The organism is Paenibacillus sp. FSL M7-0896 (assembly GCF_037975415.1).
In the GTDB taxonomy this organism is placed as follows: domain Bacteria; phylum Bacillota; class Bacilli; order Paenibacillales; family Paenibacillaceae; genus Paenibacillus_AQ; species Paenibacillus_AQ silagei.
This window is the reverse complement of sequence record NZ_CP150250.1, coordinates 1,730,141-1,787,811: the sequence shown is the minus strand read 5'-3', so window position 1 is coordinate 1,787,811 and position 57,671 is coordinate 1,730,141. Positions and strand designations below refer to the sequence as shown.

48 protein-coding genes, 1 pseudogene and 1 riboswitch (1 of these 50 cut by a window edge) are annotated in these 57,671 nt (G+C 51.7%); of the genes and pseudogenes, 9 read left to right on the top strand and 40 right to left on the bottom strand.

Features of this window, described 5'->3' with window-relative positions; translation table 11 throughout:
- Nucleotides 1-72, top strand: partial view of a transglutaminase domain-containing protein gene (locus MKY12_RS07490; RefSeq protein ID WP_339313315.1) — the 3' portion only. Its footprint begins 2,346 nt before the window's first position; 72 of the gene's 2,418 nt are visible here — the last part of the coding sequence; its start codon lies off the left edge, out of view; the stop codon is at nucleotides 70-72.
- A 74-nt stretch (nucleotides 73-146) separates the two neighbouring features.
- Here MKY12_RS07490 and MKY12_RS07485 read toward each other — a convergent pair whose 3' ends face one another.
- The 5 genes from MKY12_RS07485 to MKY12_RS07465 all read right to left on the bottom strand — a co-directional run bounded on the left by MKY12_RS07485 (nucleotide 147) and on the right by MKY12_RS07465 (nucleotide 3,940).
- Complete coding sequence (locus MKY12_RS07485) at nucleotides 147-752, bottom strand: DJ-1/PfpI family protein (protein ID WP_339313314.1); 606 nt, start codon at nucleotides 750-752, stop codon at nucleotides 147-149.
- A 38-nt stretch (nucleotides 753-790) separates the two neighbouring features.
- Entirely contained in the window at nucleotides 791-1,726 is a 936-nt protein-coding gene (locus MKY12_RS07480; protein WP_339313313.1) for a VanZ family protein, read from the bottom strand.
- 54 nt (nucleotides 1,727-1,780) lie between these two features.
- Nucleotides 1,781-2,698: an AraC family transcriptional regulator gene (locus tag MKY12_RS07475; protein WP_339313312.1), complete on the bottom strand. Its 918-nt coding sequence runs from the start codon at nucleotides 2,696-2,698 to the stop codon at nucleotides 1,781-1,783.
- A 66-nt stretch (nucleotides 2,699-2,764) separates the two neighbouring features.
- Nucleotides 2,765-3,208 (bottom strand): flavodoxin domain-containing protein, encoded by a 444-nt coding sequence (locus MKY12_RS07470; protein WP_036721321.1) that lies wholly within the window; start codon nucleotides 3,206-3,208, stop codon nucleotides 2,765-2,767.
- A gap of 144 nt (nucleotides 3,209-3,352) precedes the next feature.
- Complete coding sequence (locus MKY12_RS07465) at nucleotides 3,353-3,940, bottom strand: TetR/AcrR family transcriptional regulator (RefSeq protein WP_036721318.1); 588 nt, start codon at nucleotides 3,938-3,940, stop codon at nucleotides 3,353-3,355.
- A 160-nt stretch (nucleotides 3,941-4,100) separates the two neighbouring features.
- On the opposite strand from MKY12_RS07465, the gene MKY12_RS07460 reads away from it, so the two are divergent.
- The gene (locus MKY12_RS07460) at nucleotides 4,101-4,982 is read left to right on the top strand and encodes a hypothetical protein (RefSeq protein WP_339313311.1); all 882 of its coding nucleotides are present in this window, start codon (nucleotides 4,101-4,103) and stop codon (nucleotides 4,980-4,982) included.
- A gap of 195 nt (nucleotides 4,983-5,177) precedes the next feature.
- On the opposite strand, the gene MKY12_RS07455 is transcribed toward MKY12_RS07460, so the two are convergent.
- Nucleotides 5,178-7,073, bottom strand: a complete 1,896-nt coding sequence (locus MKY12_RS07455) for a PrkA family serine protein kinase (protein WP_209872919.1) — start codon at nucleotides 7,071-7,073, stop codon at nucleotides 5,178-5,180.
- Between the two features lie 170 nt (nucleotides 7,074-7,243).
- Between MKY12_RS07455 and MKY12_RS07450 the strand changes: the two are divergent.
- Both MKY12_RS07450 and MKY12_RS07445 read left to right on the top strand, forming a co-directional pair.
- A pseudogene (locus MKY12_RS07450) lies at nucleotides 7,244-7,774 on the top strand (DUF2161 family putative PD-(D/E)XK-type phosphodiesterase); the annotation flags it as partial.
- Between the two features lie 71 nt (nucleotides 7,775-7,845).
- A complete protein-coding gene (locus MKY12_RS07445; protein WP_339314817.1) occupies nucleotides 7,846-8,136 on the top strand; it encodes a DUF2161 family putative PD-(D/E)XK-type phosphodiesterase in 291 nt (96 codons plus the stop codon).
- Here MKY12_RS07445 and MKY12_RS07440 read toward each other — a convergent pair.
- The 6 genes from MKY12_RS07440 to MKY12_RS07415 all read right to left on the bottom strand — a co-directional run bounded on the left by MKY12_RS07440 (nucleotide 8,058) and on the right by MKY12_RS07415 (nucleotide 15,902).
- Nucleotides 8,058-8,369, bottom strand: a complete 312-nt coding sequence (locus MKY12_RS07440; protein ID WP_339315034.1) for a hypothetical protein — start codon at nucleotides 8,367-8,369, stop codon at nucleotides 8,058-8,060. The two genes, MKY12_RS07445 and MKY12_RS07440, sit on opposite strands and share 79 nt — an antisense overlap.
- A gap of 725 nt (nucleotides 8,370-9,094) precedes the next feature.
- Nucleotides 9,095-10,993 carry a beta-glucoside-specific PTS transporter subunit IIABC gene (locus MKY12_RS07435; protein WP_339313310.1) on the bottom strand — a complete coding sequence of 633 codons (1,899 nt, stop codon included), beginning with the start codon at nucleotides 10,991-10,993 and terminating at the stop codon, nucleotides 9,095-9,097.
- 142 nt (nucleotides 10,994-11,135) lie between these two features.
- A complete protein-coding gene (locus MKY12_RS07430; protein ID WP_209872925.1) occupies nucleotides 11,136-11,987 on the bottom strand; it encodes a PRD domain-containing protein in 852 nt (283 codons plus the stop codon).
- Between the two features lie 248 nt (nucleotides 11,988-12,235).
- Complete coding sequence (locus MKY12_RS07425) at nucleotides 12,236-13,693, bottom strand: 6-phospho-beta-glucosidase (RefSeq protein WP_339313309.1); 1,458 nt, start codon at nucleotides 13,691-13,693, stop codon at nucleotides 12,236-12,238.
- Between the two features lie 267 nt (nucleotides 13,694-13,960).
- Nucleotides 13,961-15,178, bottom strand: a complete 1,218-nt coding sequence (locus MKY12_RS07420) for a PLP-dependent aminotransferase family protein (protein ID WP_076079779.1) — start codon at nucleotides 15,176-15,178, stop codon at nucleotides 13,961-13,963.
- A 67-nt stretch (nucleotides 15,179-15,245) separates the two neighbouring features.
- Nucleotides 15,246-15,902 carry a response regulator transcription factor gene (locus MKY12_RS07415; protein ID WP_036722353.1) on the bottom strand — a complete coding sequence of 219 codons (657 nt, stop codon included), beginning with the start codon at nucleotides 15,900-15,902 and terminating at the stop codon, nucleotides 15,246-15,248.
- A 283-nt stretch (nucleotides 15,903-16,185) separates the two neighbouring features.
- Here MKY12_RS07415 and MKY12_RS07410 point away from each other — a divergent pair, with 283 nt between their 5' ends.
- A complete protein-coding gene (locus MKY12_RS07410) occupies nucleotides 16,186-16,593 on the top strand; it encodes a hypothetical protein (RefSeq protein WP_036722356.1) in 408 nt (135 codons plus the stop codon).
- Nucleotides 16,590-17,657, top strand: a complete 1,068-nt coding sequence (locus tag MKY12_RS07405; protein WP_036722359.1) for a phosphodiester glycosidase family protein — start codon at nucleotides 16,590-16,592, stop codon at nucleotides 17,655-17,657. Before MKY12_RS07410 ends, MKY12_RS07405 begins: the two co-directional genes overlap by 4 nt.
- Before the next feature lie 386 nt (nucleotides 17,658-18,043).
- Here the strand turns inward: MKY12_RS07405 and MKY12_RS07400 are convergent, their stop codons facing one another.
- The 5 genes from MKY12_RS07400 to MKY12_RS07380 all read right to left on the bottom strand — a co-directional run bounded on the left by MKY12_RS07400 (nucleotide 18,044) and on the right by MKY12_RS07380 (nucleotide 24,077).
- Nucleotides 18,044-18,298, bottom strand: a complete 255-nt coding sequence (locus MKY12_RS07400; RefSeq protein ID WP_036697751.1) for an AbrB/MazE/SpoVT family DNA-binding domain-containing protein — start codon at nucleotides 18,296-18,298, stop codon at nucleotides 18,044-18,046.
- Nucleotides 18,299-18,451: 153 nt separating this feature from the next.
- The gene (gene trmL / locus MKY12_RS07395; protein WP_036697752.1) at nucleotides 18,452-18,916 is read right to left on the bottom strand and encodes a tRNA (uridine(34)/cytosine(34)/5-carboxymethylaminomethyluridine(34)-2'-O)-methyltransferase TrmL; all 465 of its coding nucleotides are present in this window, start codon (nucleotides 18,914-18,916) and stop codon (nucleotides 18,452-18,454) included.
- Between the two features lie 185 nt (nucleotides 18,917-19,101).
- On the bottom strand, nucleotides 19,102-20,193 hold the full coding sequence (gene serC, locus MKY12_RS07390) for a 3-phosphoserine/phosphohydroxythreonine transaminase (RefSeq protein ID WP_036722639.1): 1,092 nt from the start codon (nucleotides 20,191-20,193) through the stop codon (nucleotides 19,102-19,104).
- A 106-nt stretch (nucleotides 20,194-20,299) separates the two neighbouring features.
- Nucleotides 20,300-21,184 carry a hypothetical protein gene (locus MKY12_RS07385; protein WP_339313308.1) on the bottom strand — a complete coding sequence of 295 codons (885 nt, stop codon included), beginning with the start codon at nucleotides 21,182-21,184 and terminating at the stop codon, nucleotides 20,300-20,302.
- Between the two features lie 145 nt (nucleotides 21,185-21,329).
- A complete protein-coding gene (locus MKY12_RS07380) occupies nucleotides 21,330-24,077 on the bottom strand; it encodes a cellobiose phosphorylase (protein WP_339313307.1) in 2,748 nt (915 codons plus the stop codon).
- Nucleotides 24,078-24,696: 619 nt separating this feature from the next.
- Between MKY12_RS07380 and MKY12_RS07375 the strand changes: the two genes are divergently transcribed.
- From MKY12_RS07375 to MKY12_RS07365, 3 genes are all read left to right on the top strand, one after another.
- Complete coding sequence (locus MKY12_RS07375; protein ID WP_339313306.1) at nucleotides 24,697-25,011, top strand: helix-turn-helix domain-containing protein; 315 nt, start codon at nucleotides 24,697-24,699, stop codon at nucleotides 25,009-25,011.
- 50 nt (nucleotides 25,012-25,061) lie between these two features.
- Nucleotides 25,062-25,718: a DDE-type integrase/transposase/recombinase gene (locus MKY12_RS07370; protein ID WP_339313304.1), complete on the top strand. Its 657-nt coding sequence runs from the start codon at nucleotides 25,062-25,064 to the stop codon at nucleotides 25,716-25,718.
- Between the two features lie 499 nt (nucleotides 25,719-26,217).
- Nucleotides 26,218-27,540, top strand: a complete 1,323-nt coding sequence (locus MKY12_RS07365) for an IS4 family transposase (RefSeq protein ID WP_339249709.1) — start codon at nucleotides 26,218-26,220, stop codon at nucleotides 27,538-27,540.
- 385 nt (nucleotides 27,541-27,925) lie between these two features.
- Here the strand turns inward: MKY12_RS07365 and glnA are convergent, their stop codons facing one another.
- From glnA to metA, 23 genes are all read right to left on the bottom strand, one after another.
- The gene (gene glnA, locus MKY12_RS07360) at nucleotides 27,926-29,350 is read right to left on the bottom strand and encodes a type I glutamate--ammonia ligase (RefSeq protein ID WP_036722362.1); all 1,425 of its coding nucleotides are present in this window, start codon (nucleotides 29,348-29,350) and stop codon (nucleotides 27,926-27,928) included.
- Nucleotides 29,340-29,618 carry a hypothetical protein gene (locus tag MKY12_RS07355; protein ID WP_076079776.1) on the bottom strand — a complete coding sequence of 93 codons (279 nt, stop codon included), beginning with the start codon at nucleotides 29,616-29,618 and terminating at the stop codon, nucleotides 29,340-29,342. The genes glnA and MKY12_RS07355 overlap by 11 nt, the downstream gene beginning before the upstream one ends.
- A gap of 13 nt (nucleotides 29,619-29,631) precedes the next feature.
- Nucleotides 29,632-30,678 (bottom strand): 3-deoxy-7-phosphoheptulonate synthase, encoded by a 1,047-nt coding sequence (gene aroF / locus MKY12_RS07350; RefSeq protein WP_209872939.1) that lies wholly within the window; start codon nucleotides 30,676-30,678, stop codon nucleotides 29,632-29,634.
- A 261-nt stretch (nucleotides 30,679-30,939) separates the two neighbouring features.
- Complete coding sequence (locus MKY12_RS07345; RefSeq protein WP_036722368.1) at nucleotides 30,940-31,896, bottom strand: 4-hydroxy-3-methylbut-2-enyl diphosphate reductase; 957 nt, start codon at nucleotides 31,894-31,896, stop codon at nucleotides 30,940-30,942.
- A 57-nt stretch (nucleotides 31,897-31,953) separates the two neighbouring features.
- Nucleotides 31,954-33,405, bottom strand: a complete 1,452-nt coding sequence (locus MKY12_RS07340; RefSeq protein WP_209872944.1) for a HAMP domain-containing sensor histidine kinase — start codon at nucleotides 33,403-33,405, stop codon at nucleotides 31,954-31,956.
- Between the two features lies 1 nt (nucleotide 33,406).
- Nucleotides 33,407-34,093 (bottom strand): response regulator transcription factor, encoded by a 687-nt coding sequence (locus MKY12_RS07335; protein WP_036722376.1) that lies wholly within the window; start codon nucleotides 34,091-34,093, stop codon nucleotides 33,407-33,409.
- Nucleotides 34,094-34,223: 130 nt separating this feature from the next.
- Nucleotides 34,224-35,885, bottom strand: a complete 1,662-nt coding sequence (locus MKY12_RS07330; protein WP_339313303.1) for a trypsin-like peptidase domain-containing protein — start codon at nucleotides 35,883-35,885, stop codon at nucleotides 34,224-34,226.
- A gap of 263 nt (nucleotides 35,886-36,148) precedes the next feature.
- On the bottom strand, nucleotides 36,149-37,360 hold the full coding sequence (locus MKY12_RS07325; protein WP_339313302.1) for an MFS transporter: 1,212 nt from the start codon (nucleotides 37,358-37,360) through the stop codon (nucleotides 36,149-36,151).
- Nucleotides 37,361-37,516: 156 nt separating this feature from the next.
- Nucleotides 37,517-38,512, bottom strand: a complete 996-nt coding sequence (locus MKY12_RS07320; RefSeq protein ID WP_339314815.1) for an ROK family protein — start codon at nucleotides 38,510-38,512, stop codon at nucleotides 37,517-37,519.
- A gap of 267 nt (nucleotides 38,513-38,779) precedes the next feature.
- The gene (locus MKY12_RS07315) at nucleotides 38,780-39,433 is read right to left on the bottom strand and encodes a response regulator transcription factor (RefSeq protein WP_036722382.1); all 654 of its coding nucleotides are present in this window, start codon (nucleotides 39,431-39,433) and stop codon (nucleotides 38,780-38,782) included.
- 64 nt (nucleotides 39,434-39,497) lie between these two features.
- On the bottom strand, nucleotides 39,498-40,562 hold the full coding sequence (locus MKY12_RS07310; protein WP_339313301.1) for a sensor histidine kinase: 1,065 nt from the start codon (nucleotides 40,560-40,562) through the stop codon (nucleotides 39,498-39,500).
- A complete protein-coding gene (gene liaF / locus MKY12_RS07305) occupies nucleotides 40,563-41,642 on the bottom strand; it encodes a cell wall-active antibiotics response protein LiaF (protein WP_339313300.1) in 1,080 nt (359 codons plus the stop codon).
- A 236-nt stretch (nucleotides 41,643-41,878) separates the two neighbouring features.
- The gene (locus MKY12_RS07300) at nucleotides 41,879-42,025 is read right to left on the bottom strand and encodes a hypothetical protein (RefSeq protein WP_200869501.1); all 147 of its coding nucleotides are present in this window, start codon (nucleotides 42,023-42,025) and stop codon (nucleotides 41,879-41,881) included.
- A gap of 134 nt (nucleotides 42,026-42,159) precedes the next feature.
- On the bottom strand, nucleotides 42,160-42,918 hold the full coding sequence (locus MKY12_RS07295) for a 3D domain-containing protein (RefSeq protein ID WP_339313299.1): 759 nt from the start codon (nucleotides 42,916-42,918) through the stop codon (nucleotides 42,160-42,162).
- A 114-nt stretch (nucleotides 42,919-43,032) separates the two neighbouring features.
- On the bottom strand, nucleotides 43,033-44,970 hold the full coding sequence (gene thrS / locus MKY12_RS07290; protein WP_209872960.1) for a threonine--tRNA ligase: 1,938 nt from the start codon (nucleotides 44,968-44,970) through the stop codon (nucleotides 43,033-43,035).
- 455 nt (nucleotides 44,971-45,425) lie between these two features.
- Entirely contained in the window at nucleotides 45,426-45,599 is a 174-nt protein-coding gene (locus tag MKY12_RS07285) for a toxin-antitoxin system HicB family antitoxin (RefSeq protein WP_036722388.1), read from the bottom strand.
- A 13-nt stretch (nucleotides 45,600-45,612) separates the two neighbouring features.
- The gene (locus MKY12_RS07280) at nucleotides 45,613-46,455 is read right to left on the bottom strand and encodes an SPFH domain-containing protein (protein ID WP_036722389.1); all 843 of its coding nucleotides are present in this window, start codon (nucleotides 46,453-46,455) and stop codon (nucleotides 45,613-45,615) included.
- A gap of 152 nt (nucleotides 46,456-46,607) precedes the next feature.
- Nucleotides 46,608-50,996, bottom strand: coding sequence for a bifunctional 2',3'-cyclic-nucleotide 2'-phosphodiesterase/3'-nucleotidase (locus tag MKY12_RS07275; protein ID WP_339313298.1), 4,389 nt, complete (start codon nucleotides 50,994-50,996; stop codon nucleotides 46,608-46,610).
- A gap of 330 nt (nucleotides 50,997-51,326) precedes the next feature.
- Nucleotides 51,327-51,707: a DUF3221 domain-containing protein gene (locus MKY12_RS07270; RefSeq protein WP_339313296.1), complete on the bottom strand. Its 381-nt coding sequence runs from the start codon at nucleotides 51,705-51,707 to the stop codon at nucleotides 51,327-51,329.
- An 82-nt stretch (nucleotides 51,708-51,789) separates the two neighbouring features.
- Nucleotides 51,790-53,139, bottom strand: coding sequence for a S1 family peptidase (locus tag MKY12_RS07265; RefSeq protein ID WP_339313295.1), 1,350 nt, complete (start codon nucleotides 53,137-53,139; stop codon nucleotides 51,790-51,792).
- A 260-nt stretch (nucleotides 53,140-53,399) separates the two neighbouring features.
- Complete coding sequence (gene mqnC / locus MKY12_RS07260) at nucleotides 53,400-54,536, bottom strand: cyclic dehypoxanthinyl futalosine synthase (RefSeq protein WP_339254980.1); 1,137 nt, start codon at nucleotides 54,534-54,536, stop codon at nucleotides 53,400-53,402.
- 230 nt (nucleotides 54,537-54,766) lie between these two features.
- Nucleotides 54,767-55,933, bottom strand: a complete 1,167-nt coding sequence (locus MKY12_RS07255; protein WP_036722449.1) for an aminotransferase class I/II-fold pyridoxal phosphate-dependent enzyme — start codon at nucleotides 55,931-55,933, stop codon at nucleotides 54,767-54,769.
- 48 nt (nucleotides 55,934-55,981) lie between these two features.
- Nucleotides 55,982-56,899, bottom strand: a complete 918-nt coding sequence (gene metA / locus MKY12_RS07250; RefSeq protein WP_339313293.1) for a homoserine O-succinyltransferase — start codon at nucleotides 56,897-56,899, stop codon at nucleotides 55,982-55,984.
- A gap of 116 nt (nucleotides 56,900-57,015) precedes the next feature.
- Nucleotides 57,016-57,147, bottom strand: a riboswitch (SAM riboswitch).
- Nucleotides 57,148-57,671 lie beyond the last annotated feature (524 nt).

Here is a 57,671-nt window from a genome sequence, read left to right as displayed (position 1 = left end):
CTGGATAGTGCAGGCATGGTTGAGCTGGGAAGCTACGTTGCGGTTCAATTGAACGCCGCAGCCGGGCAATAATAAACGGACAAAAGGCAAGCCCCTGCTGCGGGGCTTGCCTTTTCTTACATTCTAAATTGCCGGCGACCCTCTGTCTATTCCACTTCATACGGATAGTAGATATCGCTCAGCTTACCTGCCTGGTAGTAAGGGTACTCCAGTTTTTTTTGCACCAGGCGTGCAGTGTCTGTATCCACTAAGCACTCAATCAGGTACAGACCAAGATCGATCGAGGACGTTACTCCGCCTCCGGTGAAGGTATCACCGTCCCGGACGGCCCGGGCCTTAATGACTTCCCCGCAGTAAGGGGCAAGCAGATCGTAGGCTGACGAGTTCGTGGTCGCTTTTTTCCCCTCTAAGAATCCTGCCGCCCCTAAGAGCAGTGCCCCCGTGCAGACCGACACTTTATAACGTGCGCCTTCTGCCGTTCGTATCCAGCTCATAAAGTCCTCGTCATAGCGGAGTGTCCGGGTTGGCATGCCGCCCGGGAGGAAGACCAGATCATAATCCCCCAGATCAGGCAACACCTCATTAGCCTTCATGGTCAGCCCCCGGTCATCCGTCACCTCCGCTTTGTTGGCGCAGAAGGTCCAGGATACATCCTCCTTCGCCTTCAGGATCGCCACCCAGCTCACCGCTTCATAGAACCCCACAACATCCATGCTGGTCATGCCGTCGAACAGAACAAATGCCATTTTCATAACCGTCACCCATCCTCTCTGAATAGAAGATCAAGCACTCATTGCCAGAAATACTGCATCTTCTTATACCCCACATCCCATACTTTCAAGCCGCCTTTGATTGTGATCTTCAGCTCATCCCCGGGCTCAACCGGCATCTCATATACCACAGGGTACTGTTCAGGATTAGTACGCTGAAAATCTCCAGTATAATTCAGAATCTCCTGGCCATCCCGGGTAATACTGATCTCACCGGAATAATCCGTTGGTTCGGGGTTTCCGAAAGTGAAGGAGAAAATCGTCTGTCCCTCAGACTTGTACGTGAATGTTCTGGAATCTCCGTCTTCAGCGCCATATAGGTTATAGCGGAGCGGTATCTTCTGTCCGTTGATTTGAATACTTTCCGGTTTGTCTCCAGTGGATGAATTGCCCGAGGTGTCCGTCCATTCAGTGATCGCCGTAAACGGACCCTCTACCTTAGTTATTACTTTGTCTACCGCCGCCCCTAATCCCCACAGAGCTATAAAAAGAACCAACCCTGATATAGCCGTTGCCACCAGATTGCGCCCGAGGCTGCGGTAACGGAAACCAAGCTTGTACGCCCCGAAGCCGAGGGCTGCACCAAACGAATTCTGAAGAGCGTCGTTGATATCGAAGCTGCCCAGGAAGGTAAGAGCCTGGATCGTCTCCAGCACAAGAATCGCGATGAAGAATAAGGTGATGAACCGGACGAAGCCGACCCGGTACAGCCATGGAATCAATATGCCGAAAGGAACAAACGCAAGCGTGTTCCCGAAACCCACCATACTCATGAGGCTGGGATGTAGAAGATCAGATGGATACGGCAGCAGAAGGAAGTTATCGGGCATGAAAATAAAGGTGTAGACGGTATGATCCGATGCCTCACCTCTGCCGAAAGCAAAGAACATAAAATAAAGAACAAACAGTGTGTACAATACAGTTACCGTTAGCAAATTCTTGCGTTGTTTGACCATGGTTAACCCCTTCACTCTATATTTCCACTTATTACAATTAAACGGTTAGTGGTTTCATGAAACCCGTTCCCGTACAGGGACATAAATCTCCATCACGGAATCCACGCGGGCGTGACAGCGTTCGTCGTAGAACTCAAAGTTCAGTTTATCTTCGTCATGCATGTAGCCGCTGCCGGGGAACCAGTCCTCGAAGATATATCTCCAGGTACTCTTGACCACCTCGGCAAAAGTCTCCGGTCTCGTCTCATCAGTAGCGTCCACCGGAGGTGTCGTGAATACCACGTACTGCGCCGCCGGTACAACAGCCGTAAGCATGTCAGGAGTGACCTTACTGAAGTCCTCCACTATAACCCCCAGCAGATACACAGCATTACCGCCAGCGTCTGACGGTATACATAAGCCGACCTCCCCGTGCTTCGGCGGATTCAGCTTTGCGTACATCTGATCCTCCAGATTGTCGCCCTCATAGTAATACCAGAAGGAAGCGACATCCTGTGTAGCATTCCCTGCCTCTACATCCGTCTCGATTCCATACCCCGCTACGTTAAAAGCAGGCTTCGTCACCAATACAGGCTCCGTGATGTATTCCTTGATGTCATACGCCAGCCGGTCCCGGACATAGCCGTTCATCCGCGCCGCATACTGGGAGGGGCTGTAGCCGTAAGACTTGCGGAAGGCTTTGGCGAAGCCGCCGGGAGTCTCGAACCCATACTCCAGCGCGATGTCCGTAATTCTCCGCCCGTTGAACAATTCAACGGCAGCCCGCGACAATCTCCGGGTGCGCACATATTCCATGACCGGCATGTCCTGAGACTGGCTGAACATCCGGCAAAAATGAAACAGCGAATAACCCGCATACGCCTCAATCTGCTCCGCTGTCAGCGGGTCCATGAGATGCTCCTCAATATAATCAATACTCCACCCGATCTCTCTGCTGTAATTCAGTGACTCCACCGGCCTTTCAGTATACATAGGTGCATACATTATAGCAGATGGCGGCCTCCGGGACTGATCCAGTCTTGCTATATACTCAGCTTTTCAGACAATCTTGTCAAATATAGCGGCTGCGAACAGGCGGGCTTTCTCAACATCCAGCTCATCGGGATGCCCTTTTTTATCCAGATTGAAGCCCAGCGGGCTGAACTCCCCGGGACAATGGAACTCACCGATCACGTTACTGCCCTTGGCCGCCAGTTTGGCCTCAACCAGCGCCTGATTCTTGAATTCTCCAGAGCCGGATGTGCAGAAAATAAAGACATTTTTGTCCCGGAGCGGCATTCTCTTGATGAATTTGAACATCCTGCGGTGAATTTTGGAGGCGTAAATGCCTGAACCGAGGCCAATCAGGTCATATACGGACAGCATCTCAGGCTTAACGTCCTCCACTTTGGCCAAATCTGCCCCCAACACTTCAGCCATAGCGGCTGCAATCTTCTGTGTGTTCATGCTGCGGCCGGATCGGTAAATAATGATAGTCTTCATAATGGCGCCTCAATTCGTTATACTTAAAATATGAATGAACTTAATTAAATTCATTCATTTCAAGCCAAAATAAAATGCCCAGGATATCCACTGAACATTTAATACTGTATTCTGCCGCCAGCAAAGCGATGCCGGAGACCTTTGTCAATGCTGTGTATCCGTCAAGCCTTTCATTATAAATTCGACCAAATAGTCCAGGATCTGCGGAAAATAGCTAACCCCGATCTCTTCCTTGTGAATGTCGATATACGGCACAGAGTTGAACAAGGCTAGAATCATGCCGTCCTCCAGATCTGTTCTGATTTTCCCCCTGGACTTCCAGTGCCGGATTAATTCCAGCGTGCCGCTGTTCATCATTTCATGAATACCCTCTATTCCGCCATGCTCGTAGAATTCCTTCTCCAGCTTGCTGAAAAGAGCTTTGTTGTACCATTCCTTCAGGATTGGATTCGTATTGATCCCGCTGTAATTAAGCGCCATGATTTCTTTGAGCACTTTGGCAGGCTCGTCGTCCAGATTGACCGAAGATTGCAGGATACTCCGTTTCAGCTTCTCGTTCTCCTGCAGATAAATATCGATGAAGAGCTTCTCTTTCGAAGCGTAATAATTATAGAACGTGCCTACGGCATATCCGCACATTTTGGTGATGTCGGAAATATTGGTGTCCTTGAAGCCCTTGGAGCTGAACAGCTCTTTGCCGCATCTGAAAATCTCAGCCTTCTTATCTTCCATCCGTAAGCCCTCCTCGCCTGAGTGAATAATATATAATTCATTCATAATGTAGCATAGCCTTGCAGGCATTACAATGCACTTTTATATTCAGCTGACACGAATCACTTCCCATTTCGGTGAATAGGCTATTGTAATGACTTCAAGAATGGAGGGTTCCCGCATGAATTACAGGAACGAAGATTCGAACAGCTCAGCTCATCCGTCAGGCTATCGGCATCTGCCGCAGCCCTACCCTTATTCGCATTATCACTACCTGGTACGTTCGGAGTCCACTGAGGAGACCGCTCCGAGGATTGCTAAGAATTCCGCAACTGCCGGGAATACGCAGACTGTCAGGGCCTCCGAACCTCCGGCCGCTCCACATAAGCTCGAGAATGACCATGCGGAGGACAACATGGACGGCTGGCAGCAGATTCAGAATGCCAGCAAGCCGCAGACGGTCCTCGAAAGCGGACATCCGGCTGCCGCAAACAAGCCGGTGGACGGCCATCCCGGGGCAAGTCAGGCCGGCGGAAAGGGAATTCATGTCGATGTAGGAGGCGAGTTAGGGGGTAAACACGGCATCGGCATGAATGCCGGAGGAAACCTGGCGTACAGCGGCGCAAGCATGCAGGCAGACGGCCATATCGGCAGCAGCTCCTACGGGATCGAAGCGCAAGGCGATACCCATGTGGGCAACGGGCAAGGCCTCGGAGTGAACGCCGAAGCCCAGGCCTTCGGCAAATACGGGGTGGCTGCACAAGGCAAGGCCCAGCTCGGCGGCGGGCAAGGCGCAGATGTCAAGTTGGGCGCACAGGCCGGGGGCGATCACGGGCTGAATGCAGATGCGGGTGCTCATCTGGGGCTTAGTCAAGGTGCAGGCTTTGACTCTCATGTTCAGCTCGGCGGCAACAAGGGCATCGGGGCTGAGGCCAAAGCCCAGTTCGGCGGCGGCGAAGGCGCAGGCATCGGCGTGGGCGGACAGCTCGGCAAATATAACGGCCAATTAAGCTTCAAGATTGGCGGTAAGGAGCAGGGGCCTAAGGACTCTCAGGAGGATTAGAAGAATTAGTTATCCAGTCCGCACGGATTCGCCGATCAGGCGCTTCGCTAGACTAAAGGGAATATCCCTAAGCCATCACCATGGCCTGGGATATTCCCTTTTGGCTGAGCGTACAAGTCTTAATTAGCTCCGGGACAGACAAGAGGACTGCCTGATGGCAGTCCCCGGTCCCCAGTATCCGTGTAGCTGCCTCCGTCAGCGGTTCAGCAGGCTTCCGACATATTTCAGCAGCTCATTGGCACAGATCGGGCAGTAGTTGTGCTCGTCGATCAGGCGGCGGCTGACCTCGTTGATCCGTTTGAGCTGGCTTTCATCCGGTGTCTTGGAGGAAGTGGTGATTTTGACGATATCCTTGAGATCCGTGAACAGCTTCTTCTCAATGGCTTCCCGCAGCCGGTCGTGATTGTTGTACTCGAACTTCTTGCCCTTGCGGGAGTAGGACGAAATACGGATCAGGATCTCCTCGCGGAAGGCCTTCTTCGCATTCTCCGAGATGCCGATCTGCTCTTCAATGGAGCGCATCAGCCGCTCATCCGGCTCCATCTCCTCATCGGTAAGCGGGTCGCGGATTTTGGACCAGTTGCAGAAGGCTTCGATATTGTCGAGATAATTCTCGAACAGCGTTTTGGCGGATTCTTCAAAAGAGTAGACGAACGCCTTTTGCACTTCGCTTTTGGCGAGAATATCGTATTCCTTGCGGGCAATAGAAATAAAGTTCAGATAACGCTCGCGCTCCTCCTTCGTAATCGAAGGATGCTGATCCAGACCGTCCTTGATTGCCCGCAGCACATCCAGCGCGTTCATGCACTGCAGATCGCCTTTGATCAGGGCGCTGGAGATGCGGTTAATGACATAACGCGGGTCGATGCCGGACATGCCTTCATCTAAGTATTCGGTCTGCATCTCCTTCAGATCCGCTTCCTTGTAGCCCTCGACCTCTTCGCCATCGTACATACGCAGCTTCTTGATCAGATCCATCCCCTGCTTCTTGCTCTCCTTGAGCCGGGTCAGGATTGAGAAGATCGCCGCCGCGCGCAGCGCGTGAGGGGCAATATGCACATGCTTCATATCGCTCTGGCCGATCAGCTTGGCGTAGATCTTTTCCTCTTCAGAGACGCGCAGATTATAGGGAACCGGCATGACGATCATGCGGGACTGGAGCGCTTCGTTCTTTTTATTGGAGATGAAGGATTTATATTCGGTCTCATTCGTGTGGGCCACGATAAGTTCGTCAGCACTGATTAACGCGAACCGTCCGGCCTTGAAGTTGCCCTCCTGGGTCAAAGACAGCAGATTCCACAGAAACTTCTCATCGCATTTCAGCATTTCCTGGAATTCCATCAGGCCGCGGTTGGCTTTGTTCAGCTCCCCGTCGAAGCGGTAGGCCCGCGGATCGGATTCCGAGCCGAATTCGGTAATGGTGGAGAAGTCGATACTGCCGGTCAGATCCGCGATATCCTGCGACTTCGGGTCGGAAGGGCTGAATGTACCAATCCCTACCCGCTCCTCTTCCGACAACAGCACCCGGGTAACCGCCACACGTTCAATATCCCCGTGGTAGTCATTCTTCAGCCGCATCTGACAGGACGGGCAGAGATTGCCTTCAATCCGTACATCCAGCTCGCGTTCGATCTCAGGCCGCAGCTCCAGCGGAATCAGATGCAGCGGGTCCTCATGCATCGGGCAGCCCTCAATGGCATACACCGCACCCGCATCCGTGCGCGAATATTGCTCCAGGCCGCGCTTCAGCAGCGTTACCAAGGTGGACTTTCCTCCACTGACCGGTCCCATCAGCAGCAGAATCCGTTTACGCACATCCAGCCTTCGGGCTGCGGAATGGAAGTATTCCTCCACCAGCTTTTCCACCGCACGATCCAGTCCAAAGATCTCCTGTTCAAAAAACTTATACCGTTTACGTCCGTTAATGTCCTCGACGCCGTGTGACTTGATCATGTCGTATACGCGGGAATGAGCCGTTTTGGCGGGAGAGGGGTCTACTCTAAGCAGTTCTATATAGTCCTTGAAAGTGCCGCTCCACGCCAAACGGTCGTTCTCAGCCCGATGCGTTGCTATACGCTCAAAAATATCCATGGCTCGCTGCCTCCTCTTGCGCTCCTACTTGCTCCACCAAGCTTAGAAAGTGTATTACATACCTATGCGGCGAGCCCGGAATAGTTGACCTCTTTTTTGCTGTGCTATAATAGAGAATCATAAATTCTCTATTATAATTACGCTGCAATTCAGGGCAGGAGTGAATACGAATGGCAATCAAGCAGGAGACGGAGCTGTATGCTCCTTTGAAGAGTTTTTTTGAACGGCAAGGCTATGACATCAAGGGTGAGGTGCGGACCTGTGATCTGGTGGGCATCCGGGAGGACGAGGCGCAGCCACTCATTGTGGAGATGAAAAAATCGTTCAATCTCGCCCTGCTGCTGCAGGGGATTGAACGGCTGCGGCTCAGCCCTAACGTCTACCTCGCGGTAGAACGCGTCAGGGAGAAGAAGGGCGCGGTCAACCAGCGCTGGGGCGAGCTCACCGGGCTGTGCCGCCGGCTCGGCCTCGGGCTGATCACCGTCGTCTTCTACAAGACGAAGGCCCCGCTCGTCGAGGTGCTCGCGGAGCCGGGCGACGCGCCGCCGCAGGCCCGCAGCGCGGTGCGCCGCCGCGAGCGCTTGCTCTACGAGTTCCGCGAGCGCAGCGGGGACTACAACACCGGCGGCAGCACGCGCGTCAAGCTCGTGACGGCCTACCGCGAGAAGGCGCTGCGCGTGGCCGCCTCGCTGCAGGCCCTGGAGGCCGAAGCCGCCGGAGAGGCCGGCCTCGGCGGGGGCGCGCGGCGCTAAGCGGCGCGCCGGGCACGGCCCTGGCCGCCGGGGAGCCGGCGGCCGCGGGTACGGCAGCAGCGGCGGCGGGTGATGCCGCTGCGGGTGCGGGCCCGGCGGCTGCGCACAGCCGGGCCGAGGGCGCACGCGGCGTCACGCCCGCCGCGCTGCGGAAGCGCAGCGGCGTGCCCGGCGCCGCTGCGATCCTGCAGAAGAACTACTATGCGTGGTTCTTCCGGGTGCAGCGCGGCCGCTACACGCTCACGGCCGCCGGACAAGCCGCGCTGATCGAGTATGCAGCGGTCGCGGAGATCAGCGCGGGCAAGCTGTAGGCCCGCGCCCGGCCGGAGCGGATCTCAGCGGATTCTGGCCGCAGCTTCATCAGCTGAACCCGGCCCGCCCGCGCTTGTCCATCCGTTCGCAGCTCCTCTGCCGGACCTGGGCTGCTGCGACTGCCTATCCGTTCGCAGCCCCAACAGCCGGACCCAGGCCGCCGTGTCTGCCCATCTGTCCGATCACTGCTCCACCTGCTGGACCCGGGCCTCGCGCCTACCCATCCGATCACTACTCCAACAGCCGGACCTGGGCCAGCTGCACCTGCCAAACCCGAGTGGGAGCGCCTCCCTTTACATGGGCATTCACGCAATCGTGAGGCGTTCCCGCTCTACTGCCCGGCTAATAGATGGAAAATCAACACTTAAATCATTGAGTTTTTCCCGGCGCAAAAGATTAGTTGGATAAACAACACTTATTTTCCACCATTTTCTTCTAAGTAACATATTTCAGATGATTAAATGTATTTTTTCCAACTAAAGTCCCAAATTCGAGGAATCCAGTCAAATTAGATGCTCTTTTTCCACCTATCTCCACAGAATGAAGTTACTGGATAAGCGCCAATACATGTATTCGGTTTTTTACACACATTTGGTCCGCTTACCTTCGCCCCATCGCCCCATCACATTGTATTCGGTTTTCCGCACACATTCGGCCCACTTACCATCGTCCATCACATTGTATTCGGTTTTCCGTACACATTCGGCCCACTTACCCTCGTCCAGCACATTGTATTCAGTTTTCCGCACACATTCGGCCTGCGAATCATCTCTCGCGCCAACTATACAAGCACAAAAGGAGTTGTCCCCACGCAGACCTGCTGCGAGCGACAACTCCTTTGTACCTTCTCTATCCACTTACCTGATCTATACTCTAGAATATCCTACTGGTTTATACTGTGCTCTTCACTCATTCACTCCAAGCCCCAGCCCTTCGCTTATTCGCTCCTGGCTCGCCCTAAGCAAGCACCGTATACAGCAGCTCCTTCTCCTTAACCGAGGTGGCGCCAGCAGACTGGATCGACTGGTACTGCTGGATGTTCGTAATAATAACCGGCGTAATCGTGCTATAGCCAGCCTTCTCGATCTCGACCAGATCGAATTCCATCAGGAGATCGCCGATAGCCACCCGGGTTCCGGCGGTTACCTTGGGCGAGAAATGCAGGCCTTTCAGCTTCACCGTGTCGATGCCGATATGGATCAGCATTTCCGCTCCGCTGTCGCTGACCAGACCGATGGCATGTCCGCTCTTCGAGAGCGAGAACACCGTTCCCTGGACCGGCGAGACTACGCGGCCTTCGGACGGCTGAATGGCATATCCTTTACCCATAATCTCTTCCGAGAAGGCCGGGTCGCTCACTTCGCTGAGCGGCTTCACCGCTCCGGCAATCGGACTGAACACCTCTTGATTCACCATCGTAGACTCAGCAGTAGCGCCGATAACAGTAGTGTTAGCGTCAGATGCGACAGGCTCGGCAGAAGTCACCGCAGGCGCAGCAGCAGCTTCCGGCTCATCCTCGAAGCCGATAATATAAGTGACAATGGCAGCAACTGCCGCCCCGATGGCGAAGCCGATGACCGAATAGACAAAGGTCGCACCGAGAACCATCGGGATGCCGGAGAGCCCGGCGAGTCCGCCGATAACATACGCTTTTACCTTGAACAAGCTTAGGAACGCACCGCCGGCGGCTCCGCCGATCAGGGCAGCGATGAACGGTTTCTTAAGCCGCATATTCACACCGTACATAGCTGGTTCTGTAATCCCCATGAAAGCCGTAATACTTGTGGACAGGGAGAGGGACTTCAGCTTGCTGTTCTTCGTTCTCAGTGAGACACCCAGCGCACTGCCCGCCTGGGCGAAGTTCGCTACCATCATAATCGGAATCATATAGTCATAGCCAAGCTGTGCAATGGATGCGATCATGATTGGAATCAGGGCATAGTGCATCCCGGTAATGATCAGCAGCGACATGGTTCCGCCCAGCAGCAGACCTGCGAACAATCCCGTATTCTCGAACAGCCAGCTGATCCCTCCAGTCAGGCCATCCCCGATAATTACTCCCAGCGGGCCTACGGCAATCAGGGTAAGCGGCACAATGACCAGCAGCGTAACTGTCGGAACGATAATCAGCTTCAGGGAAGCATGGGTTACTTTATCAACGGCTTTTTCCACATAGGAGGCCAGCCATACTGCAATCACAATCGGAATGACAGACGAAGCGTAAGTTGCAGCTACCACCGGCAGTGAAGCGAAGGTAACAGGCTCCCCGGACCCCAGCAGCTTGGTGACGGTCGGATGCAGAATGGCCGCACCTATCGCAGCAGCGATGTACATATTGCTTCCCAGCTTACGGGCAGCGCTGATGGCCAGAACAATCGGCAGGAAGTAAAAAGCACCGTCCCCGATCGCCGATAGTATGATATACGTGGAGTTCTCTGTCCCCATCCAGCCCACCGCCACCAGCAGGGCGACAATCCCCTTGATCATCCCCGCACCGGTAATGGCCGGCAGGATCGGTGTGAAGATTCCCGAGATGAAGTCAAACAGCTTGCTGAGCGGATTCTGCTTCTTTTTCTCCACCTTGTCACCGGAAGCCTTCTTCTCAGGAGAAACGGACATATTGCCAATCAGCTCATTGTAGACCACCGGCACATCATTGCCGATAATGACCTGGAATTGCCCGCCGTTAATCATCACGCCCATAACCCCGTCCATCTTCTGCAGGGCCGCTTTGTCCGCACGGTTGTTGTCATTCAGATTGAAGCGCAGACGGGTCATACAGTGGGTTACCTGATCGATATTGTCTTCTCCGCCGACAAGCTTCAATATTTCTTTGGACAGCTCTTTTGTATTCATAAGATGTTGCTCCTTAGATGTAGTATGTTCTATGCACAATAAAAAACCTAAACGCCGATCAGCGGGGAAAGGCAGTCTTCTGCCTCCAGCACTGTCCGGGTTTAGGTTTTGCCTCTGTTCCGAGTAGCAATCCTGCACCACATTATTCTGTTATATCCTCATTACGGATAATCCGTTCAATATGAATGGTCAGATACAATATTTCTTCCTTGGACAAGACCCGTTTGTATATCTTGCGGGAATAGTCCGCTATCTTCACCGCAACCGCATGGGCAGCCGGGTACTGCTTCATGACCAGATCATGCAGCGCATGATCCTGGTCCCGCTCCTCCATCGGAGTGCCCTGAACCACCCGCTGCGCAAAGAACTTCAGATGGGTCAGAAAGCGGTAATACCCGAGTGATTCTTCATCCAGCTCAATCAGGAAGCTCCGCCGGACAATATTCAAGATGTCCTTCACGATATTCGTGATGCTTACCGTCTCCCGCATCTCACCGTTCATCTGCGCATTAACCAAATGCATCGCGATGAAAGCGCACTCGTCCTCCGGCAGCAAAACCCCAAGCCGTTCCTCGATAATTTGCAGCGCCTTGAGTCCAATGGAGAACTCCTTACGGTACATCCGCTTGATTTCCCACAGCAGTGCATTCTTGATTTGAAGCCCCTGACGGTGGCGGTCGATGGCGAAATGGATATGGTCCGTCAGTGAGATATAGATGCTGTCATGCAGCTTCTCTCCGAGCACCGTCTCGGCATAACGGATCACTTCATCGGTGCATTCCACATATTCCAGCGGGATCTCCGAGAGAAGCGACATCAGCTTCTGTGAACCTTCTTTATTCTCCAGGGCGAATACCTTCTCGACCTGAGCATCCTCAACATCATCCCCGGCCTGCTTCTTGAAGGCGATACCGCGGCCCATTACGACCCGTTCCTTCCCGCTGGCATCGAGTACGGTGACCACATTGTTGTTGAGCACCTTAGCAATTTTCATTCCATCACCTTACACCGTCAGAGTAATAAAATCCCCCCGCAGGCGCGGGGATACAACATTATCGTGTTAAAAAAGGCAAAACCAAAACGGCATCAAAAGAGTGCCCGTTTCTGGTTTTGCCTGAATGAACAGTAACAATCCAGTTATTCTACCTGTAGCAGCATCTTAGCATATCATTGTTAATATGACAACACTTTTATGAAAACGGTTTATTAAGGCCTGTGCTTCTTAAGCTTGCCCCATTTCACCTACAATATTTCACCGTTCGACGAAATTACCTGCTTGTACCACTCAAACGAATCCTTCTTGCTGCGGTTCAGCGTGCCGCTTCCCGTGTCGTCCAGGTCTACGTAGATGAAGCCGTAGCGCTTGGACATTTCCGAGGTCGACATGCTCACCAGGTCAATCGGGCCCCAGGCCGTATAGCCCATCAGCTCCACGCCGTCCTTAACCGCTTCCTTCATCTCCTTGATGTGTTCCCGCAAATAATCAATCCGGTAATGGTCATGGATCGATCCGTCTTCCTCCACCTTGTCATATGCGCCCAGCCCGTTCTCTACGATGAACAACGGCTTCTGGTAACGGTCGTACAGGTTATTCAGGGTAATGCGCAGACCCGCAGGATCAATCTGCCAGCCCCAGTCGGAGGCCTTCAAATACGGGTTCTTGATGCCGCCTAGCAGATTTCCTTCAGTCGCCTCACCCTCCGGACCTGCGGACACCGTAAGCGTCATATAATAGCTGAACGAGATGAAATCTACTGTATTCGCAGCAAGAAGCTCATCATCCCCCGGTTCACGGACAATCTCAATATGGTTCTCGGCAAAATAACGGTTCATATAACGCGGGTACTTGCCGCGCGCATGCACATCCGTGAAGAACAGATTCAGCTGGTCCTCCTGCTGTCTCTTACGTACATCCGCCGGATTGCAGGTATGCGCGTAGCTCTCCATACGGGCCAGCATACAGCCAATCTGCGAGCCTGGAATAATTTCATGTCCGAGTCTGGTAACCAGGGCGCTTGCTACGAACTGATGGTGCAGCCCCTGAAAGACCGCTTGCAGCTTGTTCTCCACACGGTCTGTAAGAATACCGCCTCCGGTATACGGGCTGAACAGCATGACATTGATCTCGTTGAAGGTCAGCCAGTACTTTACTTTTTTCCGGTAACGTGTAAATACAGTCTCAGCATACTTCACATAGAAGCCGACCACTTCACGGCTGGCCCAGCCGTTATACTTCTGTGTAAGACCGAGCGGAGTCTCATAGTGCGAGAGAGTAACCAGCGGCTCAATGCCGTATTTCAACAGTTCATCGAATACATCGTCGTAGAATTGCAGACCCTGCTCGTTAGGCTCGGCATCATCGCCGTTCGGGAAGATCCGTGCCCAGTTAATCGACAGCCGGAACACCTTGAAGCCCATTTCGGCGAATAGAGCAATGTCCTCCTTGTAGCGGTGATAGAAGTCAACGCCTTCGCGTTTCGGGAACCAGTCATCCGTCTCTCCGGCAAGAATCCGGGCGATACGCTCCGAAGAGATCTCCATGGAATGATCCCCTGTGCGCTTATCCTTTGGCACGAAGGCGATCATATCTGCGGTTGACAGCCCTTTGCCTCCCTGATCAAAAGCGCCCTCCAGCTGATTGGCAGCGGTTGCCCCGCCCCATAAGAAATGCTCAGGAAATCCGTTAAGTACTGTAGCCATAGTCCTTACCCCTTTTCATTATGATCTTTCTGCATGGCCTATATAACAGAAAAACCTAAACCTATGGCAAGATCATCGAGCCCGGCGAACGGGTTCAAATCAGTCACCATCAGTTTAGGTTTTGCCTGGCACGGCCAGTAACAATCCAGTAAACGATGTGTTTATGGAAGATTTAATTGACTCCAGCCTAACATAGCATCCGGCAAAATTCAAATGAAAATCCGCTCAATTTCTGTGAAGCTCATATTTGCGCCCGTTCCTTCTCCCCTAGCTGCGCGCCGTGAACTCGGTCACCGCTTCGCTCATCAGATTCATTCCAAGCAGCAGCTCATCGCGGCCGGGATGGCTAAAGTTGAGCCGGATACGGTCTGAGCCTCCGCTTACACTGCAGAGCGGACCAGGCAGGAAGGCTACCCCCTTGGACAGCGAAGCCCGCAGCAGAGCCATCGCGTCCAGGCCTTCAGGCAGCGATACCCAGAGGAACATGCCGCCGGCCGGCATATCATACACGCTGTGCTTCCAGGCCGGACGCTTCAGCAGCTCCGCCATCAGCTTCAGGCGGGTATTGTATTCGCGGTTCAGCAGCGCGATATGCTCCCTTAGATCAAAGGCCGACACACTGAGCAGATGATGCAGCAGGCGCTGGTTCAGCGAGCTGGACTGCCAGTCCGCCATCTGCTTGGCGGCAGCCATCATGCCGATCAGCTCGCGGCTTCCCGCCGCCCAGCCCGTCCGCAGCGCCGGCGCGACCGTCTTGCTGAAGGAGCCGATGTACAGCACATGCCCGCCCTCGCTGACATTCTCCAGCGCATATAGAGTAGGATATTTCTTGGAGGGGTGGCCCTCACTCCGCTGGAAGTGCAGATCGCCATAGGAATCATCCTCCACGATCAGCACATTATGTGAGATACACAGCTCCAGAATCTCTTGCCGCCGGGCAAGGCTCCAGAGTACTCCGCTGGGGTTGGTGAAGCTTGGCGCAGCGAACAGCATCTTGGGCCTATAGCTGCGGATCGTTCGGCGCAGATGATCCGGCAGCAGGCCGTCCCCATCCCCCTGGACCGGAATAATGACGGCTCCCTGCATCCGCAGCGCCTGCAGAATACCGGGAGAAGTCGGATTCTCAACCAGCACATGATCCCCGGGATCGATGTACACCCTGGACAGCAGATCGATGGCCTGCTGGCTGCCCGTTGTCAGCAGCACTCCGCCTTCGGTTACCGCCACCCCTTTGCTGCGGAGCCAATCTCCGGTCAGCCATTCGCGGAGCGGGCCATACCCTTCAGGCTCCCCGTACTGCAGCGCACTTGCATCTGTGGAGATCACGGTAGATGCCGCCTCAGACAGCAGTGACAGCGGAAATAATTCTTCTGCCGGGAGCTCCTCTGCCAGCGAGATCAGCGTACCCCGGCGTGTCTCCTTACGGATACTCAGCAGCGGTGAAGATAACAATGTATGTGCGCGCGAAGAAAACTCATACTTCATACGCTTCCCCCCTTTATCTGGTTTAAGAATATTCCAGTCCTGACGCCATTATGTCGTAATACAGGGATTATGCGTAGATTTGCTTGTTCTGTCTTGAGAAAAGCGCGAACTTCTCAATTGCCTGCGCTCTTGTCGATACTTCCAGCTTCACATAAATCTTTCGCAGGTAGTTATCGATCGAACGGCGGCTGACTTCAATTTCAAGTGCGATTTTGTCGTATGTAATTCCTTGCACAATGCGTTCCATGATGAACATCTCCGTCTGTGTCAGCTGCAAGACACCTTCCAGCCCTCTGGAGGAGGCTACCGGACGGAAGCCCTTTTCGATCCATTCCAGCGGAATGGAGAGGAACCCTTCGCGGATGCCGCGGATCATCTGCAGAAGCTGATCCGGGGTGGCTCCCTTCGACAATACCCCGCTCGCTCCCAGTTCAATCAGGGGCAGGAATATCTCCTTATCGTTCTCCTCCGTCATGATAATAATGTGGGAGCACGGTGAGCTTTTTTTCATGTCCGGCAGCACCTGCTCTACGGTTCCGTCATGCATCTGATAATCACTCAGCACCAGATCAGGCCTTAATTCCTCCATGCCCGCGAGACATTCTTCCCAGGTAGCGAACATGCCGTCTACCGTTAGTCCCTCCTCATCTTCCAGAATTAATTTTGTTCCCAGCATACTTGTGGGATGACATCCCACGATGACCACCTGCCAGACCTTCGTCATTAATGCCCAGACCTCCTGCTATCTATATAATTTTCCAGAATGGAAAGCGCTGTAAGCGTTTCCTGTCAACACGCAAGCAAGGATCTATGCTGTCATAAGTCTATTCTTCCTACTTTTACCTTGAATACGTCCATCAGATATTCCAATCTATAGAAATTGTATCGCAGTAGTTTAACAGGATGCAATTACTTTTTGTCGTTTCTGCGCGGCTCTTTCACTTTTGCGAAAAACCTGAAAGTCTGATAGAATGAGAACTTGAAAAAATATGGCTTGAGGTGATGAAATGCAACCGCTAGCGGAATCGACCCGGGTACACTCTCGCCGGAGTGCAGAGAGAAGCGGCTCGTCCGTCAAATGGTTTCTACTGTTCTGGATTCTGATGATCACAGCCGGCGTATATGCCGTGTACAGCTACACCAATCATCTGAAGGATCAGGTGCTGAGCGAGCTTGGATCTCAAAGCCAGCAGCAGCTTACCGTTTTGAAGACCGACTACGAGTCGAAGATCGCCGTCCTGTCAGAACAAGTGAAGGAGCTTCAGAGCACCGTGCAGACGTTCAACGAGCTGCTGACCTTCACCAAGGATAATGCCAGTAACAAGACGGACAACAGCAACAAGCTGTACACGCAATTAAGCGAGGTCAAGAAACAGCTTGATACGCTCAAGAAAGAGATGGATCTGCTGAAATGATGACGCCTGTCAAAAGAGTGAACCGGTTCTTCATGCTCCTGACCGCTCCATTGTTCGGACTGCTGCTCTGTCTGTGGCTGTACCAGCCTCCGCTTGAGCTTAAGCTGAATACCGCCCCCTTCGCAGCTGACCCCGGACCCGTGAATGAAACCGCGCAATTGAAGCAGGACCTGGCTGTAGCCAAGAGCTATGCCGCTTACACCATAGACTCTATCGGTACCAGCGCACAGCTCTACAAGCAGACCACGAACGCTATGAACACACTGGTCAGCACAGCAACGGCCCAGACCTCCCGTCCTGAGCGGATCTACAACCGCCGGATTAGTTCCCGGCTCGGCATTCCTGCCGATGTGATCAGCAGCGACCGGATTACCATTGAATTATACCGGCTGAACCCCGGCAATTATACAGCATACGCAATGAAGATTAAGCTGAAGGATACCTCAGCCATGAAGATGAGCCTGGCCGGTGACGGCACGGGCGCTTCCGAGACCACACTGCAGGCCGTGAACCGCTACGGTGCCTCGGCCGGTATTAATGCCGGCGGCTTCGCTGATCAGAACGGCAAGCGTTATCCGCTCTCGACCACCATCGTCGGCGGAGAATATCTGTACGGCTTCGAGCCCAGCTACAAGGATCTCAGCTTCGTCGGCCTGAACAAATCCGGCCAGCTGATCGGCGGCAAATTCACCAGTCGTGACCAGCTCGATCAGCTGGAGCCGGTATTCGGAGCAACCTTCGTCCCTGTGCTGCTGAAGAATCAGAGCAAGACAGCCATTCCGCTGAAATGGCAGCTGGCCCCGAAGCGGGCACCGCGGACCGTCATCGGTAACTACAAGGATAATCAGCTGCTGATTCTGGTCGCTGACGGATATAACGAGAACGGTAACTCGGGAGCTACACTGGCTGAGCTGCAGGATAAGCTGTACAATCTCGGCGTCATCGATGCTTATAACCTGGACGGCGGCGGCTCATCGTCCATGATTTTCCGCGGCAAGGTCATTAACAAGCCTTCCGACGGCAATTTGCGCCGCGTCCCAACCAACTTCTTGTTCTTCAAGTAATTCCGAGTATAACCGTCAATGCTAAATATCACATTTTCATTTATTTTTACAGATTAAAAGGGTATACTCAGGGTAACGAAGATCGTCAATAATGGAGGTGCCTGCATGTCGTTCTCCCTGACTTTTTGGATCGTGACCCTGGTATTTGTACTGTTTCTGGCTGGTATTCTTACTTCTTCCTACAACGACGACAAGACTAAGGGGCTGTGACCCGCCCTCCGCGAACAATCTGATGGACGTATACCACAAAAAGGAGCACCGCACTGATGTGTGCGGCGCTCTTTTTGTGTTCTTCACTATTCACTGAAGCCGAGTCCAACCAGCATCCATGTTATAAGACGCGCTTACGCGTTTTACCCTATGTAGATAATTGATGCGCTCTACGCTTACGCGTGTTTTGGCAGTTGGGTCATCTCGGTAAGGCAGCTTGAACAAATGTAACGGTCTTTATATTCGCTTACGCCTTCCATAGATCCGCAGAAGACACACTTCGGACGGTAACGCTCCAGAATAATGTGGTCGCCCTGAACAAGAATTTCTACAGGATCACCTTCATTCATTTGATACCTTTTACGCAGAGACTTAGGCAGAACAATTCTACCCAGCTGATCTACTTTACGTACAACGCCAGCAGGTTTCATATCTAACTTACACTCTCCTGTTCAACTTATGATTAGTAGTGCCATTTCTGACATCCAAGTTCACGTACCCTATTACTTTCTTCGGCACTAATCAACTATTTCGTTACTAAAATGTCGAATCCTGCTGAAAAAAATAAAAAATGATGTCAACTTTTAGAAAAGTTGTGGGAAATCGAGCTGCCGGAGCGCTTCATAGACCACAATCGCTGCCGAATTGGACAAATTAAGCGATCTGACCGCCTCGCTCATCGGCATCCGCATCGCCGTTTCCTGACCAGCCTCCAGGATCTCTGCCGGCAACCCCTTGGTTTCTTTCCCGAACACGAAGAAGTCTCCATCCCGGAAAGCGAAATCGCTATAGCGCTTCTTGGCCTTGGTGGTCGCGTAGAAGAACCGCCCTTCCTGATACTTCTCCAGTACTTCACTGAAGGAATTATGATATTCAATATTCACTGCATGCCAATAATCGAGTCCGGCACGCTTCAGCGTAGCATCGTCTGTGCGGAAGCCCAGCGGGTGCACGAGATGGAGATGGGTTCCTGTGGCCGCACAGGTGCGGGCGATATTGCCGGTATTCGCCGGTATTTCCGGTTCCACCAGCACAATGTGTAATGCCATAATACGAATGCTTCCTTTCTGTAGGGTCTTAAGGAGTGCGGCGGAGTAAGTATCCGCGAGTGCCCTCCATGGCCCTGTGATGTATTCTTGATGCTGCTTGCAGATACAGGCCGGACTCAATGATCCTGGCTGCGGGCAAGAAGAAACCTTCCGCTGCAAGGCGGAAGGTCAGGAACGTTCTTTCATTACCCTTGAGTTTGCCGGAAATGCTTCATGAAATCAGCCAGCGCCTTAACACTCTCATGTGGGACTGCGTTGTAGATCGAAGCCCGTAAGCCGCCTACGCTGCGGTGTCCCTTGAGGCCGACAAAGCCTTCCGCTTCGGAAGCTTTGATGAACTGCTTCTCCAGCTCCTCCGATTGCATCCGGAACGTTACATTCATGATGGAACGGCTGCCTTCTTCCGCAACTCCGCGGTAGAAGCCGTCGCTGCCGTCGATATAATCATACAGGAGACCTGCTTTGTCACGGTTTTTGGCTTCAGTGCCGGCAAGCCCGCCCTGTTCCTCAATCCATTTTAACACTTCGTTAACCATATATACAGAGAAGGATGGCGGCGTATTGTAGAGAGAGTTGTTCTTGTAATGAGTATCATACCGCAGAATCGTCGGAATATTCGCCGGAGAACTTGCGATCAGCTCTTCCTTGGCAATCACTACGGTAACGCCCGACGGTCCGAGATTCTTCTGCGCACCGGCATAGATCAGACCGAATTGGTTCACATCGAAGTCGCGGCTCAGAATATCACTGGACATATCGGCAACCAGCGGAATGTTACCGGCATCAGGATACTGTGCATACTGCGTGCCTTCAATCGTCTCATTCGAGGTGATATGCAGGTAAGCGGCATTGTCCGCAGCCTTGATGCTGCTAAGCTCAGGAATAGCCAGGAATTTCTTGTCTGCGGAGGATGCGGCTACATGACCGCCGCCTGTCAGCTTGGCTTCCTTCAGGGCTTTGTCCGCCCAGCTTCCTGTCATGACATAACTGCCGACCTGGCCTTCAGCGATAAGGTTCATCGGAACCATGGCGAACTGTGTGCTTGCTCCGCCCTGGATGAACAATACCTTGTAGCCCTGCGGATTGCCGAGGAGCGAAAGCAGGCGTTCCTGAGCTTCATTATGCACGGATTCGTATATCGCCCCGCGGTGCGACATCTCCATAATGGACATTCCGCTCTCCCGGAATTCAACGAACTCCGCCTGTGCACGTTCCAATACTGCCAGCGGCAATGCGGCCGGACCGGCATTAAAATTGTATGCTCTCTTGCTCAAAATAACTCCCACCCTTTCTCTCCTATGAATATGGATATCGCTATGATAGCAGATAACGATAAACACCAGCAAGTATAATTATTCACATATGAGGTAAGCTAGGCCGCAATCAGGAGGCTGAAAACAGGTAGCTGCGGCTCCAACCCTTGCTGTGACGCGGTAAAATAGTGATGTCTGCAAAAACCTCGGGTGAAATTACATGCTTGTCTCCCCACAGCGCAATCCGCTCAGCAGCGAAATCTCCGCTCTCTCTGATGCAGGCCTTAGTAGGCTTATGGATCAGCTCCCAGTAATAGTCCGCCTCCGCCTGCTCCCAGCCTTCGAGTCTGCAATAGAATTGGCGGTCCGGTTCCCCGGCCCATGTCAGGCTATTCCCGTCTATGCTGAGCAAATTCTCCGTATACGCCGATTCCGGGGCCACGATCTGGGGCGTTCCCGGCAGCCTAAGCTCATAATCCGTCCCTACCAGCGCCCCATCAATGCCGACAAAATTATGAATATACTCTTCAATCCGCAGCACTTCGGTCCCTGTATTCTCTATCCTGTAGAAAATATCCAGCCGGTTATCTTCAAGCTTCAATGTCTTGACCAGCCGCATGCTGTATCCCCGGCATTCCAGCGGCTGCACAGTGTATGTAACCGAGTCTTCGCTCCACTCTTCAGTGATCGGGAATGGCTTAAGCGGATACTCCCCGACGAATGAATAAGGCTCATCACTTTGCTTCTGCAGCAGCCCGATGCCGGGCTTGGGGAACCATTCCCCAGGAGCAGCATCTTCATAGCCAATTGCCCGGGAAATGCCAAACTCATTGCAGAGGCCTATCCCTCCAGTACCCTGCCCAGGCACCAGACTTTCCGGAACACAAAAGGTATGCCCGCCCTCGTCCAGCTTCACGCCTGTAATAAATCCTGTCCAGTCAAAACGGGTGCCTCCATAGGCTCCCACATCAGCAATCTCTACGCTCAGTACTCCATTGGATAGTATACGTGTCATTGATCTCTTTCCTTTCTGTCCTGGTTGGACGCAGCACATCCTATCATAGCATTTCCAAGCCCATTCTATACGGGTTATTTGGATATTAAAACGCCTGCTCCGCGCGGACCGGCAGAGCAGGCGATAGAATTCAGCAGCTCCGGCTTTAGGCCAGCTCTACCTCCAGCAGATGAATTTCTCCTTCAGGCAGGTCTGTCAACAGGCTGCGTGGAATCACAGCACCCTCTGAGACGCGCTGAAGCGTTACCTCAGCCCCGTTCAAGCGGGCTGCGTGTATTTGATACTCTCCGTATTCCGTGCTTCCAGAGGCCATATAGACGACTTTCAGCTCGCGTCCGGCAAAGATAGTCTTGATCGAGGCGCTCTTATCGCCGTCAAACTGTTCATTCACCAGCTTCGGCTGCAGCAGCAGATCGCCGAGCTTGCCTTTGACGCCAAATACCTCAGTTACCATCGTTAGCAGCAGCCAGCTTGCCGAGCCTGTCAGATACGTATACATTCCTCTGCCCTGCTCGTTGATATATTCCGGAATTCCGGGATACATCCGGCTCACCTCGAAGTTCGCACTCAGGTTATACAGTGAATCCAGCACCTTGCGGCCTTCTTTGACGTATCCGCGCTTATACAGCGCATTGCCGTACATAACGGTCATGTGGCTGAACATGGCTCCGTTCTCCTTGTGTCCGAAGGCGAAGCCGAATGCCCGGCCCAGATTCTGCTGAATGCCGCCGAAGTTGCTGTTCAGACGGTAGCCGATTTTCTCATCGTACAGATTGCGCTCTACCGCAGAGATGATCGCAGGAATCTGCTCTGGAGCAGCAGCGTGGCCGAGGAGCGGGAAGACCTGACCGGTAAGCGTCATCCGTGTGCTCTCCGCCCATTCCCCTTCTACACGTTCACCGTCATTATTATAATAGCCGTTGAACCAGCCGTCACCGTGTCCGCTCTCTACCCATTCATTGCAGCGCAGGTGATCGAAGATCCATTCCGCCTTACGGGCGAGATCTGCTGCAACCTCTTCAAGCGTCAGCACGGCTCTTACCCCGCTCACCTTATTCGGTGCAGCAGCATAGAAGCGGCTGAGCAGCTCATGCTTGGCCGTCACCGATTCATAATCGACAGCTTGGCCGAGCGAGTCAAGCAGCAGCACCATCTCTTCGGCCAGCTCCAGCGTATCTCCGCCAGTCCGTTCCTTCAGGGTAACCAGCAGTTTGGACAGATCGAGCAGGTTGCTGGCATAGAAGGCTGTGAATGTAACACTTTCGCCCCGCTGTGCTGCCATATCGAGGCCATCGTTCCAGTCTGCGCCTTCCAGCAGGATGTTATTGTGCTCACCCACATTGAAGAAAGGAACCAGATTCTGCAGCAGGATATGCTCCAGAATAGTACCTGTATATTCTTCGCCCGCAGTTGTCCGCAGACTGCTTCCTGCCCCCGGCTCCCAGGAGGCGTCGCGGTCCTTACAGCGGTTCATGAAGGTATCACGGAAATAAGTCTGCTCCTGCAGCAGGAAGTCCAGATCCCCGCTCTGATCCAGGTATAGCATGGTAGTCAGGAACGGCCACGCACCATGGTCCATCCAGACCCGGGGAATATTGTTGCGGTCGGCAATGAATTCGCCCGGCTGCTGCCCGATGATCGTCGCATTGCTTCCGTCAATTCGAACTCCGGCATAGTTGTTCAGCAGCAGGCTGCGCACATCCGCAGGCTCCATAATCAACAGAGCCAAGCAATCCTGCCAGAGATCGCGCCAGCCGCGTCCCCCTCTGCCATAATCGTGGTAAGGCAGGAACGAGTTGCCGTATAGCCTGCGCAGCACCGGCTGCAGCGTGACCCATTTCATCCATTCGTCGGCGGCGTGATCTCCGGTATGGAATTCTACCGTATTGACTTTATCCGCCCAGAAGCGTTTATTCTCATCAAGCAACGCGTCAAAAGCCGCAGCAGAGCCATATTTGGCCATCAGCGCCTGCACATCGATTCTATCATTGTCAATCGCCATGACTACGACATAAGAATGACTCTGACCCGGCTCCAAAGTGATTGCGGCGAACCGCAAACCACCCAGCGCCTCATATCCTTCCCAAGGCACTCCGCCATCTTCCCCAATCGGCGGCGCCAGATTGTTCACGACCGCTTCCGGCCAGTCCAGACTTCCGCCCTCGCCGATGAATTCCTCCTGCACCGGGAATAATCCGGTTGGCAGCGCTCCGCCCTCACCAGCCCCGAATACCCCGTACGAAGTATGATTCACCCGGTGGCCGCGTTCGTCGAAGGACAGCGCAGGCTGCACCTCTACGCCATACGCCGAAGTATAGATCCGGTTCAGCAGCGAGGTGACATGCCGGTGATCGCGCAGATCATCCGCAGAACGCGCATACAACGGAATAGCCGCTGTAGATGTCAGCGTAAGCGCCTCTGTACCGCTGTTCGTAAGTACCACCTTCATCAGCTCAACCTTGTCGTTGCCGCAGGGTACGAAGCTTGTGATCTCCGCTCTCAGCCCCAGCTCCTTACTCTCCCGCGTCACCCGATGCCACAGAAGTCCTGCCTCCAGCAAGGATTCATCTGCTGCTTCGCCATAGAACGCCGCATTCTGCCGTGCAGAATTGCCGGCAGCCGACCAGGCGCCCTTGCCTTCAATGTACACCCAGAAATTGCGCGAGGCGCGGGAGTTATGCAGATCCTCCACGGAGATTGGCGGTGTCAGAAAGGTATTATGGCCCGAAGTGGCCTGACCATGCAGCTTAGGACTGACCGAGGACATCATGCCCCCTTCATTCACCAGCGGAAAATATAAAAAGCTGCTCCGGTCCGGCTGCTCCAGCCGAAAGTCCCCGTTATTCCCGGTGAAGCTCCAGCCCGATCTTGACACCTTTGATTGCTCCTTCAATACATTCATCCTCCCTTTTCCTAACAGCAGACGTATTCTTGATTGCGTATGACCACATAATCGCAAAGCCCGGTACCGCTTTCCGAAATCGGTTTCGGTTTCATTATTACACCGTTATTTCCCTTTGTAAAGCGTTATTTGTGACTTATGAGCAGAGATTAATGTGCAAAATTAATACTCGGAAGCTCAGATAATCACATATAATTGTAATTTTATTACATTAATACTATTTTAGTAACGAAAATTTACGAAACCACAATATTAAGCTATTTGTAACAAGTTCGAACGGGGGTCCACATTTGCTCAACTAGCACACATTCTCCGAATTCAGGTGCACTAATGCTCCTCATTTAGCTCATTTGCCCACTTTGGCGGAATTCAGGTGCACTAGTGCTCCTCATTTAGCTCATTTGCCCAATATTGCTGAATTCAGGTGCACTAATGCTCCTCATTTAGCTCATTTGCCCATTTTGGCCGAATTCAGGTGCACTAGTGCTCCTCATTTAACTCATTTGCCCATTTTGGCCGAATTCAGGTGCACTAGCTCCACAGCCCCCTAAAGAAGTTGGAGTCCTCCCCCACAAAAATGTAGACTAGATATAGGAGGAGGATGAACGGTATGGGACACTTAACAGGAACAAGAGAGAAGGCTGCGCAAGAGGTGTTGTCTGGCATTAAGGCAGCGGTGGTTGCCCGAAAGTATGGGGTGACCCCATCGACGGTGAATCAGTGGGTGAGGGACTACCGAGAGGCCCATGGGGAACAAGATCATCCGTATCCTCAGGAGCAGGTGGAGGAACTGAAGCGCCTCCTGGACGTGGAGCAGAAATACGAGAAGGCCGTCAAGATCCTCGGCGAAAAGGAGTTAGAGATCGAGATTCTGCGTGAACTGCTAAAAAAGCCAACCCCTGCTTATCCGAAAAAATCGAGGTAGCCGACATGTTCATTAAGCAGGGGAATACCGCAGCGTTGGTACTACGTCTCGTGGGGCTAGCAGAGTCTACGTATTACGACCGTAAGAAACGCAAGAAGCAGGATGCCCAGGCCGTACCCCCGGGGCGCGGAAGACCCGTACCCGGCTATTCCCTGACCGAGTCTGGAGAGAAGATTAGCGACGAGGAAATCCAGGAATGGCTGCTGGAATTAATCGCTGGAGAGGAGCACGTGTACGGGTACAAACTGCTGGCCAAGTGCTTGTGGAACCAGCACGGGCTGAGGCTCAATCACAAGAAAAGCTACCGGCTGTGTCAGGCGCTGGATATCCTGCAGCCGCAGCGTCACAAGCGTTTTAAGCATCCTCGGAAGCTGCCGGAGAACCGGGTCATTACAGGGGCGGGCCAGCTCTGGCAGATGGACATTAAGTACGGTTACGTGGCGGGCCGCGATAGGCATTTCTTTGTCCTGAGCATTATCGATGTGTTTACCCGTGTCATCGTCGGCTACCACCGCGGATCGTCGTGTGAGGCCAAGCACGCCTGCCAGACGCTGGGACGCGCCATGGAGCAACACTGCGCCCCTGACAGCGCACGCCCGGTGATCCGCACCGACAATGGCCCACAGTTCGTCAGCCATCTGTTTGGCGACATGTGTGAAAGCTGGGAGATGACCATGAACGCATTCCGCCTCGAACGCCGGATTTAAATGCTTTTATTGAATCGTTCCACAGTAATATCGATCGGGATTTATTCCGCAAAGAGGCCTTCGACACGTTCGAAGAGGCCTATGAAGCGGTGGACCGATACATGGACTTCTACAACAATCGCAGAATGCATACAAGCCTTCGGAACATGCCGCCAGCTACCTTTGCGGAATGGGTCTTGACCCTAGAAGACCACTCCCGCTTCTTCTGGCCGAGAGAAAAAGCGAAATAAAGAGCATATCTACGACAAGTACCGATTTTATACGGGGGACTCCGGGATAAGGGGGTCGCACCGCTAATGCTCCTCATTTAGCTCATTTGCCCACTTTGGCGGAATTCAGGTGCACTAGTGCCAATGTCATTAAGTTAAGATATAGAGCCAAAACAAGAAAAAGGCAGGTTATCGAAAAGATAGCCTGCTCTTTTTTTGCACAAAAAAATCTTGACAATCCGTAGAAAACGTGTGGCGAAGCCCCTTGAAAAAACGAGGAGGTTACGCCAATGAATGCTTATGCAAATTCGCTGAAAGACAGACTGACTTCTCTTATCCGAGAGATGGCGGCTGCCCCCGCGCCTTACGTCAGAAACCCGGGAAAGGATTTTACCCGAACGAAAAAACTACCCTTTGAAACGGTTATGCAAACCCTGATCTTTATGGGCGGCAATAGCCTCTATAAGGAACTGTTGGAATCGCAGGGCTATGACGTTAACACCGCAACTTCTTCTGCTTTTGTTCAGCAAAGAAATAAAATTTTGCCGTCTGCGGTCGAATCTTTGTTTCACACCTTTACCGCGTCCCATACGGAATTCAAGGATTATCGAGGCTATCGATTATTGGCCATTGACGGTTCCGATCTGCATATTGCAACAGATCCTGCGGACCCGTTGACCTATTCTCAAAGTCAGCCCCACTCGAAAGGCTTTAACCTTCTGCACTTGAACGCTGCTTATGACCTCTGTAACCGGCTTTATGTGGATGCCATTGTTCAACCTCGAAAGTTCCGCAACGAAGGAAGGGCACTGGCCACAATGGTGGATCGCTCCCCCATTCAGGGTAACGTCCTTGTGACGGGGGATCGAGGATTTGAAAGCTATAATACGTTCGCACATCTGGAACGGAAAGGATGGAATTACGTCATACGCGTCAAGGATTTGCATTCGAATGGTATTCTTTCGGGTTTGCACTTGACCTTGGACGGAGCGTTTGATCAGGAGATTCACCTGACGCTGACTAAAAAACAAACAAAAGAGTTCAGGAATCGCCCCGAAATCTATAAAGTTCTTCCGGCTACCTCTAGCTTTGATTTTCTGGACATGCAAGAGAACTTGTTTTACCCCATTTCCTTTCGGGTGGTTCGTTTCCTCCTGCCCAGTGGCGATTATGAAACCGTCATTACCAATCTGTCTACTGCTGAATTCTCACCGGATGAACTCCGGGATCTGTATCATCTGCGATGGGGCATTGAGACCTCTTTCCGGGCTTTGAAATACACCATTGGTTTGACCCATTTTCACGCAAAAAAGCAAGAGTCCATTACCCAAGAGATATTCGCAAGAATGATCCTCTACAACTTCGCTGAAATGATTACCTCGCACGTAGTCATTTCCCAAAAGGATAAACGGCACCTCTACCAAGTCAACTTCACGGTAGCCGTTCACGTCTGTAGACATTTCCTGCGCTCCAAGGGCGATGGACCCCCGCCTGATGTGGAAGCTTTGATTCGCAAAAATATTTTGCCGATTCGTCTCACCCGTCCTGGGCAAAGGAATACACGCAGAATACGTAGCAAATCCGCCATTAGCTTCGTCTACAGAGTAGCATAATTCGGTTCGCATGAACATTTTTTTAAGTGGATCTTCCATCCGCTTTGTTTGCTATGCGCTTTTTTCCTTCCTTACACCAAAAACAAACGGCATAGGACGTTTCCCCATACCGTTTTGGATTCTCTTTATTAATTCCAAACTTATCTTTGAACTTATCTTAATGACATTGGCACTAGTGCTCCTCATTTAGCTCATTTGCCAACTCCCCGCTAAATCAGAGGGATTTATCCCTTCCACCTTCCACCTTCCACCATTCACCTCACCCTCCAGCACGATCAGCCGCCACCGAAGTTTGTTTACACGATAAATACAAAAAGCCCCCGGAATCAAAAGATTCCAGGGGCCTCTCTATCCAGCTAGTTTTACACTAGCTTATCTTATAAGCTTATACGTCGAAGTACAGGGAGTATTCATGCGGATGAACGCGGATGGCAACGGCTTGAGCTTCGGAACGCTTCAGGGCGATATAGTTATCGATGAAGTCTTTGGTGAATACGCCGCCCTCTGTCAGGAATTCGAAGTCCGCCTCCAGTGCATCCAGAGCTTCGTCCAGGGTACCCGGAACGCTGCGGATCTTCTCTTTGTCTGCATCAGACAATTCGTAGATGTTCTTGTCCAGCGGACCGTAGCCCATTTCTTCAGGGTTGATCTTCTTCTTAATTCCGTCCAGACCAGCCATCAGCATAGCGGAGAAGGCCAGGTATGGGTTAGCCGTAGAGTCCGGTGTACGGAATTCGATGCGACAGCCCTTAGGTGTTACAGCAGCTACCGGGATACGGACAGCAGCGGAACGGTTCCCCTTGGAATAGACCAGGTTGACCGGTGCTTCATAGCCAGGAACCAGACGCTTGAACGAGTTGGTGCTTGGGTTCGTCAGCGCGATCAATGCAGGAGCATGATACAGGATACCGCCGATGTAGTGCAGCGCCATTTCACTCAGGTTGGCATAAGCACCTTTTTCATAGAACAAAGGCTCGCTGCCGTTGAAGATCGATTGGTGAACGTGCATTCCGCTACCGTTATCGCCGAACAGCGGTTTTGGCATGAAGGTGGCTACCTTGCCGTATTGGCGTGCAGTGTTCTGCACAATGTATTTGTAAGTGAGGAGATTATCAGCTGTTTTCTTCAAGGTGTCGAAACGGAAGTTGATTTCCGCCTGGCCTGCTGTTGCTACTTCGTGATGATGACGCTCGATTTCGAGGCCTGCTTCACCAAGCAAACGGCACATTTCACTGCGGATATCCTGCTGGGAATCCACTGGAGCTACAGGCACGTATCCGCCCTTCACGCCAACCTTGAATGCCATGTTGCCGCCTTCTTCCTTGCGGCCAGTGTTCCATGCTGCTTCCTCGGAATCTACGTAGAAGGAGGAAGTGTTCATTCCGCTCTCGTAACGGACATCGTCGAAGATGAAGAACTCGGATTCAGGTGCGAAGAATGCTGCTGTACCTACACCGCTGGATTGCAGGAATTCTTCAGCCTTCACTGCGATACCGCGCGGGTCGCGCTCATAACGTTCGCCATCAGGCGTGAAAATGTCGCACATAATGTTCAGTGTCGGGTGAGCAGTGAACGGGTCAATGTAAGTGGTGCTTGGATCAGGCATCATTACCATATCCGACTCTTCAATCCCCCGGAAGCCTGTAATGGAAGAACCATCGAATGCTACTCCATTTACAAAGGTTTCTTCTTCAACTGCGGATGCTGGCAAAGAGATATGGTGAGCACGTCCACCCAAATCTACAAACCGGAAATCCACCCACTCGATATTGTTTTCCTTGATCGTCTGCAATACTTTTTCAACCGACATGCTTAATTCCTCCCCAGATTCCGAACATTAGGCCGCTCATCGTATCAAATGTTCTTGTTTTTATTTTTTTGCTGTCGTCATTATAAATCGCATACCTAACATCGTCAATGCTTATGTCAGGTATTTCTTGCGACAATGTGAGATATTCTGACGCTTTGGTGAAAATACCAATTTCATCCGGATTCCATGTCACCTTTGTCCAATATGCAGCAAAAACAGCTCTCATCCTCCAGCCTGAAGCGGGAGAAGAGAGCTGTTCAATAGTCATTATTCGTTGATAATCATACTACAGGCGCAGCCTCCAGAGACGGAGAGAACTTGCGGCCCACCAGCGGTGCCAGCTTCTCCAGATCCCGCAGCAGGCTGTCGAATTGCTCAGGGAACAGAGACTGAACGCCGTCTCCGGTCATGGAGTTATCGGGGTCGGTATGCATCTCGATGATCAGACCGTTGGCGCCTGCAGCAACCGAGGCCTTGGCCATAGGGGCTACCAGTTCGCGGCGTCCGGTGCCGTGGCTCGGGTCAGAGATTACAGGCAGATGGCTGAGGTTCTGCAACACAGGAATTGCCGACAGATCCAGCGTGTTACGCGTGTAAGTCTCGAAGGTACGGATGCCGCGCTCGCACAGCATGACATCCCGGTTGCCCCCCGCGAGAATGTATTCTGCCGCGTTCAGCAGCTCATCATAGGTCGCACTGAACCCGCGCTTCAACAGCACAGGACGGCCGCAGGTCCCCAGCTTGCGCAGCAGGTCAAAGTTCTGCATGTTGCGTGTACCTACCTGCAGAATATCCGCATGCTCAGCACAAATATCCACGTATTCCGGCGTCATGACCTCAGTAATGGTCAGCAGGCCGTGACGTTTGCCGGCTTCCGCCATCATTGTCAGCCCTTCCACGCCAACCCCTTGGAAGCTGTAAGGTCCGGTACGCGGCTTGAAGGCACCTCCGCGCAGTACCTGGCCGCCGGAAGCCTTGACCAGCCGGGCAATCTCATCGATCTGCTCCGGAGATTCTACGGCACACGGACCGCCCATAATAACCAAGTTCTCCCCGCCGATCTTCACTCCACGGATATCGATAACCGTATCCTCCGGATGGAAGTCTCGGCTCGCCAGCTTATAGGATTTGGTAATCTTAACTACATTCTCCACGCCCTTCATCTGGCGAAGATGCTCGGCTAGCTTCGGAGTGACGCCCCCTACCAGTCCGATTACGGTATGGTCAGCCCCTACAGAGAGATGGACCTGCAAGCCTTCCTTCTCAATCACGGCAATAATCTCATTCACCTGTTCCTGAGGTGTTTGGTTGGATGTAATAACGATCATATTATAGCTCCCCTTTTGGACCCGTATTAGTGTTGTTGGATAGACCGGCACACTGCTAATTCTCTGATTTACTATTTCGCTACGACGCGTGTACGCTTTTAAGCACTAAAGTGATTTTATCGCATATTCCCCTTTCAGTCAACCATTATTCCCCGTTCCGTGTGAATTCTATGTGGCAAAAACGAAGAAAGCAGCACAGCCCTCTCAGGCCGCACTGCCGGTTATCCGCTATGAGTTCATCGTTATAGTTACTCAGACCTGTCAGCTGGTGCTGGCCGTCTTATTCTTCACCGGCGGCAAAAGCTTCGCCATATTGACTGTGCGCTTGATCTCCCAGGTCTCCGGCTTCGCTTCGTCATACTGCTCCAGATAATTAATGACTTCCTTGGTGATCGGCGTCGGCGTAGAAGCGCCGGAAGTCACACCTACCTTGGTGATTCCCTTCAGCCATTCTGTATTCATCTCGGATACATCCGAGATGCGATAGGCCGTAACTCCCGCGATCTCCTCTGATACCTGCGCCAAGCGGTTGGAGTTATTGCTGCGCGGATCACCGACCACAATAACCAGCTCGCACTGGCCCGCCTGCTCAGCGACAGCCTCCTGCCGCACTTGCGTAGCCATACAAATCTCATTATGAACTTCGGCACCAGGGAAGGTCTCCAGCAGCTTGCGCATAATATGCTTGATATCCCACTGGCTCATTGTGGTCTGGTTCGTAATGACAATCCGTGAGGAAGGGATAGAGAGGCCGGCAATGTCCTCTTCCTTCTCGATCAGATGAACATGTTCCGGGGCAATTCCCACCGCACCTTCAGGTTCGGGATGGCCCTTCTTGCCGATATAGATAATCTCGCAGCCCTCATCAACCTTCTCCTTGATGAGGTCATGCGTCTTGGTCACATCCGGACAGGTGGCGTCCACCGTAGTCAGCCCTTTGGCGCGTGCCACCTTACGTACTTCAGGCGATACGCCGTGGGCTGTGAAGATGACTGTTCCCTTATCTATTTTATCTAGAATATCCAGACGGTTATGCCCGTCCAGCGTAATAATTCCGTCATCCTCGAAGGAGTTCGTGACATGGCTGTTGTGCACAATCATGCCCAGTATATAAATCGGCCGGGGCAGATCCAGATTCTGCGCAGCCTGCCGTGCCATCACCATAGCATCGACGACGCCATAGCAATAACCCCGGGGAGAGATTTTGATGACTTCCATGAATTCACCGCTTTCTGCTGTCAATGACTGCTGTAATAGGAGCCACTCAATTATACCCTATTCCAGCGGCGGGGCAAAGAGAAGCGGCAGCCAGATCACAAAGGTCGTCCCTTCCCCCTGACGGGTGACCACCTCAACAGAGCCTCCGTGCTCCTCAATAATCCATTTGGCAATGGACAGTCCTAGCCCGATGCCTTCCGTAATTCCTCTGGATTCATCTGCGCGGTAGAAGCGGTCGAAGATATGCGGCACCTCATCTTTGTCCATCCCGATTCCCGTGTCGGCAATGCGGATTCCTACCTGATTCTGATACAGCAAGGCATCCAGCGTTACCTCACCGGCCGGGGTGTATTTGAACGCATTGTCAATGAAAATAAACATCATCTGCTGCAGGTAATCCTTATTCCCCAGGATATACTTACCGTTCAGATGGCCCATCTCACCTACAGACCACTCCGCTTCGCGCGTCAGGAAGGACGCCCGGCGGGCTACCTCAGTCATCATCGGCTCCAGCGCTACCGGCTCGATCTCGAAGGTCCGGCCGGTATCCGCCCGGGCCAGGGAGAGCATATCCGCTACCAGACGGCTCATGCGCGCAGCTTCATCAGCAATATCCTTCACCGATTCAATCGAGAGCTGGCGGATGTCCGCCTCGGACATCCGGCTGTCATCCGGCTTCATCTCCCAGACCTTTTGCAGCAGATCAATATTCCCGCGGATGGTTGTAAGCGGTGTCCGCAGCTCATGCGAAGCATCCGAGACGAAGCGTCGCTGCGTGGCATAGGCCTCCTCCAGCCCCGTATAGAAGCCCTCCATCCGCCCGAGCATACTGTTCACCGTCTCAATCAGCCGCCCGATCTCATCCTGCGGACCGTCATATACGATCCGCGAGCTAAGGTCAGTTCCCGTCTGTATTCCATTCGCAGCTTCAATGACCTTGCCAATCGGACTCATCGCCTTACGGGCCAGGAAGAGGCCGAAGGTGAAGGCTGCGAGCAGGGTAGCGAAGGAGCCGGCCAGCAGAATATTCTTCAGCCGGTTCAGCAGCGTGACCTGTTCCCCCGTATAGACGGCGACCTGAAGGACAGCAGGCGCAGGCAGACTGTTGTTGAGCGTTACATCAACCGCCCGCTGATAGATCAGGAAGGGGTTACCGCCATAGCTGGCCTGCAGGAATCCCTCCTGGTTATGCAGGTCCTCCTTGGCGGGAACCTGGAATTTCAGTTTAATTTCGGTCATATTTGGGCTTAGAATCAGCCGGTCCAGATCATAGATGTACATTTGGGCGAACAGGCTCTGACCCGCTGGTCCCCCAAGCACAGGCTGCAGGTTTCCGTCCGGGCTCAGGCCCGCCTTCAGCTCTACCTGATGCGATTGATTCTGGAGCCGGTTTTTCAAATCGCCGTACGTATTAATATAGACAAACGCATAGATCACGCCGGACAAAACCAGCAGCATGACAGCCAGAATTCCCGAATACCAGGCAGTAAGCCGCAAACGTATGGACATATTAGTCACCTCTTAGGATGTAACCGGCTCCCCGGATCGTCTGAATCAGTCGTTTGCCGCCATGCTCCTCCGTCTTCTGACGCAGCATTGCAATATATACCTCCAGGACATTCGATTCCCCGCTGTAATCGTAGCCCCAGATCTTATCCATAATGAGATCGCGGGAGAGCACCCGCTTCGGATTCTGCATGAACAGATGCAGCAGCTCGAATTCCTTCGCCGTCAGCTCCAGGCGCCGCCCGGCGCGGGTCACTTCCCGGGAATCCACATCCAGCGTAATATCCTCATAGGTGACGGCCTGATCCGGGCTACCGCCCTGCTCGCTTTTGCGCCGGAGCAGTGCCCGTACCCGTGCAAGCAGCTCCTCCAGCGCAAACGGCTTCACCAGATAGTCATCTGCGCCGAGGTCCAGCCCCTTCACCCGGTGCTCGATTTCATCCTTGGCCGTCAGCATCAGCACAGGAACGCTGCTCCCGCCCTCCCGCAGACGGCGGCATACCTCGAACCCGTCCACCTGGGGCATCATAACATCAAGAATGACCACATCGGGATCACTGTTCAGAACGGCACGCAGCCCGTCAGCCCCGTTGGACGCCGTCTTGACATCATAGCCCTCAAAGGCCAGCCCGCGGCGGAGCATAGAGGTTATTTTCTCATCATCATCAATTATCAGTATATTCGGTCGCATCCGGCAGCCCCCATTGTCTCATTCATATATCTCTATTGTATCAGATGCACCAGTCTCTCCGCATCCGTACACGAACAGCACAGAGCGGAAGGGTTGCCCCTTCCGCTCTAACGCCCACCGCATGATGTGCTTATTGCTTCTGAGTCTGCGTGGTCTCGAAATCATTCTTGTTGCCGATCGTTACCGGCAGATCCAGCTTTTTGCCGTCACGGACCACATTCAGAGTCGCCTTATCGCCTACCTTAAGCGTCTGGATGTAAGTGATCAGATCCTGGCTGGTAGCATAGCTCTTTCCGTCAATTCCTGTAATGATATCGTAAGGACGCAGATCCGCTGTATAAGCAGGAGATTTAAAGACAATTTCAGCTACTACAGAGCCTTCTTTAATCGTTGTCCCCATTTGCTTGGCAACTTCATCGGTAATCGTCATCAGAGTAGCCCCAATGAACGGCACCGGTTCCTTAGGAATTTCCTGATTGGCTTCAAGCTTATCTACCACGCCTTTAATGGTATTTACCGGAATCGCAAAACCGATCCCTTGGGCATCTCTGCTTACTGCAACGTTCATACCGATGACCTGGCCATTCATGTTGAGCAGCGGTCCGCCGGAGTTCCCCGGGTTGATCGAGGCGTCGGTTTGCAGCAGATTTTTGTAGGTTTTTGTACCACTACCGTCTTCTTCGGCAATATCAATACTGCGGCCTCTGGCACTGAGCACCCCGGTTGTCACTGTATGGTCGAAGCCCTGCGGGTTACCGATCGCCACAACCTCAGAGCCTACCTTGATGCTGTCGGAATCGCCAAGCGCCACAGACGGGAAGTCCGAGCCTTCAATCTTCAGTACGGCGAGATCGAGATCCTTGCTGGAGCCCAGCAGCTTCGCTTCATAAGTCTTGGAGGTGCCGTCTACGGTAACCTGAATGACATCGGCACCATCTACCACGTGCTGGTTGGTCAGTATATAACCGTTCGAATCATAGATGAAGCCTGTACCAATACCGTAAGGTGTAAGCTGCGGAGAAGAATTATTCGAGCCCTGCTGGGATTCCGAATTATTCGAGCCGGAACCTCCTCCGCCGAATTGATCCCCGAAGAAGAACTGTGAGAACGGATCACTCATATTCGGGCTGCTGCTTCTATTCCGCGAGTTATTTGATTTCACCAGTGTCTCAATTTTGACGACTGCCGGCCCTACCCCTTCAACTACGCCGGATACATCTCCTGAGCCGGTAACCAGCGCCGCTGCGGAAGTGGAAGGTGTAATGTTGGCATTGCCGCTAGCCGTCTTCCCTGCCGGATTCGTTGCAACCGTGGCTGCCTCCTGGCCTCCGGTGAACCAGTTCCCCCGGTCTGCCATGAACATGGAGCCTGATAAGACCACCATTCCGGCGAGAAAAGATACCAGTACCGCTTTCACAGGCTTCTTCGGTTTACGGTTATACTGCCAGCCGTTGCCCCCCTCTGGAGGATTGCCGCCGCGTCCGCCGTTCCCGTCATTGCCGGTAGTTCGAAGCGATGTGTTATACGGTAAGGACTTCACCGGCTGTGGCGGTGTAACCTCTACCCGCTCGGGATCGCGGCGGTTATAATGCTGCGGGTCATTGCCGTTCATCTCATCATTGTTCAACGATTTGAAAGGTCCATAAGAATAGTAGTAGGAGCCGCCTTCTGCGGATGAATTAGTGCTGTTATCAGTATCATTATGATTATTGTCCCATTCACGATCCGGTCCCGGTTCATGATCACGATTGTAGTTGTTCTCACGATTGAAGTTGTTTTTGTTATCGTCCATGTTTACTTTCCTCCCGCGCCTTGCCGTGTCAGGCAAAGTGTTATTTGTTTTGATGTCCTTATTTTGTACTGTAAACCTTAAGGTCACATTAAAAACAATTTAAGCGGAGATAAAAGATACCCAGACGATGATGGATCGTTGATTAATCAAACAGATCTTCTACACTACGGATAGGCTTCACCTCCATAGGTTCTTTGAATGCGGCCATATGAAAGTAGGCGGCCAGCCAGATGATTGCGCATATAAGAATATAAGCCATCCGTTTATTCCCTCCCTAAAGTGGATTGGCCCAATAGCCGGTTCACACGCTCTGTACTGCCGAACATGAAGATCAGTAACGTAAGTACAGCAAAGGGGAATACGGCAATGCTGGTGCCCACGGATAAAAGTCCGAATAACGGCGGAATTAACGTTGTGCCCGTATAGGCTACCGCCATCTGATACCCGATTAAGCGGGCTGCATTCTCCTTGCCGAACCGGGCCGGCGTCTCATGCAGGAGACCCGGATATACCGGTGCGAGGCCAAGACCAATCAATATCAGGCCTGCAAGCGAGAGGGCCGGATGGAGCGGGATTACAAGAATAGCTCCGCCTATAATGGTCACCAATTGACCGTAACGGATAAGCAGGCGGTTATGGACTTTTAAAGTGATGAAGCCGGTAATCAGCCTGCCAACTGTAATGCCCGCATAGTATACGGAGATCCAGGCCGCTGCCGTATCTGGCGCAACTCCCCTTGCGCCCACCAGATAACTGGCGCCCCACAGTCCAACCATTGCTTCTATCCCGCAGTACAACAAGAACGTCAACAGAGTAGGCTTAACGCCCCGCAAGCGGATGGTGTTCGCCTGTGGCTTAAGGTTCACTGCCGTTTCCTCTGGAAGAGTGCTGCTAAGCGCTGCGGGAAGCTGAGGCTCGCGCGTGGCAGCAACCTTTTTCCATAGCGGAAGCGTCACTAACAGAAGCATTGCGAATCCGAACTGAATGATGGCCACAACCGCATATCCCCCTCTCCAGGACTGGGCGTGTACGAGATTGACTGCCATAATCATGGGTCCCAGGGTCGCGCCTACGCCCCAGAAGCAGTGCAGCCAGCTCATATGATGAGCCTTGTAATGTTCAGCCACATAATGATTCAGTGCCGCGTCCACTGCACCTGCCCCAAGACCCAGCGGAACGGCCATTACAATGAACCACAATACGGATGGAGACACGGAGAATCCGAACAATGAGGCGGCGGTTAAGAGGCAACTGACAAAGGTAATTCGTCCTGTCCCCAGGCGCTTCACGATTGTGTTGCTGAACAGACTGGACACGATGGTCCCTCCGGCAATAATCATCGAGATGATTCCCGCCGATCCCAGCGATGAACCCATCTCTGGCCAGATCACAGGCCACGCAGAACCAAGTAAAGAATCGGGAAGTCCCAGACTAATAAAAGCCAGATAAATAATAATCAAAAAATACGTAGACAAAGATTCTCCTCCTAAAACAACTTAATAAACAATCTTTATAAAGTATATATACTAAGTATGTTCTCTCTCTTATTTTTTGTCAAGGAGCGGATTGAATGATTCAAAAACAACAAAAAAAACCCTGTATAGTTAACAAGGGTTCTTAGTACGTTAGGTCTAAACGGGCTCCGGCTCTAACTCCTTCAGGGTCAGCCTGCGCAGACCGTTCTCGAAATCTTCCTGAAAGGTATGCTGTAAGATGACTTCCGGATAAACAGGCATGGGGTGCTGAAGCTGATAGGCTGTCCAGGCCGATGTCCAGACGGCATCCTCCACTCTGTCCTGATAGATGACAATTCTATCCGGGGCCAGCACAGCATTCACCGTCTGTAAGATCCTGCAGGTTGCAGCTATGAATGTGTCCTGGGGGATCTCCAGGCTCCACTCAGGCATATCAGGAAGGAACTTTACCTCTCCTGACATCCCCTGATTTCCTTTTAGAAGGCTGCCGTGCAGGTATATCCCCATACCCGGCGGGTAACCGTTCGGAAAGTAGAGACCCAGTAAATATTGCTCTTCGCCTTCGCTATGCTTCATGCAATATCCGCTGATGGCGGCATTCACATCATTCTCCACCAGGATAGGCAGCCCAAACCGGGACTCAATCTCTTCAATTAACCGGGTGCCCGTCAGCTCCCGGAGACTGCTAACCTTAATTTCACCGTTTACCGCCTGTCCCGGAATACCTATGCCAATGACCTTGATGGAAGGATACCGGTTCAGGGCATGTTCAATAATTGTATAGCAAAAATCTCTTTCGAAAACCGGGATGATATGCTCATCCTTCATCAGAATATCGTCCTTCAAATTGATAACTGCGGCGGAGATCAGTACTTTTCCCGCTTTTTCTGTCACGTACATCACCAACGCGAGACTGAAATCGTAATTAAAGCGATAGGTCTGTGCGGGTCTGCCCCCGTTGGAAGGCACCACCAAGTCTTCAAACAACTCCCCTAAGTCGGACAGCTCCTTAACTAATGAGTTCACAGTTACTACGCTTAGCTTGGTCAGTGCAGCTAGCTGGGGTTTTGTAGCCGTCTCCATACGTTTCATCACCTGGCGCACATTATTCAGGTTAATTTCCTTCATCAGATTGGCGTTTGCTATTCGGATAGCCTCCTTATCGGTTCACTATATAAATTGAACTAATGTTTTTATGTTTTGGAATTAGCCGTGACTCCAGAGAAGTTTTGGACTTCCGGCCGCTGTTGTCTACAGATTTCATGATTTTATACCGTTGTTAACGGTTGAAATCCGTAGACAAAGGCGATCGCTACCGCTCCTCCAGTTCCAAAATTCCCCTCCGCCACTTTTCCTTTAACTTAAATTTTTAGTTCAATCTATATAGATCATTAGATTTAGTCAAAAAACCGGCAGCTGCTACCCCTGCGCCCAGCCCTTGCGGTGGGCGTAGATCGCCAGCTGGGTGCGGTCATCCAGCTCGCATTTCATCAGCAGGTTGCTGACATGGGTCTTCACGGTCTTGATGCTGATATGCAGCTCCTCGCCGATATCCTTATTCGTCTTGCCCTCGGCGATCAGCAGCAGCACTTCCTTCTCCCGCTCGGTCAAGCCGGAGGTGTCGCCCTGGACCGTGCGCTGACGGATGCCACGGGTCAGCGCCTGCGACACATCGCCGGTCATCACCGGCATGCCGCGATAGGCGCCTTGGAGCGCGTAGATCAGCTCTTCTGCCGAGACGGTCTTCAGCACATAGCTGACAGCCCCGGCTTCAATCGCATCGACCACCAGATCGTCCTCCAGGAAGCTGGTAAGGATGACGATCTTGAGCCCGGGGAATTCGGCCAGGACCGCGCGGGTGGTCTCAGCCCCGTTCATCACCGGCATCATCAGATCCATCAGCACCAGATCCGGCAGCGACTCCTGTCCCAGCTCGCGCAGCATCGCCAGCGCTTCATGACCGTTGGCTGCTTCTCCGATCACTTCAAACATCGGGTCCAGCATCAGATAGGTTTTGAGGCCCATTCTTACCATATCGTGATCATCTACAAGCAGTACTTTTACGAGACTCATTCTGTACTCCCCCTAACATTGTGTAAAGCATGATTCAGCCCCGGCTTCATCACCGCCGAGCCCATCAAGCCTCTTCAGAATCGGCCTCATTCCCGTCAGCAGCGGTCTCCGCGCGGCCTTGGACAAACTTTGGAATATGTACGCGGATCGTCGTTCCCGCTCCCCTGCGGCTGATAATCTCGACCTGACCGCCGAGCTTCTCGGCACGCTCACGCATAGTCGTGAGCCCGTAGGAGCCTTGCTTGTGCTGCACATGCTCGAAGCCCTGACCGTCATCGCTGATGCTCAGCACCACCTGGCGCGGCACCTCCCGCAGGGACAGACTGACCACTCGTGCACCGGCATGCTTCACGATATTCGCCATTGATTCCTGAATAATCAGGAACAGCTGATGCTCAATCGCTTCGGACAGCTCACCCTGAAGCTCGAGCTCCTTCACCCCTTTGAGCCCGTTCTGGCGGCAGTAATCCGGGAACCACTTCTCCAGTGCCTCGAACAGATTGCGCCCCTCCAGCTCCACCGGACGCAGCTGTGCGATCAGCGCCCTCATCTGCTTCTGCGCCATCTGGGACATGCTGATCAGCTGATCCATCACCGTCTGCCCGTGCTCTGCGCTGCGTTCAAGCACTTTAGGCAGCGAAGAGGCGGACATGTGAATAGCGAACAGCTGCTGGCTCACCGTATCATGCAGATCCCGGGCCATACGCCTGCGCTCTTCCAGTACCGCACTCTCTGCTGCCTTTTCCTTCTCAATAACTTCCTGTTCTCCGAGCTGCTGAAGCCGCTTCATCTTCTTCTCGACCGTATCCATCATGATGTTGAACTCATGGTAGACACGTGCGAAAGACTGGTCCTCGCTCTCCGGCATCCGCACCGACATATTGCCCTTAGCCACCTGCAGCATATTCAGATCCAGATGATCGATCCGCCGCTGAATCCGCTGACCGGCGATGTAGCCGATGATAACTGTGAACAGTACAATGCCCAGACACAGGTAGATCCACATCCGGGTATCCACCACCTGAATATAGCCCAGGCATGTCCCCGCATACATCAGCCCCGCGCTCACCCCGCCGCTAAGCAGGAAATACACCAGCAGCATCCACTTGGTATTACTGAAGATCCCCATTTAACCCACCGTTTTAACTTTAACGTCACCGATGAAGCAGCTAACGTTGATACGGACCTTTTTGCCCGATTCCTTGTAATACGGCGTCTTGCACTGCACATTGCTCATGAACCCGCTGCGCGACTGCTCAAGCACCTGCATATCACCGATGAACGAGCTGCCGGTCACAGCCACACCCAGATCCATATCGTCCGGAATGTATACCTTAATGTCGCCGACAAAAGCAGAGATATTAATCTTGGTCTCGCCGTAAGGAATCTGCGCATTGGTCAGATCCAGCACCGTATCCCCGATGAACTGCGAAATGTTGGTCCGCTTCAGTTGAAAATGCTCCTTGCCCATATGCACATCGCCGATAAAAGCTGAACGGTTCGTCGCATCCTTATCATTCCCGGAATCCTGGAACTCCTCATGCCATTCGCCATGACGGCGGGCATGCCGTTCCTGACGCTCCTGACGTCTGCGCTCATGGCGCTCCTGCTTCTCCTGCCAGCGGGTATCTGCCGAGGCATGCAGCGGGTTACCGTCTGCGTCTTCCTCATTCTTATGCAGATAATCATTCCAGTTCCGTTCCTCGCTGCCAGCCAGCTTGCCGAATTTCTGCTCGAACTGCTGATCGAGCGTAGATTCGAGCGGAGCGGGCGGCGCTGTATCCAGCGGACTCTTACCGGGTCCAGGCGGGTAGTAGCCGGACGGTGAAGGCGGTGCCGGAGGTATTGGCGGAGTACCCGGCCGCGGTCTGAAGATGACGGATAATCCGCCGCCGATCAGCATGACCGGAATCAGCATTTTGAAGAAGTCGCTTGCCGAATAGTAGAACCAGTCTAAATTCCGTCCCAGGAAAAATACACCGATCGCCAGATATATAAATCCGCCGAGTGTTGCAGAGAATCTTGAACGCTCCTCATCCGGGGCCAAAAACCGTTGTACGCCCATCACGATCAGAATAACCGGCCAATAGGTGGAGATCAGTGAACCCAGACTGAAATCCGTATAGCCCATCTGCCGGAGCAGGAACATTCCTCCAAGACCGATGAGGAGCAGGCCTCCGAGTACCTGGCTGGTGAACCTTCGTTTCATAATGTCATCCTCCTTGTCGTAAATACAACTCTTCCTTTTGAACACTTATAGCCTTAGTCTACAGGAAGAATGCGGCGGAGAACAGCGGCGTAAGAAGGAACCGCATCTCAGTCTCCAGACCGAGACAACTGGAATAATAAGTTAAATTATAAACACATAAAAAAGCTGCCCTCCAGCCCGTAATCCGGACATGGGAGGACAGCTTGTTGCTTCAGGAGCTTACCGGGAACCCAGCATTACTGCTGCGGTTTCTGAGCCGGCTTGGTCATAGAAGAGCTGCTTTGCTTAGTTGCACCGTCATTTTCAACAGCGAACTCTGCATTGTATTTTTCATTTGGTGTTTTGAAGTTTTCTTGTACCTTTGGTTTCTTGGAATTAGCCACGAGAATCACCTCCCTATTGTATCGGAAGAAGCAAGTATTTGCCCCAGTCGATATTATGGGAAGCAGCCCGCTGTATTATGCATGCTCACGTGAAAATAAATTCAAACTCCCGGATTGTCCAGCGAAAGCATCCGTTAAATAGCTTCTTCCAGCAAATATTGCGGAACTGCATTATAAGTCTGTATGGCATGGCCAAGGCTCTTCAGCATACTTTCCGTGCATTTGCCGTCGCCGCGTTTGATCACTTGAACCACGACCGACTTCTTGCCCCATTCCTTGTAGACCTGCTTGGTGGTGCTGAAGTAGAGATCGATCTTGCGCCCTTTGATTGCCGATCCGGTATCGGCCACAATTCCATATCCATAACCCGGTATATATAAAATACTTCCCAGCGGCAGCACCTTCGGGTCCGCTGCAATCGTGGATACTGCATTCTTGTCCCGCCGTACCTTCACTCCTGAATACGTAATCCCGTACTCCGGATGCTTAGCGGTCTTGCCGGTGGATTCGTATCCGGCTGTATAGCCGGTCGCCATTACTTTCAGCGAGGTGATAATCTGCTCTGGAGCCGGAGCGGCTACCGGTACCGAGCCGGGTGCTTTGACAGCATTCTTAGGCTTAGCTGCCTGTACCTCTGGCTTAGCAGCTTTGTCTGCAGCATCCGGCTGTACGGCTCTTGAAGAGCCTCCAAGACGGGATGCTGAGCCTGCCTGCTGACGATCAACGGGTGACTGCTTCTGTATGCTGCTTCCATGCTGCCCTGCAGTGTCCTCCATCCCTCTCGCCTGGGCTGACTTGCGCGCGTAATCCGGGAAGATCCCGGCAGCGGTCAGCATAAGGACGATCGTGACGAAAAGACACCAAAACCTCTGGTATAAGCCCATTTTGTTCATTAGTTAAACCCTCCCCATAGTACGAGGGTTTCCCGATTCACAAAACTTTATACATGACACCGCGCCATAGCGGTCTCACGAGGCTTATAACAGAGGTTCAGTAATCAGACTGAATTAAATTACACGTCCGGCAATTTCCTGTGCAAGTGAATCAATCGCTTCCTGCAGAGGTTGGGCACCGATATCCCCTTCACCGCGTTTACGGATTGCTACGCTGCCCGCATTCATCTCGTTCTCGCCGACCACGAACATGTACGGCAGCTTCTCAAGCTGAGCTTCACGGATCTTGTAGCCCATCTTCTCATTGCGTAAATCCACTTCCGCACGGATGCCGCTGCGCAGCAGCTTCGCCTCCACTTCCTTCGCATAGTCGTCGAAGGCTGACGATACCGGAATAATCTTCACCTGCTGCGGAGACAGCCAGAGCGGCAGTGAACCGGCAAAGTTCTCCAGCAGGAAGGCTACGAACCGTTCCATCGTTCCCAGAATCCCGCGGTGCAGGACAACCGGGCGGTGCTTCTGGCCGTCGTCGCCTACATATTCCAGCTCAAAGCGTTCCGGCAGCAGGAAGTCAATCTGTACGGTCGAGAGTGTCTCTTCTTTGCCGAGTACAGTCTTAATCTGCACATCGAGCTTCGGACCATAGAAGGCTGCTTCGCCTTCGGCTTCGTAGAACGGCAGGCCGGCTTCTTCGACTACCTCACGCAGCATACGCTGTGCAGTCTCCCACATCTCGTCGTTGGCATAATATTTCTCAGTATCCTTAGGATCACGATAGGACAGGCGGAACCGGTAATCTTCAATCCCGAAGTCGCTGTATACCTGCTTAATCAATTCCAGCACGCGGATGAACTCGCCCTTGATCTGGTCCAGACGGCAGAAGATATGCGAGTCATTCAGCGTCATGGAACGCACGCGGTGCAGACCAGTCAAGGCTCCTGACATTTCATAACGGTGCTGAATCCCAAGCTCGGCAATACGGATCGGCAGATCGCGGTAGCTGTGCATCGAGCTCTTGTAGATCATCATATGATGCGGGCAGTTCATCGGGCGCAGCACGAACTCTTCGTTATCGATAGTCATCTTAGGGAACATATCTTCCTGATAGTGCTCCCAGTGCCCGGAAGTCTTGTACAGCTCTACGTTCCCCAGTACAGGAGTATAGACATGCTGGTATCCGAGGCTTGCTTCCAGATCTACAATATAACGCTCCAGAATACTGCGCAGCTTCGCGCCCTTAGGCAGCCAGATCGGCAGGCCTTGTCCAACTAACTGGTTGAAGGTGAAAATCTCCAGCTCCTTGCCCAGCTTCCGGTGGTCGCGCTTCTTAGCTTCCTCCAGCAGGCGCAGATGCTCATCCAGCTGTGCCTTCTTGATCCAGGCTGTGCCGTAGACACGCTGCAGCATCTTATTCTTGCTGTCCCCGCGCCAGTAAGCCCCGGCCACATTCATCAGCTTGAATACCTTGATCTTGGCCGTTGACGGCAAATGCGGGCCACGGCAGAGGTCGAAGAATTCGCCCTGCTCATAGATCGTAATGACACTGTCTTCCGGCAGAGCTTCAATCAGCTCCAGCTTGTAAGGATCACCCAGCTCGCCGAAGCGCTCCAGTGCTTCCCCCCGGCTGACCTCATGCCGGACAATCGGCAGATTCTCCGAGACGATGCGGTCCATTTCCTTCTCAATCTTCAGCAGATCCTCGGGATTGAGCGGATGCTCCAGGTCCATATCATAATAGAAGCCGTCTTCGATCACAGGACCTACTCCAAGCTTCACTTCCTTGGTGCCGAACAGGCGTCTTACCGCCTGCGCCATCAGGTGAGCTGTACTGTGGCGCATCACTTCAAGACCTTCCGGCGAATCAAGGGTTACGATCTCTACCAGATCGCCTTCCTGCAGCGGTGTTGACAGGTCTACGACAATCCCGTTGAGCTTGCCTGCTGCGGCGTTCTTGCGCAGTCCGCTGCTGATAGAGGCGGCTACATCATCAATGCTGCTGCCGTCTGCGTATTCCCGGACCGATCCGTCCGGAAGCTTAATATTTACTGACATGATTACTTCCTCCTAAGGTTTGTTGGGCTATACTTCCTTGAACTCTTCACACAAAAAACACCCGTCCCGCAAAGGGACGAGTGATTGCACCCGTGATTCCACCCAAATTCGATCTATTCTTACAGCTGCCGCTTATGCTGCACTGCAGAATATAATCCTTCGTTAGCATGGGGATAACGGCCATGAACCGGCGGTTCTTACTATCCGATAAGGTTCCGGAGTACGGAAGCCGACAGGAGTTCATAACCGCAGCTACAAAGGGGTAAACCAATACCGGTACCGGAGGAAGTTGCAGCCTGAGGCTTCCTCTCTCTGAAACGGTCCAAAGCAAGTGGTTCATATCTTCGTCAACGCTGATAACATGAATTAAGGCAATTATAAATCTCAGCTTATCTTCCGTCAAGCGCAAAACGGCTGTCCGTCTTCAGGCCAGAAGGGCCGCCGCCCCGGGCAGATTATTCTTCTTCCCGGCGTTTTTTAACCGGCAAGCGGCCTGCACGCTTCAAAGACTCACGCAGCAAATATTCGATATGTCCGTTTACGCTGCGAAACTCTTCTCCCGCCCAGCGTTCCAGCGCTTCGTGCAGCTCGGGATCGATCCGCAGCGGAAAGCTTTTTTTGGCCGCCATAATATTACCGCCTTTAGTACAACGAGCCGGCATTGATTACCGGGCTCGCGCCGCGCTCAGACACAATCGCGACCATCAGGTTATTGATCATTGCTGCCTTGCGCTCTTCATCCAGTTCAACTACACCGCTCTCCTTAAGCTGACGGATCGCCATATCGACCATGCTGACAGCCCCCTCCACAATGATCTGGCGGGCGGACAGAATGGCCGAAGCCTGCTGGCGCTGCAGCATCGTGCTGGCAATCTCGGTAGAGTAAGCCAAGTGGGTCAGCCTGGCTTCAATGACCTCTACACCTGAAAGGGACAAGCGTTCCTGCAGCTCTACGGCAAGCTCTTTGGCAATTTCATCAGCATTGGCCCGCAGGGACATGCCGGTCTCATTGAAGTTATCGTAAGGGTATTTACTCGCCACATGACGCAGTGCTGTCTCACTCTGAATTTCCACAAATGCCATATATTTATCTACATCGAACAGCGCTTTGGCGGAATTAATGACCTTGAACACAATCACCGCAGCAATCTCAATCGGATTACCTTCCACATCATTGACCTTCAGCTTCACGCTGTTGAAGTTGCGGACCCGGAGAGATACCGTCTTACGGATGCTGAACGGAATGACCGCGAAGAGTCCGCTTGCTGCAATAGTGCCCACATATTGGCCGAAAAAAGTCACTACCACCGACTTGTTAGGCTGAACCACGGATATACTGGTGCTCAAAATGAACGCCGCTACGAACAGGATAACAGGCAATGCCACATATTCCTGAACCGCACCATAAATCCCGCCGCCGATACAAATGGCAATAAGAGCAATGACCCAAAAACCGCTGACCGGATGCAAAATTTTCTCTTTCATAAAGCCGCCTCCATTAGATATGTATTTGATATGATTATGATATCACTTTTGGATACAATTGTAAACTGCGAAAAAAGCCCGTGCTATTTTCAGCACGGGCCTTCTCTCTGGTTGATTATCATTTCATGATCACATGATGATGAAACTTTAACTTATGAAGCTTTGTTCTCCAGCATACGGAAGATAATGACCGCAGCCTGAGCACGGTTAGCCATACTCTTCGGTGCGAACTGCTTGGCATCCACTCCGTTGACGATACCAATCTGAGTCAGCTGTGCCACTGCCTGCTGGGCGTAAGGGGCAATCTTGGCCTTATCCGTGAATTTGTTCAACGTTGCAGCGTCTACCGGCTGCAGCTGACCTTTCAGGGCATTCGCGATCATAATCGCCATTTCCTCACGGGTAATCTCACGTCCCGGCTCGAATTTACCGTTGCCGGAGCCTTTTACAAGACCTGCATTGACAGCCGCAGCAATTGTATCGGAGTACCAGACTCCCGGCTTCACATCGCTGAATTTCGCAGGTGAAGCCGAATTGCTCAAATCAAGTGAACGAACCAGCATGGTTACGAATTCAGCGCGGGTCACACTTTTGGTAGGCGCAAAGTTCGTGCTGTCCATCCCTTTGATAATGCCTTTGGCTGCCAGTGCATTAATGGCATCTGCGGCCCAGGCTACCTTGCCCAGATCCTTGAAGGCTACAACAGGAGTTGCTGTAGGTGCCGGTGTAGCCACAGGAGCTGGTGTAGCAGAAGCTGCCGGCGTAGCCGATGGCGCAGCTGTCGGCTTAGGCGTTGCTGTTACAACCGGTCCAGGGTTATATCCAGTACCAGGATTAGAGCTAGGACTTGGAGTAGCTGTTCCAGGGTCTTTCTCCACATTAGTGATCCGGCCTTCAATGGCAGCAGTGATCGCACCGCCGTTGAATGTTTTGACGATATATTCATAGAATACATTCAGGTCAATCGGTCCGGCCAGCGAGGCGCTCGCCTCAGTCAATACCTTGTAATTATCGCCGCCCGCAGCCATGAAATTATTGACTACAGCCGTGTAGCTCTTCGACATTTCAATAGGTGTTCCGTCTGTCTTGGTCAGGTTAGCCACACGCTCTGCAACCGGCAGATACATGTTGGCTGTATATTTCAGACCTGAGATTTGCAGGGTCTTCGTGTCTGCGGTGCCGTCAGCCTTAACCGCCCATTGCTGCAGCAGCAGAGTCTTGATCTGCTGGCCAGTCAGCGTCAGCTTCACAAGTGTGTTGCCGAATGGCTGAATCTTCGCCAGATCTCCGAACGCTACATTACCTTTCGGAAGATCCGCACGGATACCGCCCGGGTTCATGAAGGCGAAATCAGCAGGAACCGTAGAACCGTCTTCGAAATCAGCGCTGCGCATCGCATCTGCAATCAGATTACCCAATGCTGATTCCTTAGTGTAGGCATCGGTACGGGTTATTGTACCGTCAGTAGTTCCTACGGGCTGAGTCAGCTCAGGGTGAAGATTCAGATAGTAGTCTACCAATGCCTTAGTTTCGGCATCCGGTGTGATTTTACTCTGAACCGTGTTCGTTACAGTAGCTGTTTTACTCTTCACTGTACCTGTAGCTCCGTCAATCACCAGCTTGATGTCTTCAAAAGCCGTTCCGTAAGAGTAAGCCTGAACGATCAGCTTACCGTTCACCGTATCATTGGCATAGCCATGATTGTCTCCGGCTACGATCACATCAACCGGGGAATTGGCAGGAAGCGCATTAGCCAGATCTACAGCTTCACCGGTGGATACATTCTTTTTGGTAACCGGATCAACCTTGGTTGTTGCCGGATCATGGGCAAGCACCACGATCGTCTTGACGCCTTGAGCATTCAGCTCGGCCGCATATTTCTCAATCGCCGCGACCTCTTCCTCGGCACTCAGGAATTTCACACCAGCTGTACCGGCTGGCGATACTTTGCTTGGCGTTGCTTTGGTCACAACTCCGATGAAGCCGATTTTCACGCCGCCAACTTCTTTTACAACATAAGGGGTGATAATAGGTTTGCCGGTGGTGCTGTCTACTGCGTTGGCATTGATATAATCGAAATCTGCGCCATTATGGTCGACCTTCTCGTTCTTAGGGTCCTTGCCGCCATAGATTTGAGCCTTCATCGCCTCAACACCTTGGTCAAACTCATGGTTCCCCAGGGTGCCGACGTCGAACTTCATGAGGTTCATCCATTCCATCGTAGGCTTGTCCCGTTCCAGCGAAGATACCGGAGCGGATGCGCCCACAGAGTCGCCGTTGTGGAACAGCAGCGAATGCTCATATTTGGCACGGGCTTCCTTCAAATAAGCAGCAAGTGTAGCCGCTGTGCCTACAGCTTCACCATTCACCACCGAGGTAGTGTCCAGTTGGCCGTGGAAGTCATTGATGCCCAGTAGGTGAACTTCAACATCTCCCGTTGGGGTTGGAGGAGCTTTTTTCAAGTCAAGGTTGTAGATTTCAAAGCCTCTGACATCTGTAGCACCCGTAGCTTTAATGTTAGCAGGAGCGACTGCTTCTGCTTTAGGTGAAGACGGGAACGTTACAGTGACATTCCCTTCGATAGGAGAAATCGACCAGTTGTTGTCTGCGGTTGGATCAACTGTTCCCGCTTCCTTGATGTAATCCATCAGCACCTGGCGGTTCTCCATTTGGGAATCAATAATCATTTTCGCTTCTTTGACACCTGGGAAGTTACCCCCGCCGCTTGCACGGTAGTTGTTGGTAACGACCACGAATTCCTGATCCAGGTCCAGCGGCTCGCCACCATAAGTGATGGAGGTTACCCGGCTGGAGGATTTATCGTTGATGCTTCCATCGGGCTTGTACTTGGCATTGCGGGTGACATCAAGCGTATATTGGATGCCGTCAATCACATCGAAATTGTACACAGCAAATGCTGAATTTAACAGAGATTGCGGTGTAGAGATGGACGGCTTGATGCGGTTGAACGCTCCTGCACTCATCTCTACCCATTCTTTGACGGTCGAACCTTTCACTACAATCGCCTTAAGCGTATTGTCATATAGATACAGATCGCTTGCACTGGCTATTGTAAGGTCGCCCTTCTTGATATCTGTATACTCTTCAGGGCCGTTGCGTCCAGCCTTGAACGGTGCGCCGACGCTCAGGATCGGCAGGTTTCTGTAGCCGGCCAGATTCTCGTTCGTATGAATTAAGTTAGATACATACTGCTGCTGGGCATAGGTTACGATCTGGACTGTCGGATCATCCTGTACCATAGCAAAATAGCTGTTCATCGGCGCAGAAGTTACACCAAGCGGCTGATTCACGTAATCAATCGTAGCTTGATGTGCCGCTCCGGCAAGATCATCGATAGCGGTGTCAACGGCAGCGCCAGCAATAGAGCGCGTAGAAGCCTTGGAAGCTGCTTTGTCTACTGCCCATTTGCCGCTGCTGTTCTGGGCGATTTTCAGATCGATAAGGCCCAGGTAACCTCCGCCATAGCCCGCTTGTACTGCCGGAGTGCCATTAATATGGCCGTTGAGGTTGTCTACCTTGGCTACATCATTATTGTAAGGGAGCTTGGTGGATGGATCTTTGAAGGAAGCATCCAGCTTGCTGTCATCCCCGTTCGTCGGGAATACCTTGTGGGTATGCGAGAAGGTAATGGCATCGATGCCAGGGACCTTGCTCAGCAGGTTAATGACATTCTCTGCTCCGGTTCCTTCTGCGGCAGCAGCGTCGAACCCGGAATGAGTCATGGCGACGATAACGTCCGCACCAGCCGTCTTCATTTCAGGAACAAACTTCTTCGCCGTTTCCACAATATCTTTGGCAATAACCTTTTTCTCCAGGTTCACCTTGTCCCACTCCATGATCTGCGGAGTAACCAGACCCAGGAGGCCGACTTTAATGGTAACGGTGTTGCCGTTGCTGTCCTTTACCTCTTTATCGATGATTTTATAAGGTTCAAATGTATTATCATTATCGGACACATTATAAATATTTGCATTCACATAAGGGAACTTCGCTCCCGTAGACTCCTTATAAGTTGCGCTGCTTACATTGCCTTTAACTGTCCGGTCCAGATAATCCAAACCATAATTGAATTCATGATTGCCGAAGGTTGCTGCATCATAACCCATGAGGTTCATCGCTGCGATGATCGGATGAATCTGGTCTTCGCTAGTCCTGAAATCAGACACTTGGGCCATATACGTTCCCAGCGGTGTTCCTTGAATTAAATCGCCATTATCCAGCAAAAGGTTGTATTTCCCCTCTGCGTCATTGCGTGCAGCCTTTACTAAGGTTGAAGTACGGTCCAGACCTACAGTCGCGGAGGCGGCACCCTTGAAATAGTCCCATCCATATACGTTCGTATGAACATCAGTCGTGCTCATCAAGCGTAAATTAATGGTTCCCGGATTAATCACCGGAGAAGCCTCCGCCTTTCCTGCCGCCAGCACAGGAACATTGAATACTCCGCCCAGCATCTGTGCTGCCAGAACTGTGGTAGCCAATAAAGAAGCTATCGGCTTGTTCCATCTTCTCTCTCCCATAAATCTAATTTCCTCCCTGTAATTGCTATATTATTCTACCACTGTCCGAAAAATTGTATCATAGCCTTCCCTATGAATCTATCAAATTCCATCAACTCTTATAAATTGTTGTGTAAAATCTCACATTAATTCATCGTTTATTGTAAAAAATAACGATAGAAAACCCACAATCCGGTGAACAAAACCGCAAAAAAAGCCAATTCAAGAAGATTCCAATGGGCAGAACCGTTCTTGAATTGGCTATGAGTTTATTTCAGACCCTAGAGATGACACCTATGCTGGGTGAAGCAGTAAAAAAAACAACTGATGGTGATCAGTTTGCTTTTTTTACTATTGATCTAATTCGATCCTTGTTGCTTTACCACTTGATGGAAAAGAAGAATCCACTTGATCAACCCAAACAAAGACCTTATCTCCTTTTTTTAATGAAGTAGAATTAGAAAGATCTTTTGTAGAGATCCACATTGCGTTTGGATCAGCTTTTTTTATAATTTCCTCTACATTTGATTTTTCTATTTCATCCTTTTCAACTCCCCACACAATAAGCTTTTTTGAATTTTCTTTTGTATCTACAATGTAACCATTAATATCCCATCCAGAATGATTCATTGAATCTGCATCCCCAGCACTGTTTGATACATCATTAACTTTTACATCGTTACAACCAACAAGTACAATCAATATTAATAACAAAAAATATTTAAGTTTCATAATTTCCCTCATTTCTATATATTTGTGATACAAATATATAGACATTCATTTACAAAAAGATGTTGCATTAAATTTAAATTTCTCACCAAGTAACTGGAGTTAATCCAAGTCGATTAGTAATATGAGTCACATGAGAATAAGCAGAATAATCATTTGAGTATCCTTTATGAAGTCCCATAAGTTTTCCTCTACTAAAAACTGTTCCTCCACTATCACCTCCTGATTGTGCGAAAGTTGCTAATCTCAATGAATCAAACCAAACGTCCACACCATTAGGATCTTTCCAATAATTGTAGTGCGCTTTACTTTGTAAGGTCCCACATGAGCTTGATTCTCCTCTGTTTCTACCAGACATACAAACTACTTGACCTAATACATCATTGCCTGCTACTTCCACACTCGTTAAATTAGAGTCCTTATATACCTTATTACTTAGCAAAGAATTTGAAGTTACTCTAATACCATTCGCATCCACTTCGTTACCATAGTGGCTTAGGCTACTTGTATAACCTATATAATTACCTCCTTGATATATTCCCACACCAGAATTTTTATACCAACAATGCGCGGCTGTAATAACATATGGATTAGAATTCGCATCAATCGCTGAATAGCCCATTGAACATACGCCTGATGTTGAGGGTGAAGAATCAATTGCTAAACCACCTTGTAACGGACTTGTTGTGGTTGTTCTGCTAGAATCTACTGTGGAATAATCATCATCTAACTCTTCAATTTCAAACAAAGATTGATCCTGTTGTGTTATAGAACTTATCTTACTTAATGCGTACTCTTTATCTATATTACTTTTAGTTATACCAAGTTTAACCTTTTGGCCAATAAAATCTCCTGTAACATAACGTATATCTATATCCTGAGAGATCAATTCTATGTTTTCAGAAACTAGCATTGATACATCCTCTATTTGTTTTTCTGAATACCCTCCCTCTTCAAAGGATATCGGTAATTCAATATTGAACTTATCTTCAAATTGTTCTGCTAAGTACGTCACATTACTTACAGTCCCTTTTTGCAAACTATCTTCTTGAGATTTTATAATTATTCGAACTTCCCCACCATTAGCTTGATCAATATATAATCCCAAATACTTTTCTTTAAGTTCTGGCACTGAATAAAAATATTCTTTAATTTGAGGTATCAATTTATCTTGCTGTTCGAACCTTTTTGTCAAAGCTTCTTCTTCAGATGAAGATAAATAAATTCCATATTTCTTTGATATATATTTATTATCATTAAAAATTTTAGCGCTTTCATCATTATTAAGTCCAAATTCTACTCTCTTTTCAAGAGCGTTTTCTAATCTAACGGAGTCTTCTAATGAATTCACACCTTCCTCTGCGTTTAAATTACTTGCTGAGAACCCCCCGAAAAATAAGAGAATAGTAAAAATCATTGAAGCTACTTTCTTCATTTAATCTCCTCCAATATTTATTTGATATTCATTTGGAATAAAAAGAATATATATCACTTTTTTTTAAACATAACCCATATTTTCCAAACATTTTATTTTTTAAAATCGCCTGGAGCATGTTTATAAAATAGCTAAAACAATTTCCTTAAAAACAAAAAAGAGCTGTGGATAATCTCCACAACTCTTACTGTTAAACTCTTACTGTTAAACTCTTACTGTTAATGTTATTTCATTATGCCAAAAGCACCCTATACATTCACTTAGTTCTGCATCACAAAATCATTGTCAATCTTGACACTCGCATCCTCGAATGTGCGCAGAATGTCATAACGCGTGTTGCGCTGCGCCGGAATCTTGCCAGCTTCGCGGATGAGCTGGGTGATCGACTCGATGTTGACCTTGTAGGTCGCGCCCGCCGAGGAGACTACGTTCTCCTCAATCATCGTGCTGCCGAAGTCGTTGCAGCCGTATTGCAGGGAGAGCTTGCCTACTTCAGGCCCCATCGTAACCCAGGAGGACTGGAAGTTCTTGATATTGTCCAGCACCAGGCGGCTGATGGCTACGGTCTTCAGGTATTCCTCCGGGGTCTGGCGGTCCAGCTTCAGGTTCGTATTATCCGGCTGGAAGGTCCAGGAGATGAACGCCAGGAAGCCCTCGGAATCATATTTGTTCGCAATACATTCGTCCTGGGCTTCACGGACACGCAGCAGATGCAGCGCCCGTTCTTCCATACTCTCGCCAAGACCAATCACCATCGTGGCTGTTGTATTCATGCCGATCCGGTGTGCGGTCTGCATGACATCCATCCACTCGCGCCAGGAGCCCTTAAGCCGGCTGATCTTGCGGCGGGTACGGTCATCGAGAATCTCTGCGCCTCCGCCCGGCAGGGAATCGAGGCCCGCAGCATGGATCTCACGCATGACCTGCTCCAGCGGCAAGCCGGAGACCTCCACCATCTTCATAATCTCCGCCGGTGAGAAGGAATGCATCGTAATCTCCGGGAACCGCTGCTTGATGCCGCGCAGAATATCCGTATAATAGCTGAACGGCAGATTGGGATTCGTACCGCCCTGCATCAGAATCTCGGTTCCGTTTACGCTCATGGTCTCGGCAATCTTCTGGTAGATCGTCTCATCGGGAAGCACATAGCCTTCCTCCGAACCGGGTCTGCGGTAAAAGGCGCAGAATCGGCAGTATACATCACATACATTGGTGTAGTTAATGTTGCGGCCGATGACGAATGTCGTCACTGGCTCCGGGTGCCAGCGCTTCATAATAATATCTGCGGCAGCGCCCATTTTCTCAATTTCATTGCTCTCGAATAATGTGACCGTATCTTCCAACTGAAGACGTTCACCCTTCAGTGCCTTATCCAGTATAAGATCGACTGCACTCACTGTTGACGGCCTCCTCTTCATCTATGAAGTCTATGAGATAAATACAATTTGAAATAAAAATAGTCCGTTCTCCCATCGTATCACAATCGGCTGTTCTTGAAAAATGTTTCGCTGCACAGAACCGAATAAATGCCCTTGTCCCAGGCAAAATAAACAGCAGTGCACAAAGGCACTGCTGCTTGTACGTTCTGCGAATCTCGCATGCCGGGCAGGTCCGGCGGCGCATCGCATTATTCCAGCTCGCTCCGGGCGGCCTCCAGGGCCTGCCCGAGATCGGCGATCAGATCATCTACATGCTCTATGCCGACAGAGAAGCGCAGCAGCCGGTCATCCACGCCTACAGCATCGCGGATTTCAGCCGGAATATCGGCATGGGTCTGTATCGCCGGATAGGTCATCAGCGATTCCACACCGCCCAGACTCTCGGCGAAGGCGATCAGCTTGATATGGCGGAGCAGCGGCTCCACATAGCTGGCCTCTTTTACCTTGAAGGAGAAGATCCCGGTGTTGCCGGAAGACTGGCGGTTCTGAATCGCATAGCCCGGATGGTCCGGCAGGCCCGGGTGGAAGACCTCAGCAATCGCCGGATGCTCCTGCAGATAACGGGCAATGGCCAGGGCGTTGCTCTCATGCCGCTCCATACGCAGGGCGAGGGTCTTCATGCCCTTCATCAGCTGGTAGCTGTCATTCGGCGCGAGAACGGCTCCCAAGGAGTTATGCAGGACAGCCATTTCAGCCGACAATTCTGCACCCTTGGTCACAATCAGCCCCGCCAGCACATCGTTATGCCCGCCCAGATACTTAGTCGCACTGTGAACCACGATATCTGCGCCAAGCTCCAACGGGCGCTGGAAGAACGGGGTCAGCAGCGTATTGTCCACAATCGTGAGTAGCCCGTGACGGCGGGCCCAGGTACATACGGCTTCGACATCCGTAATCATCATTAGCGGGTTGGTCGGCGTCTCAATGAATACAGCCTTCGTGCCCGGCTGGCGGGCCGCTTCCAGGCCATCCAGATCATTCGTATCTACATAGGAGGCGCTGATGCCGTATTTGGAGAGAATCCGTTCCAGCAGCCGGTAAGTACCGCCGTACAAGTCCAGCGATACAATGAGATGGTCCCCTTGTCCAAACAAGGTGAACACTGTAGTCAGTGCAGCCATACCGGAGGCACAGGCGAAGCCGGCATCCCCGGATTCCAGGGCTGCTGCCGCTTCTTCTAGGACAGAGCGGGTAGGATTTTTGGTGCGGATGTAGTCAAAGCCTGTGCTCTGTCCAAGCCGCGGGTGACGGAAGGCCGTCGCATGATAAATCGGGTAATTAATGGCCCCGGTGGCGGGGTCCTCCATTGAACCAATCTGTGCCAGTCTGCTCTCAATTCTCAGTTTCTCATCCATCTCCATTGCCTCCTGATTAATTACTTCTATTAAGAATAAGTCAACCTCTTAGATAAATGCCCCGATATCGTAAGGAGTCTCCTGGTATACATAGTAATTGAGCCAATTAGCGAATAATAAGTTAGCATGGGCGCGCCAGACTGCCGGCGGTGTGCGTGTCGGATCATCCTTGGGATAATAGTGCTTCGGCAGGGCAACCTCCAGCCCCTTGGCGATATCCCGGTCATACTCCCATTTTAAGGAGAAGGGATCATACTCCGAATGTCCGGTGACAAAAATCTGCTTCCCGTCATGCGTAGCCACCAGGTACACCCCGGCTTCCTCGGATTCTGCCAGAATCTGCAGCTCCGGGTTCTGCTCAATATCTTCACGGGTGACGTCGGTATGGCGGGAATGCGGAACATGGAACACTTCATCGAAGCCGCGCAGCAGCTTGACATTATTATGGCTCATTGTATGCGGAAACACTCCAAAGCATTTGTCCGGCAGACTCACCTTGCGCACGCCGAAGTGATGATACAGCCCTGCCTGCGCCGCCCAACAGATGTGCATGGTCGAGGTTACATTCTGCTTGCTCCACTCAAAAATCACTTTCAGCTCTTCCCAGTAGTTGACATCCTCGAACTCCAGCTGTTCTACGGGAGCGCCGGTTACAATCAAGCCGTCGAACCGGCGGTGGCTGATCTCATCAAAGGTTTTGTAAAAGCTCTTCAAATGCTCTGCCGAAGTATTCTTGGACGTATGAGAGCTGGGGTGCAGCAGAACAACATCCACCTGAAGCGGGGAATTCCCGATAAGGCGCAGCAGCTGGGTCTCAGTAGTTTCTTTGGTAGGCATCAGGTTCAGGATGGCGATCCGGAGAGGACGGATATCCTGATGGAAGGCCTGGCTTTCATCCATTACAAAAATATTCTCACCGGATAATACTTCTTTGGCCGGCAGGCTGTCGGGAATTTTGATAGGCATTGCTGTTCACTCCTTAACTGAAATGGGGTTCCACTTGGTGGTTCAACCTGAGGCAGGGTAGCGAAAAAAGACCTTTCCCGGGCGAGAAAGGTCATATCATGCAGTCATATGCGCCTCTCTCATCTGCCAGAGAACTTCCGCCGGACGAACAACGCCCTGCAAAGCTTCCGCAAGAATTAGCACCGTGCGTTCACACGCCGGTTGCCGGGTTTCATCGGGCTAGTCCCTCCACCTGCTCTTGATAAGATTTAGCTGTATTCAGTTGAATAACCTTAAGCATCTGAACGATGCTTTTTCTTAAATTTCACTTTAAATCATGAACCTCCTTTTCGTCAAGTCCATACAATGCTGAAGGGGCCTTATAACAGAAAACAATTTCTCTTGTAAGAGCCATATCCCGGCGTTATACTAGACAAGTGTTTCAACCAAGTGGAAACGGCTTTGCCGTCCCTTTAAAGGACGGTACCGTTTCAGCGAGAAATATAAGGATAAGGGATCGTGTGAAACCTATACATTCTTATATTTCAAAAAAAACGGCGAAAAGAAGAGGTGAGAGAACAATGGAAGGCGACCCGGGCTCGCGAATAAGCGTGCAGAATGAACAACCACACAGGATTAACATCAGCTTGCCGGCGGCGGGAGCCCTTTTTCTTCATGCTCTCGGACCGTCTTTTGGCCTTCGTCCATGATTGTACCACCGGCCAAGCTGATTTTTTCCGTGTGCTGAAATTAGCATACCCCTGGAGAAGACCAGGGACATAAGGAGTGAATC

Excerpts from the sequence above, each read along its gene's own strand:
- MKY12_RS07345 (WP_036722368.1), bottom strand. The coding sequence starts at position 31,896 with ATGGAAGTCATCAAAATCTCTCCCCGGGGTTATTGCTATGGCGTCGTC.
- glnA (WP_036722362.1), bottom strand. The coding sequence starts at position 29,350 with ATGTCGGTTGAAAAAGTATTGCAGACGATCAAGGAAAACAATATCGAG.
- MKY12_RS07460 (WP_339313311.1), top strand. The coding sequence starts at position 4,101 with ATGAATTACAGGAACGAAGATTCGAACAGCTCAGCTCATCCGTCAGGC.
- metA (WP_339313293.1), bottom strand. The coding sequence starts at position 56,899 with ATGCCTATCAAAATTCCCGACAGCCTGCCGGCCAAAGAAGTATTATCC.
- aroF (WP_209872939.1), bottom strand. The coding sequence starts at position 30,678 with ATGATCGTTATTACATCCAACCAAACACCTCAGGAACAGGTGAATGAG.
- MKY12_RS07480 (WP_339313313.1), bottom strand. The coding sequence starts at position 1,726 with ATGGTCAAACAACGCAAGAATTTGCTAACGGTAACTGTATTGTACACA.
- MKY12_RS07275 (WP_339313298.1), bottom strand. The coding sequence starts at position 50,996 with ATGGGAGAGAGAAGATGGAACAAGCCGATAGCTTCTTTATTGGCTACC.
- MKY12_RS07335 (WP_036722376.1), bottom strand. The coding sequence starts at position 34,093 with ATGCGACCGAATATACTGATAATTGATGATGATGAGAAAATAACCTCT.
- MKY12_RS07425 (WP_339313309.1), bottom strand. The coding sequence starts at position 13,693 with ATGGCTACAGTACTTAACGGATTTCCTGAGCATTTCTTATGGGGCGGG.
- MKY12_RS07475 (WP_339313312.1), bottom strand. The coding sequence starts at position 2,698 with ATGTATACTGAAAGGCCGGTGGAGTCACTGAATTACAGCAGAGAGATC.
- trmL (WP_036697752.1), bottom strand. The coding sequence starts at position 18,916 with ATGGCATTACACATTGTGCTGGTGGAACCGGAAATACCGGCGAATACC.
- MKY12_RS07375 (WP_339313306.1), top strand. The coding sequence starts at position 24,697 with ATGGGACACTTAACAGGAACAAGAGAGAAGGCTGCGCAAGAGGTGTTG.
- thrS (WP_209872960.1), bottom strand. The coding sequence starts at position 44,970 with ATGTCAGTAAATATTAAGCTTCCGGACGGATCGGTCCGGGAATACGCA.
- MKY12_RS07400 (WP_036697751.1), bottom strand. The coding sequence starts at position 18,298 with ATGAAACCTGCTGGCGTTGTACGTAAAGTAGATCAGCTGGGTAGAATT.
- MKY12_RS07315 (WP_036722382.1), bottom strand. The coding sequence starts at position 39,433 with ATGAGTCTCGTAAAAGTACTGCTTGTAGATGATCACGATATGGTAAGA.
- MKY12_RS07410 (WP_036722356.1), top strand. The coding sequence starts at position 16,186 with ATGCAACCGCTAGCGGAATCGACCCGGGTACACTCTCGCCGGAGTGCA.
- MKY12_RS07295 (WP_339313299.1), bottom strand. The coding sequence starts at position 42,918 with ATGAACAAAATGGGCTTATACCAGAGGTTTTGGTGTCTTTTCGTCACG.
- MKY12_RS07265 (WP_339313295.1), bottom strand. The coding sequence starts at position 53,139 with ATGAAGAAAGTAGCTTCAATGATTTTTACTATTCTCTTATTTTTCGGG.
- MKY12_RS07340 (WP_209872944.1), bottom strand. The coding sequence starts at position 33,405 with ATGTCCATACGTTTGCGGCTTACTGCCTGGTATTCGGGAATTCTGGCT.
- MKY12_RS07285 (WP_036722388.1), bottom strand. The coding sequence starts at position 45,599 with ATGGCGGCCAAAAAAAGCTTTCCGCTGCGGATCGATCCCGAGCTGCAC.
- liaF (WP_339313300.1), bottom strand. The coding sequence starts at position 41,642 with ATGAAACGAAGGTTCACCAGCCAGGTACTCGGAGGCCTGCTCCTCATC.
- MKY12_RS07255 (WP_036722449.1), bottom strand. The coding sequence starts at position 55,933 with ATGGATGAGAAACTGAGAATTGAGAGCAGACTGGCACAGATTGGTTCA.
- MKY12_RS07415 (WP_036722353.1), bottom strand. The coding sequence starts at position 15,902 with ATGACGAAGGTCTGGCAGGTGGTCATCGTGGGATGTCATCCCACAAGT.
- MKY12_RS07430 (WP_209872925.1), bottom strand. The coding sequence starts at position 11,987 with ATGAAAATTGCTAAGGTGCTCAACAACAATGTGGTCACCGTACTCGAT.
- MKY12_RS07365 (WP_339249709.1), top strand. The coding sequence starts at position 26,218 with ATGAATGCTTATGCAAATTCGCTGAAAGACAGACTGACTTCTCTTATC.
- MKY12_RS07385 (WP_339313308.1), bottom strand. The coding sequence starts at position 21,184 with ATGACACGTATACTATCCAATGGAGTACTGAGCGTAGAGATTGCTGAT.
- MKY12_RS07355 (WP_076079776.1), bottom strand. The coding sequence starts at position 29,618 with ATGACTATTGAACAGCTCTCTTCTCCCGCTTCAGGCTGGAGGATGAGA.
- MKY12_RS07310 (WP_339313301.1), bottom strand. The coding sequence starts at position 40,562 with ATGGGGATCTTCAGTAATACCAAGTGGATGCTGCTGGTGTATTTCCTG.
- MKY12_RS07330 (WP_339313303.1), bottom strand. The coding sequence starts at position 35,885 with ATGGACGATAACAAAAACAACTTCAATCGTGAGAACAACTACAATCGT.
- MKY12_RS07280 (WP_036722389.1), bottom strand. The coding sequence starts at position 46,455 with ATGAAAGAGAAAATTTTGCATCCGGTCAGCGGTTTTTGGGTCATTGCT.
- MKY12_RS07485 (WP_339313314.1), bottom strand. The coding sequence starts at position 752 with ATGAAAATGGCATTTGTTCTGTTCGACGGCATGACCAGCATGGATGTT.
- MKY12_RS07465 (WP_036721318.1), bottom strand. The coding sequence starts at position 3,940 with ATGGAAGATAAGAAGGCTGAGATTTTCAGATGCGGCAAAGAGCTGTTC.
- MKY12_RS07405 (WP_036722359.1), top strand. The coding sequence starts at position 16,590 with ATGATGACGCCTGTCAAAAGAGTGAACCGGTTCTTCATGCTCCTGACC.
- MKY12_RS07420 (WP_076079779.1), bottom strand. The coding sequence starts at position 15,178 with ATGAAGTATGAGTTTTCTTCGCGCGCACATACATTGTTATCTTCACCG.
- MKY12_RS07455 (WP_209872919.1), bottom strand. The coding sequence starts at position 7,073 with ATGGATATTTTTGAGCGTATAGCAACGCATCGGGCTGAGAACGACCGT.
- MKY12_RS07470 (WP_036721321.1), bottom strand. The coding sequence starts at position 3,208 with ATGAAGACTATCATTATTTACCGATCCGGCCGCAGCATGAACACACAG.
- MKY12_RS07270 (WP_339313296.1), bottom strand. The coding sequence starts at position 51,707 with ATGAAACTTAAATATTTTTTGTTATTAATATTGATTGTACTTGTTGGT.
- MKY12_RS07435 (WP_339313310.1), bottom strand. The coding sequence starts at position 10,993 with ATGAATACAAAAGAGCTGTCCAAAGAAATATTGAAGCTTGTCGGCGGA.